Annotated in this window: 55 protein-coding genes, 1 tRNA gene and 1 other RNA gene (2 of these 57 cut by a window edge); 38 read left to right on the top strand and 19 right to left on the bottom strand. The window is 69.9% G+C overall.

The genetic code is table 11. The annotated features are described in order from the left end of the window. Positions 1-846, top strand: the 3' portion of a protein-coding gene (locus ASD30_RS23090; protein WP_056687702.1) for an AMP-binding protein. The gene continues 759 nt to the left of window position 1, outside the view; the window shows 846 of its 1605 coding nt (coding positions 760-1605); its start codon lies beyond the left edge, outside the window; its stop codon occupies positions 844-846. A gap of 15 nt (positions 847-861) precedes the next feature. On the opposite strand, the gene ASD30_RS23085 is transcribed toward ASD30_RS23090, so the two are convergent. Continuing rightward, the gene (locus ASD30_RS23085) at positions 862-1692 is read right to left on the bottom strand and encodes a septum formation family protein (protein WP_056687699.1); all 831 of its coding nucleotides are present in this window, start codon (positions 1690-1692) and stop codon (positions 862-864) included. A gap of 48 nt (positions 1693-1740) precedes the next feature. Here ASD30_RS23085 and ASD30_RS23080 point away from each other — a divergent pair, with 48 nt between their 5' ends. From ASD30_RS23080 to ASD30_RS23060, 5 genes are all read left to right on the top strand, one after another. Beyond that, the gene (locus ASD30_RS23080; RefSeq protein WP_056687696.1) at positions 1741-2205 is read left to right on the top strand and encodes a peroxiredoxin; all 465 of its coding nucleotides are present in this window, start codon (positions 1741-1743) and stop codon (positions 2203-2205) included. Between the two features lie 229 nt (positions 2206-2434). Further along, a tRNA-Val gene (locus tag ASD30_RS23075) sits at positions 2435-2509 on the top strand. A gap of 164 nt (positions 2510-2673) precedes the next feature. Next, the gene (locus tag ASD30_RS23070; RefSeq protein ID WP_056687692.1) at positions 2674-4206 is read left to right on the top strand and encodes an AMP-binding protein; all 1533 of its coding nucleotides are present in this window, start codon (positions 2674-2676) and stop codon (positions 4204-4206) included. 122 nt (positions 4207-4328) lie between these two features. Then, complete coding sequence (locus tag ASD30_RS23065) at positions 4329-4739, top strand: hypothetical protein (RefSeq protein WP_056687690.1); 411 nt, start codon at positions 4329-4331, stop codon at positions 4737-4739. 34 nt (positions 4740-4773) lie between these two features. Next, positions 4774-5658 carry a serine/threonine-protein kinase gene (locus tag ASD30_RS23060; protein ID WP_056687688.1) on the top strand — a complete coding sequence of 295 codons (885 nt, stop codon included), beginning with the start codon at positions 4774-4776 and terminating at the stop codon, positions 5656-5658. Between the two features lie 40 nt (positions 5659-5698). Here the strand turns inward: ASD30_RS23060 and ASD30_RS23055 are convergent, their stop codons facing one another. From ASD30_RS23055 to ASD30_RS23040, 4 genes are read right to left on the bottom strand one after another with little or no spacing between them, the layout of a single operon-like run. Continuing rightward, the gene (locus tag ASD30_RS23055) at positions 5699-6367 is read right to left on the bottom strand and encodes a response regulator transcription factor (protein ID WP_056687685.1); all 669 of its coding nucleotides are present in this window, start codon (positions 6365-6367) and stop codon (positions 5699-5701) included. Further along, the gene (locus ASD30_RS23050; protein ID WP_082564120.1) at positions 6352-7899 is read right to left on the bottom strand and encodes a sensor histidine kinase; all 1548 of its coding nucleotides are present in this window, start codon (positions 7897-7899) and stop codon (positions 6352-6354) included. The genes ASD30_RS23055 and ASD30_RS23050 overlap by 16 nt, the downstream gene beginning before the upstream one ends. A gap of 18 nt (positions 7900-7917) precedes the next feature. Beyond that, on the bottom strand, positions 7918-8241 hold the full coding sequence (locus ASD30_RS23045; protein ID WP_056687683.1) for a hypothetical protein: 324 nt from the start codon (positions 8239-8241) through the stop codon (positions 7918-7920). A 57-nt stretch (positions 8242-8298) separates the two neighbouring features. Next, entirely contained in the window at positions 8299-8781 is a 483-nt protein-coding gene (locus tag ASD30_RS23040) for a GbsR/MarR family transcriptional regulator (RefSeq protein ID WP_082564119.1), read from the bottom strand. A 73-nt stretch (positions 8782-8854) separates the two neighbouring features. Between ASD30_RS23040 and ASD30_RS23035 the strand changes: the two genes are divergently transcribed. The 5 genes from ASD30_RS23035 (at position 8855) to ASD30_RS23015 (ending at position 14114) form a co-directional block, all read left to right on the top strand. After that, complete coding sequence (locus ASD30_RS23035; protein ID WP_056687679.1) at positions 8855-9766, top strand: ABC transporter ATP-binding protein; 912 nt, start codon at positions 8855-8857, stop codon at positions 9764-9766. After that, positions 9763-11343: an ABC transporter permease gene (locus ASD30_RS23030; RefSeq protein WP_056687677.1), complete on the top strand. Its 1581-nt coding sequence runs from the start codon at positions 9763-9765 to the stop codon at positions 11341-11343. Before ASD30_RS23035 ends, ASD30_RS23030 begins: the two co-directional genes overlap by 4 nt. Positions 11344-11366: 23 nt before the next feature. After that, entirely contained in the window at positions 11367-12485 is a 1119-nt protein-coding gene (locus tag ASD30_RS23025) for a Nif3-like dinuclear metal center hexameric protein (protein WP_056687675.1), read from the top strand. 77 nt (positions 12486-12562) lie between these two features. Continuing rightward, positions 12563-13303 carry a zinc ribbon domain-containing protein gene (locus tag ASD30_RS23020; RefSeq protein WP_056687673.1) on the top strand — a complete coding sequence of 247 codons (741 nt, stop codon included), beginning with the start codon at positions 12563-12565 and terminating at the stop codon, positions 13301-13303. Between the two features lie 25 nt (positions 13304-13328). Then, positions 13329-14114: a histidine phosphatase family protein gene (locus ASD30_RS23015; protein WP_056687671.1), complete on the top strand. Its 786-nt coding sequence runs from the start codon at positions 13329-13331 to the stop codon at positions 14112-14114. 20 nt (positions 14115-14134) lie between these two features. Here ASD30_RS23015 and yaaA read toward each other — a convergent pair whose 3' ends face one another. Next, positions 14135-14950 carry a peroxide stress protein YaaA gene (gene yaaA / locus ASD30_RS23010; protein WP_056687766.1) on the bottom strand — a complete coding sequence of 272 codons (816 nt, stop codon included), beginning with the start codon at positions 14948-14950 and terminating at the stop codon, positions 14135-14137. Between the two features lie 109 nt (positions 14951-15059). Here yaaA and ASD30_RS23005 point away from each other — a divergent pair, with 109 nt between their 5' ends. After that, a complete protein-coding gene (locus ASD30_RS23005) occupies positions 15060-16508 on the top strand; it encodes an RNB domain-containing ribonuclease (protein WP_056687669.1) in 1449 nt (482 codons plus the stop codon). A gap of 26 nt (positions 16509-16534) precedes the next feature. Here ASD30_RS23005 and rnpB read toward each other — a convergent pair. Continuing rightward, positions 16535-16940, bottom strand: an RNA gene (rnpB, locus tag ASD30_RS23140) — RNase P RNA component class A. Between the two features lie 51 nt (positions 16941-16991). Here rnpB and ASD30_RS23000 point away from each other — a divergent pair. Then, positions 16992-17462, top strand: a complete 471-nt coding sequence (locus tag ASD30_RS23000; protein ID WP_235530103.1) for a tetratricopeptide repeat protein — start codon at positions 16992-16994, stop codon at positions 17460-17462. Positions 17463-17465: 3 nt separating this feature from the next. Here ASD30_RS23000 and map read toward each other — a convergent pair whose 3' ends face one another. Then, positions 17466-18314, bottom strand: coding sequence for a type I methionyl aminopeptidase (map, locus tag ASD30_RS22995; RefSeq protein ID WP_082564117.1), 849 nt, complete (start codon positions 18312-18314; stop codon positions 17466-17468). A gap of 24 nt (positions 18315-18338) precedes the next feature. On the opposite strand from map, the gene ASD30_RS22990 reads away from it, so the two are divergent. Beyond that, on the top strand, positions 18339-18527 hold the full coding sequence (locus ASD30_RS22990) for a hypothetical protein (protein ID WP_056687663.1): 189 nt from the start codon (positions 18339-18341) through the stop codon (positions 18525-18527). A gap of 105 nt (positions 18528-18632) precedes the next feature. Then, a complete protein-coding gene (locus ASD30_RS22985; RefSeq protein WP_156393764.1) occupies positions 18633-18896 on the top strand; it encodes a hypothetical protein in 264 nt (87 codons plus the stop codon). Positions 18897-18900: 4 nt separating this feature from the next. On the opposite strand, the gene ASD30_RS22980 is transcribed toward ASD30_RS22985, so the two are convergent. Together ASD30_RS22980 and panB are read right to left on the bottom strand one after the other, a co-directional pair. Next, positions 18901-19473, bottom strand: a complete 573-nt coding sequence (locus ASD30_RS22980) for an AMIN-like domain-containing (lipo)protein (protein ID WP_056687658.1) — start codon at positions 19471-19473, stop codon at positions 18901-18903. Between the two features lie 232 nt (positions 19474-19705). Next, positions 19706-20572 carry a 3-methyl-2-oxobutanoate hydroxymethyltransferase gene (gene panB, locus ASD30_RS22975; protein ID WP_056687656.1) on the bottom strand — a complete coding sequence of 289 codons (867 nt, stop codon included), beginning with the start codon at positions 20570-20572 and terminating at the stop codon, positions 19706-19708. A gap of 169 nt (positions 20573-20741) precedes the next feature. Here panB and ASD30_RS22970 point away from each other — a divergent pair, with 169 nt between their 5' ends. Then, the gene (locus ASD30_RS22970) at positions 20742-21092 is read left to right on the top strand and encodes a DUF4345 family protein (protein WP_200951227.1); all 351 of its coding nucleotides are present in this window, start codon (positions 20742-20744) and stop codon (positions 21090-21092) included. A 154-nt stretch (positions 21093-21246) separates the two neighbouring features. Here the strand turns inward: ASD30_RS22970 and ASD30_RS22965 are convergent, their stop codons facing one another. After that, a complete protein-coding gene (locus ASD30_RS22965) occupies positions 21247-25566 on the bottom strand; it encodes a S8 family serine peptidase (RefSeq protein ID WP_235532665.1) in 4320 nt (1439 codons plus the stop codon). Positions 25567-25959: 393 nt separating this feature from the next. Between ASD30_RS22965 and ASD30_RS22960 the strand changes: the two genes are divergently transcribed. Continuing rightward, complete coding sequence (locus ASD30_RS22960) at positions 25960-26598, top strand: helix-turn-helix domain-containing protein (protein WP_082564115.1); 639 nt, start codon at positions 25960-25962, stop codon at positions 26596-26598. An 11-nt stretch (positions 26599-26609) separates the two neighbouring features. Here the strand turns inward: ASD30_RS22960 and ASD30_RS22955 are convergent, their stop codons facing one another. Beyond that, the gene (locus ASD30_RS22955) at positions 26610-28052 is read right to left on the bottom strand and encodes an FAD-dependent oxidoreductase (RefSeq protein ID WP_056687650.1); all 1443 of its coding nucleotides are present in this window, start codon (positions 28050-28052) and stop codon (positions 26610-26612) included. 109 nt (positions 28053-28161) lie between these two features. On the opposite strand from ASD30_RS22955, the gene ASD30_RS22950 reads away from it, so the two are divergent. The 13 genes from ASD30_RS22950 to ASD30_RS22890 all read left to right on the top strand — a co-directional run bounded on the left by ASD30_RS22950 (position 28162) and on the right by ASD30_RS22890 (position 44285). Next, entirely contained in the window at positions 28162-30234 is a 2073-nt protein-coding gene (locus ASD30_RS22950) for an NAD(+) synthase (RefSeq protein WP_056687648.1), read from the top strand. Between the two features lie 36 nt (positions 30235-30270). After that, positions 30271-31053, top strand: a complete 783-nt coding sequence (locus ASD30_RS22945; protein WP_056687645.1) for a MerR family transcriptional regulator — start codon at positions 30271-30273, stop codon at positions 31051-31053. Positions 31054-31177: 124 nt separating this feature from the next. Next, a complete protein-coding gene (locus ASD30_RS22940) occupies positions 31178-32518 on the top strand; it encodes a glutamine synthetase family protein (protein ID WP_056687643.1) in 1341 nt (446 codons plus the stop codon). Between the two features lie 4 nt (positions 32519-32522). After that, positions 32523-33293: a type 1 glutamine amidotransferase gene (locus tag ASD30_RS22935; RefSeq protein WP_056687642.1), complete on the top strand. Its 771-nt coding sequence runs from the start codon at positions 32523-32525 to the stop codon at positions 33291-33293. Then, positions 33290-36280, top strand: a complete 2991-nt coding sequence (locus ASD30_RS22930) for a bifunctional [glutamine synthetase] adenylyltransferase/[glutamine synthetase]-adenylyl-L-tyrosine phosphorylase (RefSeq protein ID WP_056687640.1) — start codon at positions 33290-33292, stop codon at positions 36278-36280. The genes ASD30_RS22935 and ASD30_RS22930 overlap by 4 nt, the downstream gene beginning before the upstream one ends. Positions 36281-36325: 45 nt before the next feature. Further along, positions 36326-37816: a hypothetical protein gene (locus ASD30_RS22925; protein WP_156393763.1), complete on the top strand. Its 1491-nt coding sequence runs from the start codon at positions 36326-36328 to the stop codon at positions 37814-37816. A 48-nt stretch (positions 37817-37864) separates the two neighbouring features. Beyond that, positions 37865-38563 carry a hypothetical protein gene (locus tag ASD30_RS22920; RefSeq protein ID WP_056687636.1) on the top strand — a complete coding sequence of 233 codons (699 nt, stop codon included), beginning with the start codon at positions 37865-37867 and terminating at the stop codon, positions 38561-38563. 121 nt (positions 38564-38684) lie between these two features. Next, positions 38685-40124 (top strand): PepSY-associated TM helix domain-containing protein, encoded by a 1440-nt coding sequence (locus tag ASD30_RS22915; RefSeq protein WP_056687634.1) that lies wholly within the window; start codon positions 38685-38687, stop codon positions 40122-40124. A 7-nt stretch (positions 40125-40131) separates the two neighbouring features. Then, positions 40132-40809, top strand: coding sequence for a YcnI family copper-binding membrane protein (locus ASD30_RS22910; protein ID WP_056687632.1), 678 nt, complete (start codon positions 40132-40134; stop codon positions 40807-40809). Then, a complete protein-coding gene (locus ASD30_RS22905) occupies positions 40806-42008 on the top strand; it encodes a copper resistance CopC family protein (protein WP_056687630.1) in 1203 nt (400 codons plus the stop codon). The genes ASD30_RS22910 and ASD30_RS22905 overlap by 4 nt, the downstream gene beginning before the upstream one ends. 42 nt (positions 42009-42050) lie before the next feature. Then, a complete protein-coding gene (locus ASD30_RS22900) occupies positions 42051-42833 on the top strand; it encodes an isocitrate lyase/PEP mutase family protein (RefSeq protein ID WP_056687628.1) in 783 nt (260 codons plus the stop codon). A 70-nt stretch (positions 42834-42903) separates the two neighbouring features. Continuing rightward, positions 42904-43554: a SatD family protein gene (locus ASD30_RS22895; RefSeq protein ID WP_235532664.1), complete on the top strand. Its 651-nt coding sequence runs from the start codon at positions 42904-42906 to the stop codon at positions 43552-43554. Continuing rightward, positions 43551-44285 (top strand): hypothetical protein, encoded by a 735-nt coding sequence (locus tag ASD30_RS22890; RefSeq protein WP_056687624.1) that lies wholly within the window; start codon positions 43551-43553, stop codon positions 44283-44285. The genes ASD30_RS22895 and ASD30_RS22890 overlap by 4 nt, the downstream gene beginning before the upstream one ends. Before the next feature lie 26 nt (positions 44286-44311). On the opposite strand, the gene ASD30_RS22885 is transcribed toward ASD30_RS22890, so the two are convergent. The 3 genes from ASD30_RS22885 to ASD30_RS22875 all read right to left on the bottom strand — a co-directional run bounded on the left by ASD30_RS22885 (position 44312) and on the right by ASD30_RS22875 (position 46143). Beyond that, the gene (locus ASD30_RS22885) at positions 44312-44773 is read right to left on the bottom strand and encodes a DoxX family protein (RefSeq protein WP_056687622.1); all 462 of its coding nucleotides are present in this window, start codon (positions 44771-44773) and stop codon (positions 44312-44314) included. A 76-nt stretch (positions 44774-44849) separates the two neighbouring features. After that, positions 44850-45665, bottom strand: a complete 816-nt coding sequence (locus ASD30_RS22880) for a pentapeptide repeat-containing protein (protein WP_235532663.1) — start codon at positions 45663-45665, stop codon at positions 44850-44852. Between the two features lie 25 nt (positions 45666-45690). Continuing rightward, a complete protein-coding gene (locus tag ASD30_RS22875) occupies positions 45691-46143 on the bottom strand; it encodes a MarR family winged helix-turn-helix transcriptional regulator (RefSeq protein WP_056687618.1) in 453 nt (150 codons plus the stop codon). Between the two features lie 124 nt (positions 46144-46267). Between ASD30_RS22875 and ASD30_RS22870 the strand changes: the two genes are divergently transcribed. From ASD30_RS22870 to ASD30_RS26975, 8 genes are all read left to right on the top strand, one after another. Then, the gene (locus ASD30_RS22870) at positions 46268-47722 is read left to right on the top strand and encodes an MFS transporter (RefSeq protein ID WP_056687616.1); all 1455 of its coding nucleotides are present in this window, start codon (positions 46268-46270) and stop codon (positions 47720-47722) included. A 109-nt stretch (positions 47723-47831) separates the two neighbouring features. Further along, on the top strand, positions 47832-48740 hold the full coding sequence (locus tag ASD30_RS22865) for an ABC transporter ATP-binding protein (protein WP_082564114.1): 909 nt from the start codon (positions 47832-47834) through the stop codon (positions 48738-48740). Continuing rightward, positions 48733-49623, top strand: coding sequence for a hypothetical protein (locus ASD30_RS22860; RefSeq protein ID WP_056687612.1), 891 nt, complete (start codon positions 48733-48735; stop codon positions 49621-49623). The genes ASD30_RS22865 and ASD30_RS22860 overlap by 8 nt, the downstream gene beginning before the upstream one ends. Positions 49624-49636: 13 nt before the next feature. Continuing rightward, positions 49637-50563: an ABC transporter ATP-binding protein gene (locus ASD30_RS22855; RefSeq protein WP_056687609.1), complete on the top strand. Its 927-nt coding sequence runs from the start codon at positions 49637-49639 to the stop codon at positions 50561-50563. After that, entirely contained in the window at positions 50560-51327 is a 768-nt protein-coding gene (locus tag ASD30_RS22850; protein WP_056687607.1) for an ABC transporter permease subunit, read from the top strand. Before ASD30_RS22855 ends, ASD30_RS22850 begins: the two co-directional genes overlap by 4 nt. 119 nt (positions 51328-51446) lie before the next feature. Next, positions 51447-52679, top strand: coding sequence for a homogentisate 1,2-dioxygenase (locus ASD30_RS22845; protein WP_056687606.1), 1233 nt, complete (start codon positions 51447-51449; stop codon positions 52677-52679). Continuing rightward, a complete protein-coding gene (locus tag ASD30_RS22840) occupies positions 52679-53047 on the top strand; it encodes a YidH family protein (RefSeq protein WP_056687604.1) in 369 nt (122 codons plus the stop codon). Before ASD30_RS22845 ends, ASD30_RS22840 begins: the two co-directional genes overlap by 1 nt. Next, positions 53044-53364, top strand: a complete 321-nt coding sequence (locus tag ASD30_RS26975) for a DUF202 domain-containing protein (RefSeq protein ID WP_056687602.1) — start codon at positions 53044-53046, stop codon at positions 53362-53364. Before ASD30_RS22840 ends, ASD30_RS26975 begins: the two co-directional genes overlap by 4 nt. A 39-nt stretch (positions 53365-53403) precedes the next feature. On the opposite strand, the gene ASD30_RS22830 is transcribed toward ASD30_RS26975, so the two are convergent. From ASD30_RS22830 to ASD30_RS22815, 4 genes are all read right to left on the bottom strand, one after another. Continuing rightward, on the bottom strand, positions 53404-54057 hold the full coding sequence (locus tag ASD30_RS22830; RefSeq protein WP_056687600.1) for a hypothetical protein: 654 nt from the start codon (positions 54055-54057) through the stop codon (positions 53404-53406). A 220-nt stretch (positions 54058-54277) separates the two neighbouring features. Continuing rightward, complete coding sequence (locus ASD30_RS22825; protein WP_056687598.1) at positions 54278-54706, bottom strand: hypothetical protein; 429 nt, start codon at positions 54704-54706, stop codon at positions 54278-54280. Between the two features lie 407 nt (positions 54707-55113). Then, positions 55114-55734: a DUF6318 family protein gene (locus ASD30_RS22820; protein ID WP_056687596.1), complete on the bottom strand. Its 621-nt coding sequence runs from the start codon at positions 55732-55734 to the stop codon at positions 55114-55116. Positions 55735-55979: 245 nt separating this feature from the next. Continuing rightward, a protein-coding gene (locus tag ASD30_RS22815; RefSeq protein WP_082564113.1) for a 5'-3' exonuclease crosses the window boundary here: on the bottom strand, positions 55980-56255 show its end. Its footprint extends 747 nt past the window's final position; the window shows 276 of its 1023 coding nt (coding positions 748-1023); its start codon lies off the right edge, out of view — the gene reads right to left on this strand; the stop codon is at positions 55980-55982.

Raw genomic sequence — 56255 nt, 5'->3', positions numbered from 1 at the left:
CTCGGCATGCTGCTGGGCTCGACCGCCGTACTCACCCGGCGCTTCGACCCGGAGACCGCGCTCAAGGTGGTCTCCGAGAACAAGTGCGACTCGTTCGTGGTGATCCCGGTGATGCTGCAGCGCATCCTCCAGCTGCCCGAGGAGACCCGGTCGCGCTACGACTTCTCCACCGTCAAGGTGGTCGCCGCCTCCGGCTCCGCACTGCCGGGCGACCTGGCCCTCAACTGGATGGACACCTTCGGCGACACCCTCTACAACATCTACGGCTCGACCGAGATCGCCTATGCCTCGATCGCCACACCCGAAGACCTGCGCGCTGCTCCCGACAGTGCCGGCAAGCCGCCGCACGCGACCGTCGTACGCATCCTCGACCCGGAGGGCAAGGAGGTCCCGCAGGGGCAGTCCGGCCGCATCTTCGTCGGCAACGGGCTGCTCTTCGAGGGCTACACCGGCGGTGGCGGCAAGGAGGTCATCGACGGGCTGATGTCGAGCGGTGACGTCGGGCGGTACGACGCCAACGGCCGCCTGTACGTCGAGGGCCGCGACGACGAGATGATCGTGTCGGGAGGCGAGAACGTCTTCCCGAAGGAGGTCGAGGACTGCCTCTGTCGCCACGAGGCCGTCGTCGAGGCCGCCGCGATCGGCATCGACGACCCCGACTTCGGCAAGCGGCTGCGCGCCTTCGTCGTGATCACGGGTGACGTCGACGAGGACCAGCTCAAGGACTGGGTCAAGGCGAACCTCGCGCGCTTCAAGGTGCCCCGCGAGATCCACGTCCTCGACGAGCTGCCACGCAACGCCACCGGCAAGGTGCTCAAGCGCGAGCTGTTCGACTGGCAGCCATGAGCGCGGGCGCCCCCGTCAGGACGACGTGAACTTGTAGCAGGACAGCCGGCGCTCGCCGTCGCGCCACCAGGCCTCGAGGGGCCAGGTCACCCACCAGCTGTCGGTGCCCGCGATGCGGCCGCAGTTGGCGTTCGCGAACTTCTCGAACTGTGCGTCGGTGGGGTACTTCGCGCTCTTGCCGACCGGTGCCTCGAACCACCCGGCCCAGCGGTAGCCGTGCGGCTTGTCGCAGGTCACGTAGATCGCGTCGTCCTCCCCGTCGTCGTTGGTGTCGGAGCCGCGCCGGATGCAGCGGGCGTAGGGGTCCTCGAGCCCGTCGGCGAAGAGGTCGGTCGTCCTCGAGGTCTCCGGGAGCAGCTTGAGCTTGTCTCCCGACTCGGCGACCAGGTCGCAGCGGAACCAGCGGGCCCCGGCCGACCACTGGGCGGTGGTCGGCTCGAACCAGATCCAGTCCAGCACCGAGCCGAGCAGCCTGCCCTTGCTCAGACCGGTCGCCTCCGGGAGGTGCTTCTTGCACTGCTTGGTGACCACGGCGTAGTCCGAGCTCGTGGTGCCGGCCTTGAAGAGGCCGACGTGGTAGGTCAGCGTGTTGTGCTTCTCGTAGCAGTCGGAGACCGGCTTCTTGGTGTTGGTCGTCGACACGGACTGGGTGCGGCTCATGCTGTAGCAGGAGCCGACCACGGGGGCTCCGGCCATCGGGTCGAGCTCGGGTTCGGGGGACTCGGCGGGCTCTCCCATCGCCGCATTCAGCTCGGTCGTCCCCGTGTTGGTGCCGCATGCCTGGGCAAGCAGCAGCAGGCCGGCTGCCAGCGCCAGGGCGCTGGTGCGAAGATGACGGTCAGACATGAAACACCCCTTGGTCGCTAACACGATGAATCCTAGGACAGGCACTCGGTGACACCCCTCCAGCTCGGCGACACGGCACCTGACTTCACCCTTCGGGACCAGTTCGGTCAGGACGTGTCCCTCTCCGACTTCCGTGGCCGCAAGGCAGTTGCGCTCTTCTTCTACCCATTTGCGTTCTCGGGAATCTGCACCGGAGAACTGACCGGCATCCGGGACCGGCTCGACGAGTTCCTGACCTTCGACACCGAGGTGCTGGCGGTCTCGTGCGACCCGATCTACTCGATCCGGGCCTTCGCCGATCGCGACGGACTCAACTTCCCGCTGCTGGCGGACTTCTGGCCGCACGGCGAGGTGACGCGCCGGTACGACGTGTTCGACGACGTGAAGGGATGCCCCCGGCGGTCGTCGTACATCATCGACAAGGAGGGCCGCATCTCGTGGGCGGTGCACAACGCCATGCCCGAGGGCCGCGACCTCGACGAGCACCTGCGCGAGCTGCACGCACTGGTCTGAACGCACTGCCCGGACCTGTTCCGCAGGGGCTGGTCTGGACCGCCGTCTCCAATTTTGTGGATATTTCTCAAACCTCTGACGCACAGTCCGGAGACGCCGCAGAATTGTCCTTGTTGCGACCGCTGGTGACCCGAGACGCCGGCGGTCGCAGCTCATTTCGGGGAGTCCTCCTGGTGTCCGCGAGTTAGGGGCCGACTGCGCGATCGCGTAGTCTTTCCCGCGCCTCAATGCGTCGGTAGCTCAGCGGTAGAGCACTCGGTTTACACCCGAGCGGTCGGCGGTTCGAAACCGTCCCGACGCACCAGCCAGTCCTCCTGCTCCCCGGCGGCCGCTTTGGCCGCCCGTCGGCGTGCGATCGCCTTTCGTCGCAGCACCGCTGCCGTCCGTCTCAAGTCGAGGGTCGGGCACTCCCGCGGGCCAACCGTTGCTGGCTAGGGTGAGATCACCGTCACCAGTGAGGGAGCATTCATGCACGTCAATTTCCAGGTTGCAGACTTCATCGATCGTGCCGCTGTCGTGTACGGCGATCGGGTGGGGGTGGTCGATGAGCCTGATCAGCCGGCGCCGTCGCAGGGTTCGTTGACCTATGCGCAGATCGCGGCGAACGCGCGTCGTCAGGCGGCGAAGCTCGATGAGCTGGGTGTCGGGTTCGGTGACCGGGTGGCGGTGGTCTCGCACAACAGTGCGCGGTTGTTGACGTCGTTCTTCGGGGTGGCTGGGTTCGGGCGGGTGTTGGTGCCGGTGAACTTCCGGCTGCGCCCTGATGAGGTGTCCTACATCGTGGAGCATTCCGGGGCCCGGGTGTTGTTGGTCGACCCCGAGCTGGAGGAGTCCCTGGCCGGGGTGGAGGCGGAGTTCAAGTTCGTGATCGGCGACGATGACGAGATCTATGCAGCTGAGGGTGTGGAGCCGGTGGTGTGGGAGCCGGATGAGGCTGCCACGGCGTGCATCAACTACACCTCGGGTACGACGGCGCGTCCGAAGGGCGTGCAGATCACGCACCGCAACATCTGGGTGAATGCGGTGACGTTCGGGTTGCATGCCGGGGTCTCGGATCGGGACGTGTACTTGCACACGTTGCCGATGTTCCATGCGAACGGGTGGGGGATGCCGTTCGCGATGGCGGGGATGGGGGTGCCGCAGGTGGTGATCCGCAAGATCGATGGTGCGGAGATCCTGCGCCGTGTCGAGCAGCATGGGGTGACGGTGATGTGTGCGGCGCCGGCGGTGGTGGCCGCGGTGCTGGAGGCCGCGGCCGAGTGGGAGGGGGAGATCCCGGGTCGTGACCGGGTGCGGATCATCGTGGCTGGTGCGCCGCCGCCGACCAAGACGGTGGCGCGGGTGGAGGCCGAGCTGGGGTGGGAGTTCATCCAGATCTACGGGTTGACCGAGACGTCGCCGCTACTGACCATCAACCGGTCGCGTGCGGAGTGGGATGACCTGGACCCGTTGGAGCGGGCGTCGAACCTGGTGCGTGCGGGGGCGCCGGCGATCGGCGTACGCCTGTCCACTGATGCGGAGGGTGAGGTGATGGCGCGGTCGAACGTGGTGTTGGAGGGGTATTGGCAGAACCCGGAGGAGACGCAGCGGTGTCTGGCTGGTGGGTGGTTCCACACCGGTGATGGCGGCGTGATCGGTGAGGACGGGTATCTCACGATCAGTGACCGCAAGAAGGACGTCATCATCACCGGTGGTGAGAACGTCTCGAGCATCGAGGTGGAGGACGTGTTGTTCTCGCATCCGGCGGTGGCTGAGGTTGCGGTGATCGGTGTGCCGAGTGAGAAGTGGGGCGAGACGATCAAGGCGTTGGTCGTGCTGGCACCGGACGCCGAGGTCACCGAGGCGGAGCTGATCGCGTGGTGCAAGGACAAGGCGGCCGGTTACAAGGCGCCGACCTCGATCGAGTTCCGCGAGGAGCTGGCGCGTACGGCGACGGGCAAGCTGCAGAAGTTCAAGCTGCGTGAGCCCTACTGGGCAGACCAGGCCAAACAGGTCAACTGAGCCTCTGATTCGATCAGGTCTAAGAGCGGTCTCACGGGCGCCTCACGGCTGGCTCATCGGGCGTCGGCATCGTTCCACTCGTCAAGGAAACCGGGCATCAGCCCACGACGAGAGGAACAGCGATGAACGTCAAGAGGACCTTCACTGCAAGCGCGATGGGCCTGGCCGGCCTGGTGGTCGGTGGCCTGATGGTGATGCAGACGCCGACGATCGCCAGCAACGCGAGCGGCGACGACACCGCCGCCAAGCGCGACGACGACGTGCCGGACCTGGTGCTGGTCGCCGACGACGATGACGACGACACGCGTGACCGGGACACCAGGTCCCGGGCCTCGCGCAACACCGGGTTCAGCAAGTCCACCCGCGACCACACCCGCAGCAACCACACGTTGGTGAGTCGCGACCGGGACCTCAGCCGCAGCGACAAGACCCGCGACTGGACCCGTGACGGGGTCAAGTTGGGCAAGAAGGCCGAGCGGGACTGGTCGGCCAACCGCACCAACGACCGTTCGCGCAACGACACGCGTCGCTGAGCGCCGCAACCGGACGCGGACGGAGTCGACGACGATGGATGGACGACGCGACAGCTGGGACCTCGGTGAGGGTGACCCGATCACCGACGAGCTGACCGCGATGCGGCTGCTCGGCGGTGGCGAGGCCTACGAGGCCTACCTGGCCTTCGACGAGATCACCTACTCGCCGGTGGTGGTCAAGCTGCTGCGACCACGACAGGTGGACGACGCCTCCGCGCAGCGTGGGCTGCGTCGCGAGGTGGCCGCCCTGGCCGCGGTCAACCATCCCGTGGTGGTGCGGGGCCTGCGCCATGAGCTGGCCGGGCCCCGTCCGCACGTCGTGCTGGAGCACGTGGACGGGCCACGCCTGTCGAGCCTGCTGCGCCGCTACGGTCCGTTGCAGGAGGCGCAGTACCTCCCGCTCGCGATCGACGTGTCTGCCGCGCTGCACTACCTGGGCCACCTCGGGTACGTGCACCTCGACATCAAGCCGAGCAACATCATCATGGGAGCTCCCGCACGGCTGATCGACCTCTCGGTGGCCCGCACCGTGGACGACGCGGCGTCCCTGGGCCACCCGATCGGCACCGACGACTACATGGCGCCCGAGCAGTGCCGGCCCGGCGAGTCAGCATCGCCCGGACCGGCGAGTGACGTGTGGGGCCTGGGCACCACGCTCTTCGAGGCGGTCTCCGGGTCGAAGCCGTTCCTGCGCGGCGACATGGAGTCCCGGGCGCCGGCGGAGATCTGGCCGCAGCTGGTCACCGATCCCGGCGCGCTGCCCGAGCGGGTGCCGCCCGAGATGTCCAAGATCGTGTACGCCGCACTCGAGCGCGAACCGGCCGACCGGCCGCTGCCGCACGAGATCGCCGAGGCGCTGCAACCGGTGCTCGAGCGGCAGCCCCGTGGTCACCTCGCCGGCTTCAAGGTCCGCCGCTGACCCGTCGTGAGTTCGGAGCGACAGGTCGATGGTGGGACGATCAGGGGACGAGGCGGTAGCCCATACCGCGCACGGTGGCGATCCGGTCGGCGCCGAGCTTCCTGCGCAGGTAGCCGACGTAGACGTCCACCACGTTGGATCCCGGGTCGAAGTCGAAGCCCCACACGTGGTCGAGCAGCTGCTCCCGCGACAGCACCTGTCCGGGGTTGAGCAGGAAGATCTCGAGCAGGGTGAACTCGCGCGCGGAGAGGTCCACCTCGGTCCCGTCGACGGTGGCCCGCCGGGTGCGGACGTCGAGGCTGACCGCGCCGGCCCGGAGTACGTCGTCACGCGCCGCGCCCTGGTCGTCGTACTGCCGCAGGCGGAGCCGGACCCGGGCCAGCAGCTCGGCGAACCGGAACGGCTTGGGCATGTAGTCGTCGGCACCGCCCTCGAGGGCGTTGACCGTGTCGGTCACGGAGTCGCGCGCGGTCAGCACGATGACCGGGACACGGGAGCCCTGCGAGCGCAGCTGGTCGAGCACCTCGAAGCCGTCGATGCCGGGCAGGCCGATGTCGAGGACGACGAGGTCGAAGCCGTTGCCCAGCGCCAGGTCGAGGCCGGTCGGCCCGTCGTCGGCGATGGTGGTCTGGTGGCCCTCAGCGGTGAGTCCCTTGGCGACGAACGAGGCGATGCGGGCCTCGTCCTCGATGATCAGGATGCTGGCCATGGGCGCTCCTCGACGTCGGGTCGGACTGCTTCGAACCTGATCGTGTCGGCATGGCCGGTGTCGGGAGGCAGGTCCGTCGAGGAGCTGCTGCCGGACGCCGAGCCCGTCGTCGCCGCGGGCAGCGCGACGACGAACCGGGCGCCCGGCGGATCGGCGTCCTCGACGTGGACCGTGCCACCGTGCGCCTCGACCAACGCACGCACGATGGACAGTCCGAGGCCGAAGCCGTCGTCGCCCCGGAGCACGGTGCTGCGGGTGAACCGCTCGAAGATCCGCTCCCGGTCCTCGGGTCGTACGCCGTGCCCGGTGTCGCGCACCCACAGCAGCACCCGCTCGCCCTCGTCGGACGAGCCGATGGCGATCGTGTCGCCGGGCACGGTGTGCTTGACCGCGTTGTCGGCCAGCTGCAGCAGCACCTGCGTGATGCGTTGCTCGTCGAGGTGCACGGTGCGGGTCGCCGTACCGTCGTCGACCCACGCGCGATCGCCCAGTGCGCGGGCCTTGGTCAGCACCAGGTCGGTGAGCGCGCCGAGGTCGACCGGTCCTGTCGTGACGAAGTCGGGCCGGGCGCTCTTGGTGAGGAGGATCAGGTCGTTGACCAGTCGCGACATGCGGTCGATCTCGTCGAGCAGCAGCGCCCGGGTTTCGCCGACCTCCTCAGGATTGTGAGCGTCCAGCAGCTCGAGGTGTCCGCGCAGCACAGTCAGCGGAGTCCTGAGCTCGTGGCCGGCCGCGTCGAGGAACTCGCGTTGGTTCGTGAACGACGCCTCGAGCCGGGCCAGCATGTCGTTGACCGTGCGGGTCAGTGAGGTGATGTCGTCGTTGCCGGTCTCGGTGAGCCGCAACGAGAGGTCGGTCTCGCTGATCTCACGGGCGGTCTCGCTCATCTCACGCAGGGGAGAGAGGAGCCGCCCGGCCTGCCACGCGGCCAGTGCGGTGATCAGGCCGAGCGAGAGCAGGGAGACGATCGTGTAGGTCTCGATGAGCTCCTTGAGCTCGCCCCGGGAGTCGTCGAGGAAGGTGACCACCACCAGGGCGCCCCCGGTGCGGGTTCCCTGCACCGGCTGCACGGTCACCAGCACCTCACCGACCTCGGAATCGAAGAGCTCCTCCCCGCCCTTGCGCAGGTGCTGGCGGACGACCGACTCGAACTCGGGGGACCTGCTGAACCCGGAGTGCTCGGAGGTCGACTCGAACTTGGACTCGTCGTCGATCCACGCGGAGAACAGCTCGTTGTCGCTGGGCACGTTGCGCTGCAGGAACACGACCAGGAGGTCTTCGACGCTGGCGAAGGGCCTCGCGGTGTTGGGGTCCTTGCCCTTCTCCTGGAGCTGGCGGAACTCGGCGATCTCCTGGTCGGCCTGGGCCGACGCTGCGTTCTCGAGCCGGGCCGACTCCAGGGCGTAGATGATCGCACCGGCGCCGGCCAGGGCGAGGGCGACGAGTACGGCGACCGTGGCGGTGATCCGCACGCGCACGGAGATGCCCGGGCGTCGCCGGGCATCTCGGGTGGTGGGGTCGGCGGCAGTCATCGACGTCCGCCACGGGAGTCAGTCGTCATCGCCACCGTCGTCGTCATCCGGCCCGTCGTCGTCGCGACCGTCGTGCCGGTCGTCGTCACGACCGTCGTCGTCGGTGGCGTCGTCAAGGTCATCGGGCACGGCGGTCACGGTCCGCGGGCCGTCGGACTTCTTCGGCGGCTTCGGCGTGCGGCTGGGCAGGTCGGTCGGCGTACCGCTCGTTCCGGTCGGCTCGTCGATCCGGATCGGGCTGCGGTCGCCGGGCGCGTCACCGGCGGCAGCGAGAGAGCCGGCGACGTAGGCCAGCATCGGCAGCACCAGCGCTGCCGCGAGGATCAGTTTCCACTTGCCCATGACCTGGATGATCCTGCCTCATCGTGGGGTCCTCGTGAGACCCGGATGAGAAGACCCTCATCGAGACCTCTGCTCGTCCTGCCAGCGCGCGTAGAGACTCGGCAGCTCGTTGCCGATGAAGACGAAGAAGTCACGGGTGTCGGTGATGCGGGTCTCGGCGTCGGGGGAGAGGTCGCCCGAGGACAGGGCGGTGTCCATCAGCTTGACCAGGGCGTCGTACGCCTTGATCTCGAGCATCATGGCGTCGGCCCAGAGGTCCGCCTCGGTGGAGAACCGGTCGGCGCGCTCGCCGGGATCGCGGCGCCGGCGCACGAGATGGACGCGCAGCAGGTAGTTGACCGCGCCGCTGATCGCGGCGGGGCTGACCTGAAGGGACTCGGCGAGCTCACGCGAGGTCATGCCCGCGCCCGGCGCACCGAGGAGGGCAGCGAAGACGCGTGAAGGCATGCGGGGGAAGCCCATGCCGCTGAGCATGGAGGCGAGGTCCTCCACGAACTGTCGCGGATGCGTATCACTCGCGGGATCAGGGGCGTCGGCCATGGCCTCAGACTATCCGAAATTCAAGTAGTTCGGAAGTTTCACAAATTCGTGAATTAGGAGTAGCGTGACGGGCATGAGTGATGTCATCGAGATCTCGGGGCTGGTCAAGAAGTTCGGCGCCACCACGGCTCTCGACCACCTCGACCTGTCCGTCGCGACCGGCGAGGTCCACGGCTTCCTGGGTCCCAACGGCGCCGGCAAGTCCACGACCATCCGCGTGCTGCTCGGCCTGCTGCGGCCCGACGAGGGCACCACCCGGCTCCTGGGCGGCGACCCGTGGCGCGACGCGGCCCAGCTGCACCGCCGCCTGGCCTACGTGCCGGGCGACGTGAACCTGTGGCCGAACCTGTCCGGCGGTGAGGTCATCGACCTGCTCGGCCGGCTGCGCGGCGGCCTCGACGAGAAGCGTCGCGCCGACCTGCTCGACCGGTTCGAGCTCGACCCGACCAAGAAGGGCCGCACCTACTCCAAGGGCAACCGGCAGAAGGTGGCCCTGGTCGCCGCACTGTCCTCCGACGTGGAGCTGCTGGTGCTCGACGAGCCGACGTCGGGCCTAGACCCGATCATGGAGTCGGTCTTCCAGTCGTGCATCGACGAGTTCCGCACCGACGGGCGCAGCGTCCTGCTCTCCAGCCACATCCTGGCGGAGGTCGAGCGGCTGTGCGACCGGGTCAGCATCATCCGCTCCGGCCGCACCGTCGAGACTGGAACCCTCGCCGACCTTCGCCACCTCACGCGCACGGCGGTCTCCGCCCAGCTGGCCTCCGACCCGATCGGACTCGACCAGCTCACCGGCCTGCACGGCCTGGTCGTCGAGGGCAAGCGCGTGGAGTTCGAGATCGACACGGCGCAGCTCGGCGCCGCGGTGGCCAGGCTCGGAGACTTCGGGATCCTCACCCTGACCAGCCAGCCGCCCACCCTCGAAGAGCTGTTCCTGCGCCACTACGGCGACGAGGTCGAGCCCCAGCCGGAGGCCGAACGATGAGGGCCGTCACCGGAGCCGGCATCCTGTTCCGCACCTTCGTACGACGCGACCTGCTCGCGATCTTCTGGTGGACGATCGGCATCACGATCCTCTACTGGTCGCAGGCGGTCAGCGTCGACGGGCTCTACTCCACCCAGGCCGAGTTCGACAAGGCCGCGGCCAGCATGGAGAACAATGCCGCGTTCATCGCGATGGCCGGACCGGCGCGGGCCCTGAACACCGTCGGTGGCCAGGTCGCCTGGCAGGCCACCGCCTTCGGCGCGGTCATGGTCGGGCTGATGAGCATGTTCCTCGTCGGCCGGCACACCCGCGTCGAGGAGGAGACCGGGCGCGACGAGCTCGTCCGCTCGGGGGCGATCGGCCGACATGCTCCGATGACCGCTGCCCTCATGGTCACCGCCCTGGCCAACGCCGTGGTCGGCCTGGCGGTCTCGGCCAGCCTGCTGGCCTACGGACTGCCCGCGGCCGGGTCTTGGGCGCTCGGGATCGGGCTGATCCTCACCGGTCTCTGCTTCACCGGCATCTCCCTGGTCGCCGCGCAGCTGACCCAGGGCGCCCGCGCCATGTACGGCATCGTCGGAGCCGCGCTCGGTGCCGCCTACGGCCTGCGCGCGATCGGTGACGTCGGCGACAACGGACTGTCGTGGCTCTCGCCGATCGGGTGGTACCAGGGCCTGCGGGCGTACGCCGACGAACGCTGGTGGCCCCTCGTCCTCCTCCTCGGTGTCGCACTGGTGACCCTGGCCGCGGCCTACGCCGTCTTCGGTCGGCGTGACATCGGGTCCGGTGTCTGGGCAGCTCGGCCGGGTCCGGCGCGGGCCGGCGCCGGACTGCACAGTGACCTCGGCCTGGCCTGGCGGCTGCACCGCGGCAGCCTCATCGGCTGGACCCTCGGCCTGTTCGTGACCGGCCTGGCCTACGGCACCATGGGCAACGACATCGGTGACCTGATCGGCGACTCCGAGGCCACCCGTGAGGTGTTGGCGGCGGGCAGCGCCGACCTCGTCGACGGGTTCTACGGCGCCGCCGGGCTGATGCTGGCCCTGCTCGCCGGAGGGTACGCCGTCTCCGCCTCGCTTCGCGCCCGCGGCGAGGAGGACTCCGGCCGTGTCGAGCCGTTGCTCTCGACCGCCCTGCCCCGGGTGCGTTGGTTCCTGGGCCACACGCTGATCGCCGTGCTCGGCTCCGTCGCCGTGCTGCTCGCCTCCGCGGTCGGGCTCGGCACCGGCTACGCCATGACCACCGGGGAGTGGGACTCCTTCGGTCGGTTGATGATGGCTCCCGTCTCGGCCGGTGCCGGGGTGATGGTGCTGGTCGGACTCGCCGTGCTGCTCACCGGCTTCGTGCCGCGTCTCGCTTCCGCGGCCTGGCTCGGACTCGCGTTCTGCGTGGTCGTGATGATGTTCGGGCCACTGCTGAAGTTCCCCGACTGGCTGATCGACGTCTCACCGTTCAGCCATCTCGCCCTGGTGCCGGCCGAGTCCTTCGCCGCCGGCCCCTACCTCGTGGTGCTCGCGGTCAGTGTCGCGCTCGGGGCGGTCGGCGTACTCGGCCTGCGGCGGCGTGACATGCACTGAGACCTGCCCATTAACCTGTCGCCATGACGACCCTTGGTGACGTGGTTGAGCTCCTGCACGGTTGGTACCCACCCGGGACCGCCGAGGACTGGGACGCCGTCGGTCTCGTGTACGGCGATCCGGCGGCGACCGTCAAGAAGGTCATGTTCGCGGTCGACCCGACGCCCGAGGTCGCGAAGGAGGCCGTGGCGTGGGGCGCCGACCTGCTCGTCGTACACCACCCTCTGTTCCTCAAGCCGGTGCACGGCTTCGCGGCGACCACCGCGAAGGGCCGCACCCTGGCCACGCTGGCGGCCGGCGGCTGCGCGCTGCTGACCGCGCACACGAACGCAGACCAGGCCGACTCGGGAGTCTCGGAGGCGCTGGCCACCGCACTGGGCCTGAAGGAACTCGCCCCGATCCTCGGCGCCGAGGAGGAGTCGCTCGACAAGCTCGTGGTCTACGTGCCGCACGACGCCGCAGCACCGGTGCGGGCCGCGATCGCCGACGCCGGTGCCGGGTTCATCGGCAACTACGACCACTGCTCCTTCACCACCGAGGGCCAGGGCAGGTTCCGCCCGCTCGAGGGCTCCGACCCGACCATCGGCACCATCGGGGACATCGCGGTCGTCGACGAGCACCGCATCGAGGCAGTGCTGCCACGCCGCCGACGCGGTGAGGTCGTCAACGCGATGCTGGCCAACCACCCCTACGAGTCACCGGCGTACGACGTCACCGAGCTCGCCGACCCCGGCCTGGCCACGACCGGCACCGGGCGGGTCGGCGTCATCGAGGAGACCACGCTGCGCGACTTCGCCCAGGTGGTCGCCGAGGCCCTCCCCGAGACCGAGCAGGGCGTGCGCGTCGGGGGTGACCCCGACCGCGTCGTACGACGGGTGGCGGTGTGCGGCGGGGCCGGCGACTTCCTGCTCGATCAACTGGCCGGGAGCGACGTCGACGTCTACGTGACCAGCGACCTGAGGCACCACCCCGCCGCCGAGTTCCTCGAGAAGGACGGGCCGGCGCTGATCGACGTGGCGCACTGGGCCGCGGAGTCCACGTGGCTGCCGGTGGTGCGGGCGCGGCTGGCCGAGGAGCTGGGGGATACGGTGGACTCCCGGGTGAGCGAGGTCCGCACGGACCCCTGGACCTTCCGCATCTGAACCAACGCATCCGACCCGCACGCATTTCACACGCCAGGCGCCGACGACGTCGTACCGCCCGCACCTAGGAGCCTCCGCTGAAAGCCGATCCGTCCTCCCAACTGAAGCTGCTCGACGTAGCCGCACTCGATGCGCGGGTGGCCCAGCTGCGCCACCAGGTGTCTTCCATGCCGGAGATCAAGGAGATCGCGGCCATCGAGTCCACCCAGCGTGCGCTCAACAACCGGGTTCGCGACGCCCGCATCCTGGTCGACGACCTCACCCGTGAGCAGAAGAAGGCCGACCTCGACGTCGAGCAGGTCAAGACCCGGCGCGAGCGCGACCGCTCCCGTGTGGAGCAGGGGTTGATCACCAACCCCAAGGACCTGCAGCGGATGAACCACGAGCTCGAGTCCCTCGAACGCCGCATCTCCACCCTGGAGGACGAAGAGCTCGAGGTGATGGAAAAGCTCGAGGAGGCGCAGGCCGAGCTGGTCCGGGCCGAGCGCGAGGAGACCGACGTGGTGGCCAAGCTGGTCACCCTGTCCGAGGCTCGCGACACCAAGTCCACCGAGGTCAACGCATCGCTCGAGGTGCTCGTGGCCGACCGTGCCGCAGCCATCGACGGGCTCCCCGACGACCTGCTCGCCCTCTACGAGCGGATCCGCGAGAAGCAGGGCGTCGGTGCCGCTGAGCTCCGCGCCCGCCAGTGCGGCGGCTGCAACATGAAGCTCAATGCCGCGGACCTCGGCGTGATCGCCAAGGCCCCCGCCGACGAGGTCGTGCGCTGCGAGGAGTGCTCGCGGATCCTGGTGCGCACCGCCGAGTCCGGTCTGTGAGGCGCCGGTCCGTGAGGTCTGGCCGGTGAGTGACCAGCTTCCGGGGACCGGGCCTGCCGACTCCCTGATCGAGGAGATCGAGGACCCGGCCTCCGATGCGCCCGCCTCCGACGATGCCGGACACCGCGGCTGGTCACACCCGGGTGGCCCGCCGACGACGGTGATCCTGGTGCGCCACGGCGTCACCCCGCACACGGTCGACAAGCGCTTCTCCGGCGGCCTGGCCAGCTCCAACCCGGGCCTCAGCGACCTGGGCCGCGAGCAGGTCCGGGCGACGGCCGAGTGGCTGGCGCCGCTGGCCGGCGACGTCGCCGCCGTGGTCGCCTCGCCGGTACGACGCACCCGTGAGTCGGCGGAGATCGTCGCCGAGGTGCTGGGGCGTGACATCGAGGAGGAGCACGGTTTTGCCGAGATGGAGTTCGGCACCTGGGACGGCCTGACCTTCGCCGAGGTGGCCGAGAGGCACAAGGACGAGATGGACGCCTGGCTGGGTTCGCTCGACGTCGCCCCCGGTGGCGGGGAGTCGTTCCGCCAGGTGGAGGAGCGGGTGCTCGCCGCCCTCGACCGGCTGATCGCGAACCACGGAGGCAAGACCGTCGTCGTGGTCAGCCACGTGACGCCGATCAAGACCCTGGTCGCCCACGTGGTCGGCGCGCCTCTCGAGGCGGTCTACCGCATGGAGCTGACCCCGGCCTCGGTGACGGTGCTGTCGTTCTTCGACGGCGGCCCCGACGGCGCCGAGCGGATGGCATCCATGCGGCTCTACAACGCGCGTCCCGGCGCCGAGGTGCTCCCGCCCTCACGCCTCTGACCGGCGCTCGGACGAGCGCGTCAGATCTCGTCGACGACCACGTCGAGCTGCACACCCTTGGCGCCGGGTGCGGACTCCTCGACCTTCCAACCGAGGTCACGCAGCAGATCGGCGAAGGCCCCCGGAGTCCGCGGGTTGCCGCCGTCCTCCAGCACCGCGCGGACGATGCGGCCCTTGGTCGCCTTGTTGAAGTGGCTGACCACCTTGCGGGTGCCGTTGTGCTCGTGGAGCACGCGGACGGTCGCCACGCGCTTCGCGAGGTCGCGGGACGGCCTCCAGAACGCGGCGTACATGCCGGACCGCAGGTCGACCAGCAGGCCTGACCCGAGGGCGTCGAGCACCGTCGGCTCGAGGTTCTCGCGCCAGAACCCTGCCACAGAGCCAAGTTGGGGGAGTACGGCGTCGCCCGAGAGGCGGTACGCCGGGATCGCGTCGCCCGGCCGGACCAGTCCGAAGAGGGACGACATGATGCCCACCCGTGACGTTGCGCGACGCCTGGCCGCGGTCGAGAGGCTGGCGAAGTCGAGGGCGTCGTAGAGCACGCCGGTGTAGATGCGGTCGGCGCGGGCAGTGTGCGCCGTACGCAGGCCGGCGTTGAGCGCGACCAGGTCGAGCTGCGTGGCGCCGAGGCCGAGGGTGGCGGCGGCCCGCTCGACGAGCAGGCCGTTCTGCACCGGGGTGGCCGGATCCTGTCCGTCGGCACACAGGGAGACCAGGGCGTCGAGGACCTGCTCGCGTGCGGAGGTGAGCGACGGGGAGCCGAGGGAGGCGAGGTCAAGGGCCTTGCCGCGTCGCGGCGCGGTCTTGCCCTCACTGGGCGGAAGCAGGATCAGCACCCGCACAGCGTAGGGAATCACGCCCGATTGCGCCGTAACGCCGGTCACCGGGGCTCTCGCGACCGCGTCACGTCCCTTTCCAGACTCTTCGGATGGCTAGGGTGGCCACATGCCGAGCAGAGTTGTGAGAGTCCGGTCCACCCACGACGGCGTCGCCGCCCAGAGCCTCCGTGAGGGCATCGCGGCGATCCAGGCGGAGATGCATGTCTCTGCGGAGTTCCCGCCCGAGGTCGAGAAGGCGGCGGCCGAGGCCGCGGCCAACCCGCGCCTGCCCGAGCTGGACAAGACGGCGATCCCGTTCATCACCATCGACCCCGAGAGCGCGATGGACCTCGACCAGGCCCTCCACATCGAGCGTGACGGCGACGGCTACCGCGTGTTCTACGCGATCGCCGACCTGGCCGCGTTCATCACGCCCGGCGACCCGGTCGACGTCGAGGCCAACCGACGCGGCGAGACGTTGTACGGCGCGGACTCCAAGATCCCGTTGCACCCGAAGGTGATCTCCGAGGACGCCGGGTCCCTGCTGCCCGACCAGGTGCGGCCCGCCCTGCTCTGGACGATCGACGTCGACAAGACCGGCGAGGGCACCAAGGTCGAGGTGGTCCGGGCCACGGTGAAGTCGCGCGCGAAGCTCAACTACGCCGACGTCCAGAAGTCGATCGACGACGGGAGCGCCGACGAGGTCTTCGGCCTGCTCAAGGAGGTGGGCGAGCTCCGGCTCGAGCGTGAAGCCGCGCGTGGCGGCGTGTCCCTTCCCCTGCCTGAGCAGGAGATCGACATCGACGGCGACCAGTGGCGGCTCGAGTTCCGCGCCCAGCACCCGGTCGAGCAGTGGAACGCGCAGATCTCGCTGCTCACCGGCATGGCCGCCGCGTCGTTGATGGTCTACGCCCGGGTCGGCCTGCTGCGCACGCTGCCTCCCGCGGACCCGCGCGACGTCAAGCGGCTGCACCGCACCGCCAAGGCCCTCAAGATCGAGTGGCCCGCCGAGCTCGAGTACCCCGAGTTCATCCGCAGCCTCGACCCGACCAAGCCCAACCACGCGGCCATGGTGGTGGCCTGCACCTCCCTGCTGCGCGGCAGCGGGTACGTCGGCTTCAACGGCGAGCTGCCCGCCCAGCCGCGGCACTCGGCGATCGCGTCGGAGTACGCCCACGTCACCGCGCCGCTGCGCCGGCTCGTCGACCGGTACGCCGGCGAGATCTGTGTCGCGCTGTGCGCCGACGAGGAGGTGCCGGCCTGGGTGATCGAGAAGCTGACCGAGGTGCCCGAGACGATGCGTGACTCGGGCCGGATCGCCAACCAGTACGAGAATGCCGTGTTGAACCTCGTGGAGGCCGCCGTACTCCAGCCACGCGTGGGGGAGTCCTTCGACGCCGTAGTGGTCGAGATCGACGACAAGGACGACCACAAGGGCGACATCACCGTGCAGGATCCGGCGATCGAGGCGAGCGTCACCTCGTCGTCCGGCGCGCTGCCGCTCGGCGAGCAGGTGTCGGTCAAGCTCGAGTCCGTGGACCTGAAGTCCCGGTCGATCCGGTTCGTCACCGGCTGAGCCGCCACAGGGTGGTGCCTGGTGGGCGGACGGGCTGGCTCATAGGCCGGGTTCTGTTCGCCGGGGTTCCTTGCGTGGCCCCGGTTGGCGACCATCCATCTAGGGCTGCCGTTGCCGACAGCCTCGGGCGATCTACCCGCACACTCGGGCGAGCAGCCCTCGAACGTGTGCGCACCATTCCTCCGAAGGGGAGTGGCTTCTTGATCTTGCTCCAGGTGGGGTTTACCTAGCCGCACCGGTCACCCGGCACGCTGGTGGTCTCTTACACCACCGTTTCACCCTTACCCGCTCGTGAGAGCGGGCGGTCTGTTTTCTGTGGCACTTTCCCGCGGGTCACCCCGGGTGGGTGTTGCCCACCACCTTGCTCTGTGGAGCCCGGACCTTCCTCGGCCGCCTCCGTGAGGAGACGAACGCGGTCGCCCGGCCAGCCCATCCGCGCCTCAAGGGTAGAGGAATGCGGGCCGGATGGGCGATGTTGGGTGGGTGAGCCACAGCGACGACGAAGGAGCAGCAGTGGACGACCAGGAGATCCCCATCCCGCTGATCATGTTCCCGGGACAGGCCTCGCATCCCTCCGACGCCTACCACCGGGCCTGGGAGCTGCTCGAGCAGCGCGCTCCCCGCGAGGCCCTCGAGATCCTCGAGCCCGCCATCGAGGCCGAGCCGGAGGCCAACTCGCTGCTGACGCTGCGGGCCTGGGCCTACTACATGCGGGTCCAGCTGCAGAAGGCCGAGGCCGACCTGCGAGTCCTCGTCGAGCGAGACCCCTCCGACGTCTGGGCGCGGCACACGCTCGGGCGTGCGCTCGAGCGACAGTCACGACCTGCCGACGCGCTGCCACACCTGCGCCTCGCCGCCGCGATGAGCGCCGACCCCGAGCACGAGACCGCCGTACTCCGGGTGGAGCGGGAGCTCGCCGAGGCGGGCGTCATCTCGTACGACGACCTCACCTGAGGGTCAGGGGTTGGTCAGCACCTCGGCGCCGTCGGCGGTGACCAGCAGGGTGTGCTCGAACTGGGCGCTGCGACGCAGGTCCTTGGTGACGACCGTCCAGTCGTCCTCCCACATGTCCCACTCGTGGGTGCCGAGGTTGAGCATCGGCTCGATCGTGAAGGTCATGCCGACGCGGATCTCGTCGTCGTAGTTGGGGTCGTCGTAGTGCGGCACCACCAGCCCGCTGTGGAAGTGGGTGCCGATGCCGTGGCCGGTGAACTCGCGGACCACGCCGTACCCGAACCGGTTCGCGTAGGCCTCGATGACGCGACCGATGATGTTGATCCGCCGGCCGGGCTTCACCGCCTTGATGCCGCGGTCGAGGGCGGTCTTCGTGCGCTCGACCAGGAGCCGGGTCTCCTCGTCCGGCTCGCCGGCGAAGAAGGTGGCGTTGGTGTCGCCGTGCACGCCGTCGAGGAACGCGGTGATGTCGATGTTGACGATGTCGCCGTCCTGCACGACGGTGCTGTCGGGGATGCCGTGGCAGATGACCTCGTTGACGCTCGAGCAGAGTGACTTCGGGAAGCCGCGGTAGCCCAGGGTCGAGGGGTAGGCACCGTGGTCGCAGAGGAACTCGTGCCCGATGCGGTCGAGCTCGTCGGTGGTGACTCCTGGAGCCACCGCCGCGCCGACCAGCTCGCGGGCCTGCGCGGCCAGCTTTCCGGCGACGCGCATCTTCTCGATGGTCTCGGCGTCCTTCACCTCCTCGCCGGTGAACGGGGACGGCGAGGGGCGGTCGACGTACTCGGGCCGCGGGATCGAGGCAGGGACGGGACGACGGGGAGAAATCACTCCGGGGGTTACTGCGGCCATGGCGGCGAGTGTAGTTTCAGGGACATGAGCGACGAGTACTGGTTCTGCCTGAAGCACCACACCGTCGAGGGTGAGGACGGTTGCCGCAACGCCGACCGCCTCGGTCCCTATGCGACTTCGGCCGAGGCCTCGCGGGCCCTGGAGAAGGTCGAGGAGCGCAACGAGTCGTGGGACAACGACCCGAAGTGGAACGACGACGCCGTGGAGGACTGACCTCGTCACCACTGGTCGCGAGCTCGCCGGGCCGGGTGCTGATCGACCGACGGCAGGCCATGGTGGTCACGTCGACCGCCCGGGCAGCACGGTAGGTTCGGCGCCGTGAGTCGCAACGTTCCCGCATCGCCCTGGCCCTTCGTCGGCATGGGCGGACTCGCGTGCGCCCTGTTCCTGTACGGCGCCAGCGGGTTGGTCGCGCCGTGGTGGGCCGTGGTCGTGCTGCTCCTGGTCTGGGTCGGGTTCCTGGTCACCGCCTGCGTGTGGTGGACCCCGCACCCCAAGCGCCTGCCGGCACTGGCCGTGGTGGCGATCGCCTTCTGGTTCGTGGCCCTCCTCGGCGGCAGCATCCTCTTCGACTGGTCCTGACGCCTCAGTGGCGGAAGTCGATCACCAGTCGTTGAGGGCTGTGCAGGGCGAAGATGCGGTACGACGCCCGGTGCCGCAGGGCGAACCCGAAGTTGACGTAGCCCTCGAAGTCACCGGTGAGGGCGAGTGCCTTGAGGGTGACGAAGCCTGGTCGGGCGATCCGGGGACCGGTGTAGACGTTGCGGCCCGAGTAGGTGTGGCCGGCCGCCATCATGGTCAGGTTCAGGCCCGACGCGCCCCTGATCGGCACCAGTGCGCCACTGCCCTCGTAGCGGAAGATGCGCTGGTAGTTGGTGCTCCAGTCCGGGATGATGCCGCGGAGGTCGATCACGACACGGTCGAAGTGGGGATGTGTGGCGTAGCGCAGGCCGACGACCCTCGTCGTACCGTCCACCGGGTTGTTCCACGACGCGCCCGTGTCGCGCCAGGCCGGCAGTGCGGTGGCGGAGGGCGTGCTCACGGTGGTGAACACCAGGGCCAGCATCGAGGCGAGGACGGCGATCAGTCGGGCGCCGCGTCGGGTCGAGCGGCGGGCTGGGCGGCCCGAGGCGGGTCGGGTACGGCGGATGGCGTTCATGGTGGGCTCCCGTGGGTGAGGTGACACTCGTTGGACGCCCGAGTGCTGCGCCCGGTTGTCCGCTCACCCGTCAGGAGCACGCACCTGACCACCACGTACCTGTCGCGAACCGTGGATTCTTGCGCGCCGAACCGTGGATCCTTGTCGTGCTCGGATCAAGGATCCACGGTTCGCGCGTCAATCACGCGCGGTTCGCGCAGCAGGAACCCACGGTTCGCGCAGGAGGGGTGGGTCAGAAGGTGTGGTCGGGGCCGGGGAAGGTCGTGGCGCGGACGTCGGCGACGTACTCCTCGGCAGCCGAGAGCAGCACGCCGTGCAGGTCGGCGTACTGCTTGACGAACTTCGCCATGCGGCCGGTGCGCAGGCCGAACGCGTCCTGCCAGACCAGGACCTGGCCGTCGCACTGGTTGCCGGCGCCGATGCCGATCGTCGGGATCACCAGCTCCTTGCTGATCTGGCCGGCCACGTCACCAGGCACCATCTCCATGACGACGGCGAACGCGCCGGCCTCCTGCACGGCGTGCGCGTCGGCGATCACCCGGTCGGAGCTCTCGCCGCGGCCCTGCACGCGGTAGCCGCCCAGCGTGTGCTCACTCTGCGGGGTGAAGCCGATGTGCGCCATCACCGGGATGCCGCCATGGGTGAGCTTCTCGATGACCGGCGCCATCTCGGCACCGCCCTCGAGCTTCACGGCGTGCGCGCCGGCCTCCTTCATGAAACGTACGGCGGTCAGGTAACCCTGCTCGGGCGAGGCCTGGTAGGAGCCGAACGGCAGGTCGCCGACCACCAGTGCGCGCTTGACCGAGCGGCTGACCGCACGAGTCAGGGGGAGGAGCTCGTCGACCGTGATCGGCAGCGAGGTCTCGTTGCCGAGGACGTTGTTGGAGGCCGAGTCGCCGACCAGCAGCAGCTCGCAGCCGGCCTCGTCGAAGGTCTGCGCGGTGTACATGTCGTAGGCGGTGAGCATCGAGATCTTCTCGCCCCGTTCCTTCATCTCGCGCAGGTGATGGGTGCGGATCCGCTTGACCGGCGCGGCCGCCTTGGCGTCTGCTGCGCCTCCGCCGTACGGCGCGGCCACTTCTACGTTCTGCTCGCTCATGAGGTGAGACTCCTTGTGCTCTCGAGGCTCCCGATTGAGTCCCCGGACCACGACAAGGCTAGACCTCCGCGGGCACTTCGCACTGTGGCCGTGGTCACCCTCGGGCCCGCACTCGATGCGACGTACGCGGTGGTGGCGATCCGTGCCCGACCGCGCCAGACTGGGCGTCGTGAATCGACTCCTTGCCCTCGGCACTGCAAGCTACGCGGCGATCGGCGTCGTGGCGCTCGCCCGCCCGTCCATGGTTCCCGAGCTCTTCGGCGGTACGGCGCCCACGGCCGACTCCCGCAACGAGATCCGGGCGGTGTACGGCGGCCTCACGCTGGCCATCGCTGCGGTCGGGTTGAAGTCGCCGGCCGCGATCGGCGTACTCAGCGCCGGGATGGCCTCGGGCCGGGCGGTGTCGGCCGTGATCGAACCGGAGACCGGGCCGCTGACCAGGGTCTTCGTCGGGCTCGAGCTCGGCCTGGCCGCGGCCTACCTGCTGGCTGCCCGGCAACGCGGCCGCGCGACCAGCTGACCGGCGTGCGACCGGCGTACGACCGCAAGAACCCACGGTTCGAAGCGCAAGAACCCACGGTTCGCGCATCAACAATTGCAGGCTCGCGACAGGCCCGCCCACGCTGGCGCGTGCACGGGCCTGTCGAACTGTCCAACTGTCTACTGATGGATGACTAGCAGCCCGCCTTCTTCAGGGTGAAGTCGGCGGCGGTGGTCTGCCCGCCCCGGATCCTCACCTTGCGGACCTGCGGCTGGTAGCCGTCCTTGGCGGCGATCAGCTGCAGCGGGCTGTAGATCGAGTTGAACCAGTAGGCGTACGTGCCGTCGCTGGCGCTCTCGAACGTCCACGCGGACTCACCCGAGTTCACCTGCACGGTGGCTCCGGCCAGTGGTGCGCCTTCACCTGCACAGGAGCTGCCCGTCACGCGACCGGCCAGCTTGCCCCACGAGCGGGGCGGGCTGACGACCATGGTCACGTCGACCGGCTCCACCTTGAAGGGGGTGTCCTCCTTGATCGCCACACCCGCGGTGTACGTGCCCGGCTGGGCGACGTTCGGGTCCATGGTGACCTTCAGGTTGACCGACTGGCCGGGAGCCAGGATCGCGACGGCCGGGGAGACGGACAGCCACTCGACGTCCGCGGCACTGGCGCCACAGTCCTCCATGCCGGGCAGCATCTCGCTGTCCACCTCGGCGTTGAAGCTGCCCGAGGAGCCACCGATCTTGTAGACGCCGCACGACGCGCCACCGCGGTAGCGCGGGGTGTTGGAGTTCGGCAGGTCCACCCAGGCCTCGCCGGCGACGTCGTACGCGAACGTGCGGTTGCTGATCGCGCCCGCCTGCACTCCGCCGTTGACGACCAGCATCCCGTTCGCGACGGTGTACTGGCTGGCCCACGTGTCGACGGGGGCATCCGCGAGCTCGGTCCACGCGTCCGCGGCCGGGTCGTAGACGTAGCTGTCGGCCGTGCCGGCAGCCCCGCCGTTGCCACCGGTGCAGTAGACCTTGCCGTCCACACCACCGCAGGACGCGAACGCCACTGCCGAGGGGTAGTCGGCCAGGGTCTGCCACGTGTCACTGGCCAGGTCGTACGCCGCCACGTCGTTCGACATCGGCGTACAGCTGTCGGTGGTGCAGCCACCGACGACGTACAGCTTGCCGTCGACGACCGCCTGACCGGAGGCAGACAGCTCGACCGGGGCATCGGCCTTCGCGGTCCACGAGTCGGCACCCGGGTCGTAGGCCCACGTCGAGGCCGAAGGACCGCCGTCCGCCCACCCGCCGGTGACCACGATCTGGCCGTCGACCACGCCGGCGGACACCGCGTTGCGGGCCCCCGGGAGATCGGCCTTGGCCGTCCATGCCAGGGCAGCCGGGTCGTAGGCGTACGTCGACGAGGACGACGCAGACCCGTCGCCACCGGCGATCGAGTAGGCGATGCCGTCGACGTGGACCACCCGGTTGTCCATCACGTTGGACGGGTAGTCGGCGATGTCGGTCCACGGGTCGTCGTGCGGAGCAGCAGCCTGCGGGGCCACCGAGTGGGTCGACATCTTCTTCGACGCCGTCCTGCCGAAGGAGACCGGAGCCTTGATCCGCTGCAGCGGGGCGCCGTCCGCCTTCATCAGGTCGGCAGCCTTGGTGCGACTGCCGTCGGCGCCGAGCATCACGAAGCCGCCCTTGAGCTCGTTGAACTCCAGGTGCACCGGGATCGATCCGTCGTTGGTCACCTCGACCTGCTTGGTGACCGCCGGCTTGCCCAGCTGCTTCTCGATCTGGACCTTGCCCGGGGTGACGGTCAGGTGACCGGAGCCGAGCTCGAAGTCCTGGCGTACGGCGCCGTCCGCGGCCACGTCGACCGTCTTGGTGACGACCTCGTAGCCACTGGACGTGGCGTCGAACTTGTGGCTGCCGGTCTCGGGGGAGAACAACCAGTAGAAGCCGTCGGCGAGGCTCTCGTCGTCCGGCGTCGGCCTGGTGGTCGCCTTGACGTCGGCGTTGTCCTGGCTCGTGACCGATGCGCCGTTGATGGCCGCGCCGTCGTTGGAGTTGGAGACGTTGCCGACCACGAGCCCACCCTCGACCGGGTCACAGGTGCGGCTGCCGACGAACACGTCGTCAACCTGCCACCACCAGTCGTAGCTGCCCTCGTAGTAGTGGAACCGGACCTGGACCGCGGACTGTCCGGCGGCCGTCGGCAGCTGGATCACGTCCTCACGCGGTCCTCGGGCGGAGTCGGACTGGCTGAGCACGTTCGTCCAGCTCTCGCCACCGTCGATGCTGACGTCGACGTCGGCGGTGTCACCCAGGTTGTAGTAGTCCTGCTTGAAGCCGACCACCGGTGAGGTCACGTCGCTCATGTCGACGACCGGGCTGACCAGCGACGTGTCCTGCGTGCCGCCGCTGCCGTAGTTGTCGCTGTCGATGATCGCGAACGTGCCGTCACCACCGGTGAGGTTGCCGTGGCCGCCCGGGTCGTCGAACTCCCAGACCTGACCCGTGCCGGCGGCGTCCTCGACGGTCCAGCCGTCGGGGAGCTCTCCGGTGTTGAAGTCCTGGGTCACACCGTCGGTGTTGAACGCGTAGCCCTTGGCGGCACACGTGGAGGAGTCGACCTCGACCGCGATGTCGGCGGTGGTGTCATCGCCACCGACCTCGACGGTCTGCGTGGCCGCCACATAGCCCGGGTACTGCGCGGCGACCGACACGTCGTACGACGCGTTGCCGGGCACCTCGATCGAGTACTCGCCGGTCGCCGGGTCGGTGAAGACCGGGTCGGCCCCGGGAACGGTGACCTTGGCGTAGAGCGGCCAACCGTGGCCGCTGCCGTCGGTGACGGTTCCGCTCAGGGTCACTGCTGCCGCCGAGACCAGCGCGAAGTCCTGCGTGGTCGTGGTGTCTGGAGTGACGGTGAGGTCGGCGGTGGCCGTCTGGTAGCCGAACTTGGCGACCGTCGCGGTGTAGTCGCCCGCGGTGAGGCGGGCCGAGTAGGTGCCGTCGGCGCCGGTCGTGAGCGACCTGCTGGTCGCCCCCTCGAGCGTGACGTCGGCACCCTGGATCGGGTCGCCGGTGGCCTCGTCGGTCACGGTGCCGGTCGCCGTTCCGGTCTCGCCGACCGGAGCGCCCTGCACCAGGGCCAGGGCGTCGAGACGACCCTCGCCGTAGACGTTGTTGTCGTCGTCGGTGCCGCCGCACTGGGAGTCGGCCTTGTCGACGGCGGAACCGTCGAGCAGGGCGCGGGTGGCGTCGATGTCACCGACCAGTGAGGGAGCCGCCGACCACAACAGTGCGATGGAACCCGCGAGGTGCGGTGCCGCCATCGACGTACCGTTGAAGGCGCCGTAGTTGCCGCCCGGCAGGCTCGAGCGCACGTTCACGCCCGGGGCCGAGATGTTCGGCTTGATCTCGCCGTCCTGGCCGACGCCGCGGCTGGAGAAGCCCGCGATGGTGTTGTTCACGTCGTAGGCGCCGACGGAGTAGTTCAAGGTGCGACTTCCCGGCGAACCGCTGGTCTGGCACCCGTTCCCGTTGTTGCCGTTGGACCACGTCCCGAAGATGCCGGACGCCGCCCAGGCCTCGAGCACGTCCTCCATGAAGGGGTCGTTGCTCGGCACCTGCGTGCCCCACGAGTTGTTGACGATGTTGGGACGCTTGGTGACGTCGGCGTTCTCGCCCTCGAGGTTGGTCGGTGCGAGCATCCACTGGCCGGACTCGATGAGCGCCGCGTCGGACGGGCAGCAGCCGTTGGCCGCGATCCACTTCGCACCGGGTGCGACACCGATCTGGTTGTCGGCCCCGTCGCTGCCGATCATCGTGCCCATCGTGTGGGTGCCGTGCTGGTCGACGTCACAGGGTGCGCCGTCGCAGGTGCCCTGCGCGTCGAACCAGTTGTAGTTGTGGTCGAACGTGCCGTCGCCGTTGTTGCCGCGGTACTGGTTGACCAGCGCCGGGTGGTCGAACTGGACGCCGGTGTCGATGTTGGCGATGACCATCCCCTCGCCGTGCACGCCGTACTCGTTCCAGACGTCGTCGGCGTTGATGTTGGCCACGCCCCACTCGACCGCCTGGGCCGCGTGGATCCGCTCACCCTTCGTGGGCTTCTCGAGGCGGTAGTCGAAGGTCGGGTAGAGGCCGTCGACCTGCTTGATCGCGGCGAGCTCGGCGGCAAGGTCCTCGCTGCCGGCCTGCACGCGGATCGCGTTGGTGGCCCAGAAGGACTTGTAGTCGGCGCCGTCCTTGTCGAGGATCGCGCGGGCGTCCTTCTGGCTGGACTCGGCCGCGGCGGTCAGGGTGTCGTAGACCGCCTGCCCGCGCTTGTCCCAGCCCTTGATCTTCTGGGCAGCGCTGAGGTCGGGCATCTCGAAGCGCACCCAGAACGTGGCCTCGCCCTTCTCATCCAGCTGCTTGCTCAGCTTGGGCTTGATCTTGTCCGAGTCAGGAGCCGCCGGCGTGGCCGAGGCGGCCGTGCCGATCAGGCTCAGTGACGCGGCCACCACTGCGATGGTCGCCAGCCCTGTGGCCAGGGCACGTGCCGGTCCGCTCCGAATCCGGAGCAGGGACCGACGTCTTGTCGATGACATGGTGCGTCCCTCCGAGAAGTTGGCCGGGGGCGCGAGCACGTCCCCGGATGAGCTCGTGTGCACCGGCCGGACGGAACCCCGAAAAATGGGACCCGTGAGAAGTTGGCCGGTGCAATCAGACGCTAGGGACGCACCGGGACGGCCACAACGCGTGGATCCGGGCAGGTCAGGGTCGGATGTGGGCAGCACGTGGGCATTTCCGGAACAGCGCCCGTTTATCGGAAGAACCTCGTGCTTCCTTGACTTTCAGCGAGACGTTCGGTGAAGGTGAAGCAGCAGCGTCATGCAACTGACGAAAGGCTGGGGATGCCTCTCTCTCGGGGAGAAGGGCCGATCCGGGTGGTGGGTCAGGACGACCCGTCGCCAGTTGATGCTGCGCCCGTCGTGCTCGCGATCGCCGCATCCGCCCAGGACCGCCTCCGCATCGCCGAGGCGATCGGCACCAGCGCCGCCGTCGTCATGGTCGCCACCCGGGCCGAGGCCCTCGAGATCCTCGGTGGCCTCCCGGCGGTCGAGCCGGCCCTGCGGTCGGTGCCGCCGGTTCCTCCGCAGGCCCTGCCCATGCGCCCGGCGCGTCCGGCACCGGCCCTGTTCGGGCTCGAGGTCGACTCGGACTGGAGGGTCGCGTCCTGGCAGGACCGCGAGGTCGGTCTCTCACCCCTCGAGCACGACCTCCTGCTCTGCCTGCTCGAGGAGGTCGGGCACGTGCAGCCGTTCGCCGACCTGCAGCGACGGGTCTGGGGGAACGACCACCTGGGCGACCGGTCACACGTGCAGTCGGTGGTCAAGCGGTTGCGCCGCAAGCTGCACGAGCTCGACAGTCCGCTCCAGATCGACGCGGTGCGCGGCGTGGGGCTGCGGCTGATCGACGTACGCCAGCACCGGACGCCGGAGGCGGCCGTGGTGCCGGGCCCGCGGGCGCCCACCGGTACGTCGCTTTCCTGAGGGCGCGGTCGTCAGGCGTAGGGGGCGAGCACGGCCTCCAGCACTGACCGGTCGTGCAAGCCGTCCGTCGGCGGGGACGGCCTCCCGGGCGAGGGAGGGAGCGCGTCGAGGACCGCCCGGGTGCGGGCCGCCACCCTCTCCGAGGCGATGACGCGCTCGTCATCGAGCAACATGGTCGCCCGGAACGTGGCTCTCAGCAGGTCCGGATCGGCGTCCGCCGCGCGGTCAAGGTCCTCCGAGGTCACCGGATGTCCCTCGGGCAGCTCGATCCCCGGAGCGTTGCGGGGGATCGCCTGACCGGCCAGCCCGGCCCGCAGCTGACGGTCGAGGGTGACGTCACTCGCGGCGGTCTCCCGGTAGTAGATCGCCAGCACGCGCTGCTGCCACGCGTCGTACGCCAGGGCCAGGTCGTCGGGGTCGAGTGATTCGTCGCCGAGCAGGTCGCAGAGCGCACCGGCTGCCGCCAGCCCCATCGAGAGACCTCGGCCACGGGTGGGGTTGGTCATGCACAGCGCGTCGCCGACCTGGTGCAGCCCCCGGACCACGGGCCGACCGTCGCGGACCAGGAAGCGCATCCGGTTGTCGAGTGCGCCCAGGCAGAACACCGAGCCGATCGGGTCGAGGGCGACGGCCCACTCCTCGAAGCCGGGCATCGCCGCCATCACCGCGGAGAACGCGGCATCGTGGCGCAGCCGTTTGAGCAGTGGGTCCTTGCCGTGTGTCGACATCGCCAGCATGCCGGTGTCGTTGTCGCCCAGGAACAGCAGCGAGATGAAGCTGGGGAACTGGTGGATCTGGGCGAAGCCTGCGTTGAGCCTCGGTGCATCGCCGACGACGCGGTGGTGACGCGTGTAGTAGATGACCTCGCACGGGTCGACCCGCTGGGGCTGGACGATGCCGGCATCGGCCAGCCACCGGCTGATCGGCGAGCGGCGTCCGCCGGCGTCGATGACGAGGCCGGCGGTGACAGAGCTCCCGTCTTCCAGCCCGAGGCCGGTCGCGGTGGGCACCGGTCCGGACTCGTCGAGCAGAAGGCCGGTGGCCCGGCTGTCGACCCGCCTGATCCCGGACTGACCGGCCACGGCTTCACCGAGCACCCGGTCCAGCGTGAGTCGGCGTACCCGCAGGCAGTCCAGCTGCTCGTCACCCGGCCGCCCGCCGTCGACCCAGTGCGGCGGCACCATCGAGGCGAAGGTGATCAGCGGGGCGCCGGCATCCAGCAGGGCCTGTCGTACGTCGGGCAGCCGGGTGGTCAGCTCGTGGAGGGTGCGGGCCATGAACCCGTGTGCCTGCACGGTGTGAGGTGCTCCCGGACGTGCCCGAAGTTGCGGTGACGGCGTGGAGAACAGGTCGAACTCGTCGTCGACCAGGGTGACCTGCCAGCCGGTGCGCGCCAACAGCAGTGCCGTCACGGAGCCGACGGCGGACCCTCCGAGTACGGCGACCGTTCGCATGTCCCGACGCTAGGACCGCTGATGCTCGGTGGCGACACCGAAATGCGGGAACTTCGGGCCCGTCTGAGGTGTCGCCGGGAAGCGGCAGCCACCCCATAGACTCACGGACGTGGACTTCTACTCTGCCTATGCCCAGGGTTTCGCCCGCGTCGCCGCCTGCGCCGTGCCCGTCTCGATCGCGGACCCGGCGGCCAACGCGGCGACCGTCATCGCGCAGGCCACGGAGTGCCACGAGGAGGGTGTCGCGGTCGCGCTGTTCCCCGAGCTGTGCCTGACCGGCTACGCCATCGACGACCTGCTGCTGCAGGACACGTTGCTCGCCTCGACGCTGTCCGCGATCGACGACATCGTCGAGGCCTCGCAGGACCTGCTGCCGGTGATCGTGGTCGGCGCCCCGCTCGTGCAGGGCACGCGGGTGCTCAACTGTGCCGTGGTGATCCACCGTGGATCGGTGCTCGGGGTCAGCCCGAAGTCCTACCTGCCGACCTACCGGGAGTTCTACGAGCGCCGCCACTTCGCGCCGGGTGACGACCGCCGCGACGAGTGGATCACGCTCGGTGGCGACGAGGTGCCGTTCGGTCCCGACCTGATCTTCAGCGCTGCCGACCTGCCTGACCTCAAGCTGCACGTCGAGGTCTGTGAGGACATGTGGGTGCCGGTCCCGCCCAGTGCCGAGGCCGCGTTGGCCGGCGCGACGGTGCTGGCCAACCTGTCGGGTTCGCCGATCACCGTTGCCCGGGCCGAGGACCGCCGGCTGCTGGTGCGCTCGGCGAGCGCGCGCTGCCTGGCGGCGTACCTCTATGCGGCGGCGGGTGAGGGGGAGTCGACCACGGACCTCAGCTGGGACGGCCAGACGATGGTCTACGAGCTCGGCGAGCTGCTCGAGGAGACCGAGCGGTTCCCCGAGGGCGCGCGGCGCAGCGTCGCGGACGTCGACCTCGGCCGGATCCGCCAGGACCGGCTGCGGCAGGGCACGTTCGACGACAACCGGCGCACGCACGAGGACCGGCTCTCGTCGTTCCGCACCGTCGAGTTCACCCTCGAGCCGCCGACCGGTGACATCGGCCTGCGGCGCAAGGTCGACCGGTTCCCGTTCGTGCCCGACGACGCAGAACGGCTCGCCCAGGACTGCTACGAGGCCTACAACATCCAGGTCTCCGGCCTCGAGCAACGGTTGCGCGCGATCGGCGGCGACTCGTGGCAGCCGAAGGTCGTCATTGGCGTGTCTGGCGGGCTCGACTCCACGCACGCGCTGATCGTGGCGGCCAAGGCGATGGACCGGCTGGGCCGGCCGCGCACCGACATCCACGCGTTCACCATGCCGGGCTTCGCGACCGGCGACACCACGAAGTCCTACGCCACGCGGCTCTCCACCTCGCTCGGCGTCACCTTCGAGGTGCTCGACATCAAGCCCGCGGCCACGCAGATGCTCGACGACCTCGACCATCCGTACTCCGACGGCGAGTCGGTCTACGACGTCACGTTCGAGAACGTGCAGGCCGGCCTCCGCACCGACTACCTCTTCCGGCTGGCCAACCACCGTGGCGGCATCGTGCTCGGCACCGGCGACCTCTCCGAGCTCGCGCTGGGCTGGTGCACGTACGGCGTGGGCGACCAGATGTCCCACTACACGGTGAACTCCGGGGTCCCGAAGACCCTGATCCAGCACCTGATCCGCTGGGTGATCGACAGCGGCCAGTTCGCCGCCGACGACTCCAGCGGCGAGATCAACGACGTGCTCCGCGAGATCCTCGAGCAGGAGATCACTCCCGAGCTGATCCCGACCGAGGAGGGCGAGAAGCCCCAGGCCACCGAGGACTCCGTGGGCCCCTATGCGCTGCAGGACTTCTCGCTGTTCCACACGCTGCGCGGCGGCGCCCGACCGAGCAAGATCGCGTTCCTGGCCTGGCATGCCTGGCAGGACGCCGAGGTCGGCGAGTGGCCGCCGGGATTCCCGCCCGACCGTCGTGCGGCCTACGACCTGCCCGTCGTACGCAAGTGGCTCGAGGTGTTCATCACGCGGTTCTTCGCGTCGCAGTTCAAGCGGTCGGCGCTGCCCAACGGCCCGAAGGTCTCCGCGGGCGGCACGATGTCGCCGCGCGGTGACTGGCGGATGCCGTCGGACGCGTCGCCGACTGCCTGGTTGGCCGAGCTGGAGAACGTTCCGCGCGACGGCTCTTGACCCTGACACCGTGTCAGGCCGTGGAGTGATCCCGTCATGTTGAACATCGGAGACTTCGCCCGCTTCGCCGGGGTGTCAGTGCGGATGCTGCGTCACTACGACGCGGTCGGACTGCTCGCCCCGTCCGAGGTCGACCCCTTCTCGGGCTACCGGCGGTACGACGAGTCGCTGCTGCGGCGCGCGCACCAGCTGGTGGCCCTCAAGGAGCTGGGCTTCAGTCTCGAGGTGGTGGGAGAGATGCTCGACGGCCCGCCCGACCTGCTCCAGCAGCGACTGGAACAGCGCCGGACCGAGCTGGCCGACGAGATCACCGCCAACCGGACCCGCCTCGACGAGGTGGAGCGGCGTCTCCGACTGATGGAAGGACACATCATGGAGATGAACTACACGGAGAAGAACCTGCCCGAGCTGGAGGTCACCCAGCTGACCGCCTCGGTGGCGGAGCAGCCCCAGATCGGACCGGTCATCGGACCGCTCTTCGCGCGACTCGCGTCGGCGGCTGCAGGGCAGGGGACCGGCTTCGACCCGAGCGTCGCCTGGTACGACGTGGGCGACGAGGGCATCCGGTTCGCGGCCTGCGGCCCGGCGGGCCTCGACGTCGAGGGTGCCGAGCCGGCCACGCTGCCTGCGGTGCCGCGTGCCGTCGTGGCGACGTACACGGGGCCGATCGACCGCATCGCCGAAGGCTGGCAGGCCCTGGGCGCGCACCTGACCGAGCAGGGCCTGCACGCCTCCGGCACCTGCCGGGAGCTCTACCTCTCGTCGCCGGCCGATCCCTCCGCCGACTGGGTGATCGAGCTCCAGCAGCCCGTGCGCTGACGCTGACCCCCGCGCCCGACCTCTACGCGGAACATCCCAGTCATCAGGTGACGGGGATGTTCCGCGTGCACCAACTGGTGGCGTGTCACACGCGTGTAACAGGCGATGGTCCATAGTTGGGTCCATGGGTAAGCAGGAAGACTTCGTGCTGCGCGCACTCGAAGAACGCGACGTCCGGTTCGTCCGCCTCTGGTTCACCGACGTCCTCGGTTTCCTCAAGTCCGTGGCGGTGGCTCCGGCCGAGCTCGAGGGCGCCTTCAGCGAGGGCATCGGGTTCGACGGCTCGGCCATCGAGGGATTCGCCCGCGTCTACGAGGCAGACATGCTGCTGCTGCCCGACCCGTCGACGTTCCAGATCCTGCCGTGGCGTGGCGGCGAGGGGCCCGCGACGGCGCGCATGTTCTGCGACATCATGATGCCCGACGGCAGCCCGTCGTACGCCGACCCGCGCTACGTGCTCAAGCGCACCCTGAGCGCCGCGGCCGAGAAGGGGTTCACGTTCTACACCCACCCCGAGATCGAGTTCTACCTCTTCAAGGACACCCCCAACTCCGGTGACGACCCGATCCCGGTCGACCGCAGCGGGTTCTTCGACCACACCGCGCAGTCGCACGGCTCCGACTTCCGTCGCGAGGCGATCACGATGCTCGAGTCGATGGGCATCTCCGTCGAGTTCAGCCACCACGAGGGTGGGCCCGGCCAGCAGGAGATCGACCTGCGGTACGCCGACGCGCTGAGCACCGCCGACAACATCCTGACCTTCCGCACGGTGATCCGTGAGGTGGCACTGAGCCAGGGCATCTGGGCCAGCTTCATGCCGAAGCCGTTCACCACGCACCCGGGCTCGGGCATGCACACGCACGTGTCGCTGTTCGAGGGTGACCGCAACGCGTTCTTCGAGGCCGGCTCCGAATACCAGCTCAGCAAGACCGGCCGGCAGTTCATCGCCGGGATGCTCCGCCATGCCAGCGAGATCACCTGTGTCACCAACCAGTGGGTCAACAGCTACAAGCGGCTGATCGGCGGCGGCGAGGCGCCGTCGTACATCACCTGGGGACACAACAACCGTTCGGCGATGGTCCGGGTGCCGATGTACAAGCCCAACAAGGGCCAGTCCACCCGCATCGAGCTGCGCACCATCGACCCCGCCTGCAACCCCTACCTGGCGTTCGCGGTGATCCTGGCCGCCGGCATGAAGGGGATCGAGGAGGGCTACGAGCTGCCTCGCGAGACCGAGGACGACGTGTGGTCGCTCAACGAGCGCGAGCGCAACAGCCTCGGCATCGAGCCGCTGCCGAAGACGCTGGCCGAGGCGATCAAGGTCGCGGAGAACTCCGAGCTGCTGGCCGAGACGCTGGGCGAGCACGTCTACGACTACTTCCTGCGCAACAAGCGATCCGAGTGGGAGGCCTACCGCGGCCAGGTCTCGGCCTGGGAGCGGGACCAGATGCTGCCGGTGATCTGAGCCCGTGACGCAGCCGCTGGTCCTCGTCGTCGAGCACGAGGCGAAGTGCCCGCCTGGCCACCTCGGCGACTGGCTGGAGGAGGCCGGTGCCCGGGTCGAGGTGTGGCGGCCGTACGTCGGTGACGCACTGCCCGACCTCGCGGCGTACGACGCACTCGTGGTGCTCGGCGGCACGATGGGAGCCGACGACGATGCGGCGTACTGGTGGCTCCCGCCGCTCAAGCACCTGGTGCGCGACGCAGCCGACACGGGGGTGCCGACCCTCGGCATCTGCCTGGGCCATCAGCTGGTCGCGGTCGCCCTCGGCGGAGGCGTCGAGGTGAACCCGCGTGGACAGCAGGTCGGCGTGCTGCCGGTCGGATGGCTGCCTGCCGCGGCGCAGGACCGGGTCTTCGGCCGACCCCACGGGCTGCGCGGCATCCAGTGGAACAACGACATCGTCTCGGAGCTGCCCGACGGCGCCGTGCTGCTGGCGGCGACCCCGGACGACGAGGTGCAGGTCGTGCGGTTCGCCGACTCCGTCTGGGGCGTGCAACTGCACCCCGAGGCCGACGAGCAGATCGTGGCGGCCTGGGCGGACGGCGACCGTGAGGCGCATCTGGCGCGTGGCCTCGACCAGACGGCACTGATCGGCTCCATCGCCGATGCCCGGGCCGAGCTGGACGCGGCCTGGCGCCCGATGGCCGAGCACTTCACGCAGCTGGCGCGCGAGCGGATGGATCGACGCCAAACTGGCGACGGGTCGGCAAGAACTGGCGACGGGTCGGCGGGATGACGCCGCGGGCAGTCGGACGCGGCGAGCTGATCCGGCAGGGATTCAGCGACCCCGAGACCTCAGCGGCGCGACTGGCCGAGCTGGGGGAGCAGGGCCCGCCGCTGCTGGCGATCCTGAACCGCACCGCCGATCCCGACGCGGCACTCGACGCCCTGGTCGACCTGGCCGACGCCGTCGAGCGCGACGCGGGCGAGAGCCGCCAGGACTTCCTGGAGGAGCTGGTGGACGACGAGGGAACCGCGATGCGGTTGCTCAGCGTGCTCGGCGCGAGCAGCGCACTGGCCGACCACTTGGTGACCCATCCCCACCACTGGCGTGAGCTGACCGACCCGACCCTGGGCAACACCCGCCCGGCGGCGTACGCCGTGAGGGAGGCCCTGCTGCGCGCCGTGGGTGCCGACCCTGCCGACGCGGAACCGGTCTCGGCGATGGACGACACCGAGGCGGTCGACGCACTGCGGGTGGAGTACCGCCGGGTGCTGTTGCGAATGGCCGCCCGCGACCTCGCCCACGGCGTCGGCGTCGACGACATCGCCGCCGAGCTGTCCGACCTGGCCGCCGGCACCCTCGACGCCGGACTGTCCATCGCCCGCGCCCGGGTCGGCGAGACCGCGGCCACCGCCCGGCTCTCGGTCATCGCCATGGGCAAGTGCGGGGGCCACGAGCTCAACTACGTCTCCGACGTCGACGTGATCTTCGTCTTCGAGCCGGCCGAGGGAGCCGACGAGGGCGTGGCCAACCGGGCGGCCACCCAGCTCGCCGCCCAGCTGATCCAGGTCTGCTCCGACCACACCGCCGAGGGCACCATCTGGCCGGTGGACGCGAACCTCCGCCCCGAGGGCAAGTCGGGTCCGCTCGTGCGCACCCTGGCCAGCCACCGCGGCTATTACGAGCGCTGGGCCAAGACGTGGGAGTTCCAGGCCCTGCTCAAGGCGCGACCGGTCGCCGGTGACCTCGCGCTGGGTCGCGAGTACATGCAGATGATCGCCCCGATGGTGTGGTCCGCTGCCAGCCGAGACGGCTTCGTCACGGACGTCCAGTCGATGCGTCGCCGGGTGCTCGACCACATTCCGAGCCACGAGGCCGAACGCCAGCTCAAGCTCGGCTCCGGGGGTCTGCGCGACGTCGAGTTCGCCGTCCAGCTGCTGCAGATGGTGCACGGCCGCACCAACGAGGGTGTCCGCGCGCCGACCACGCTGAGCGCGCTGGCGCAGCTGACCCGCGGCGGGTACGTGGGGCGCGAGGACGGCCAGTCGATGCACGAGGCCTATGCGTTCCTGCGCAAGCTCGAGCACCGCATCCAGCTGCACCAGCTGCGGCGTACCCACGTGCTGCCCGACGACGAACCCTCGCTGCGACGGCTGGGACGTTCGATCGGCTACCTGCGGGACCCGGTCGTGGAGCTCGACAAGGAGTGGCGCCACCACCGCCGAGAGGTGCGGCGCCTGCACGAGAAGCTCTTCTACCGGCCGTTGCTCAGCGCGGTGGCCCGGATCCCCGGCGAGGAGATCCGGCTCTCTGCCGACGCGGCCGAGCAACGCCTGTCTGCACTGGGATATCTCGACCCGAAGGCTGCGCTGCGGCACCTGGAGTACCTCACCAACGGTGTCTCCCGGACGGCCGCGATCCAGCGCACCCTGCTGCCGGCGATGCTCGAGTGGTTCGCCGACGCCCCCGACCCGGACGCCGGGCTGTTCGGCTTCCGGCGGATCAGCGAGACCCTGGGCGCGACGCACTGGTTCCTCGCCACGCTGCGCGACGAGGGTGAGGTCGCCCAGCGGCTGGCGCAGCTGCTGGCCACCTCGCGCTTCGCCACCGACCTGCTCGAACGCGAGCCCACCGGCGTCAAGCTGCTGGGCACGGACCTCACCCCGCTCAGCGCCGAGGCGCTGACCACCGAGATGCTGGCCTCGGCCGGACGCAAGGACAGCCCCGACCAGGCCGCGTTGGCGATCCGGGCGATCCGGCGCCGTGAGCTGCTGCGCATCGCCGCCGGTGAGCTCGTCGGCAACCTCGACGTGGTCGCGGTCGGCGCGGGCCTCTCCAACCTCACCGACGCCACCCTCGAGGCGACCCTCTCCGCAGCACATCGCGCGGTCGTGGCGCAGCGTGGCCTCGACGCGCCGGCCAGCGCCATCGCGGTCATCGGCATGGGGCGGTACGGCGGCTTCGAGCTGTCCTACGGCAGCGACGCCGACGTCATGTTCGTGCACGAGGCGGCGCCGGGCGTCGAGCCCCAGGTCGCGGCGTCGTACGCCCAGGCGGTGGTCATCGAGCTGACCCGCATGCTCGCCGTCCCGGCCTCCGACCCGCCGCTCGAGGTCGACGCCGGCCTGCGACCCGAGGGCAAGCAGGGGCCGCTGGTGCGCACCCTGGAGTCCTACCGGGGCTACTACGCCAAGTGGTCGCGGGTGTGGGAGTTCCAGGCCCTGCTGCGTGCGGACGCGGTCGTCGGCGACGAGGACCTGCGCCGGCGCTTCACCGAGCTGATCAACCCGCTGCGCTTCCCGGTCGACGGGATCACCGAGGACGACGTCATCGAGGTGCGCCGCATCAAGGCCCGCGTCGACGACGAACGCCTGCCCCGCGGGGCCGACCCGAACACGCACCTCAAGCTGGGCCGCGGGGGACTGGCCGACATCGAGTGGACCGTCCAGCTGCTGCAGATGCTGCATGCCGGACGGCACGAGGGCCTGCAGACCCCGCGCACCCTGGACGCGTTGCGGGCCGCCACCGAGGCCGAGCTCCTCGACGCCGACGACTCCGAGGCGCTCAACGCGGCCTGGCGCCTGGTCAGCTCGATGCGCAACGCGGTCACCCTGGTGCGGGGCAAGGCCTCCGACCAGATCCCGCGCGACCCGCGGGAGCGTGCGGCGGTGGCTTCGGTCCTCGGCTACTCTGCGGGTGAATCCGACGCCATGGTGAACGACTACCTGCGCACCACACGCCGTGCACGGAGTGTGGTCGAGCGGATCTTCTGGGGCTGACCTCACCGCTGACGAGGCCTGCACCGGGACCAAGACGGGGGACACGTGTTGACATCGAGTGTGGGTGCGCTGCGCTGCCACTGGCCGCTGTGGCTTGCCCTGCTGGTGGTCGTCGCGGGCCGCATCGTGTTGTGGGACTGGCCGATCACCCCCGACGAGTCCGGCTTCTACCTCGTCGCCGACGACCTGCTGCACCGCGGCGGTGACGGCCTCTACGGCCACTACTGGGTCGACCGGCCACCGATGCTGATCTGGCTGTTCATGGTGGCGGCCGCGATCGGGACGGTGGAGGCGATCCGCTGGATGGTGGCCGCGTTCTTCATGGCTTTCGTGGTGCTCACCTATTGCGCCGTACGCCGACTCGGCGGTGCCGCAGGCTGGGCCGCCCTGGTCGCCGCGGCGTTCTCGATCACGCCCGCCGTCGGGGCCCCGGTCGCCAACGGCGAGGCGTTCGCGATCCCGTTCGTGATGGGCTGCGTGCTCTGCGCGGCGATCGCCGCACGCCACGAGGGCGGTCGGGCGCTGGCCTGGTCGGCCGCCGCCGGGCTGGTCGGCCTGCTCGCGATGGCGGTCAAGCAGAACTTCGCCGAGGGCCTCGTCTTCGCGTTCGTGGTGCTGGTCGTCGCCGGTCTCCGCAAGGAACGCACCTGGCCCGACGTCGCACGCCGACTGCTGGCCGGCCTGGCCGGGATCGCGGGCGGCGTGGGGATGATGGTCGGCTGGGCGTTCAGCGCCCCCACGGGCGTGAACGGGCTGTGGGTGGCCGCGATCAGCTTCCGCGGTGACGCGTCGTCGCTGATCCGCGCGGGCCACCGCACCGGCATCGAGAACCGCACCGCGGCGATCGTGGAGGACGCCTGGCTCTCCGGCATCATCCCGATGCTGATCGTGCTCGTCGTCGTGGCGCTGGTCGGTCGGTTCCGGGGCAGTGCGCTCGGGTGGGCGGTCGCCGCGATGATCGCGGTGGAGGCTGTCGGGATCCTGGTCGGCGGCAACTTCTGGACGCACTACCTGCTCGGCCTCGCGCCCGGTCTCGCGCTGGCGGTCGGGTTGACGATGCCGCTCGCGCGCAGGCGCTGGCTGGTGCTCCCGGTGGTCGTCTACGTGATCGGCTCGGCGCTCTGGGTGACGCCGACCGAGGCCAGGGAGATGGCCGACTACGGCACGCCGCGGCTGACCGTGCTCGGCGAGTTCGTGGCGGCTTCGGCCGAGCCCGGTGACACCGCGACGACGCTCTACGGTCGCGCCGATGCCCAACGTGCCAGCGGGCTGCGCTCGCCGTACGAACACCTGTGGAGCCTGCCGATCCGGGTGCTCGACCCCGACCTCGACGAGCTGATCGGGGTGCTGCAGGGCGACCACCCGCCGACCTGGCTGATGCAGGTCTTCCCGTTGCACGCCTGGGGCCTGGACCCCGCCGAACGCATCGGGGGTGTGATCCTCGACCGCTACGACCTGGTCTACGACGACTGCCACGTGCGGGTCTTCCTGCTCAAGTCGGTCGACCGTGACCTCGCCTCGCCGCCCACCTGCTGACACCCGCGGACACGTCAGGGACTTTCGGGCTGTGGGAGGATACGCGACGTGAACGGGACCGCGGGGCCGCTGCTGCGGCGGGTGCGTGGCGCCGTGCTGGCCTTCGTCGCCCTCAGCACCGGCGTCGTGGCGCACGTGGCTGCGAACGGCCTGCTGCCCTCGGTGCCGACCCTGGTCGCGTTCTATCTCTTGGCAGCCGTGGGGCTCGGTTGGTTCCTGCGTCGACCCGCCACCACGCTGCGCATCGTCGCGCTGACCGTCGGCGGCCAGACCGTCGTGCACGCGATGCTGACGATGACCTCCGGTCACGCCGGCGACGCTGCGCACACCGTCGGCACGGCCCCGGTCGCGCCGGCCCGGCCCGAGTCGCTGGTCGGCTCCGGGTCGCCGATGGAGCAGTACGCCGCCGCTCGCCCGCAGGTGCAGTCCGACTTCGCCCTGCCCCACGCCATGCACCACCTGATCGCCGACATGACCGGCGCGCACGCCCCGATGATGGTGCTCCACCTGTGCGCCGCGGCCCTCGTCGGCCTGTGGCTGGCCGTCGGTGAACGTGCGATCTGGACCCTTCTCGCACTTGCCGCGGCGGTCGTCGTACCGTCCCTGCGCCAGCTGCTGGCCGGGCTGGCCCTGCCGGCACCGCTCGCTGCCGCTCCGGCCGCGTTCGAGCGGTCGGCTCCTCCTCACCTGACGACGCTGGCGCGCAGCGTCGTACGCCGCGGTCCGCCGGCTCTCCTCCCGGCCTGACCCGACCCTGCGCATCCAACGGATGCGCCTTTCCTGCGCACCCGCGCGCCCGCGCACCGCCATGTCGTCGTACGACGACCCGGTGCCGCCGCGGCGTACGCACGTGTCCCTGAGGAGAGACATGACCCTGCAGATCGATCCACCTGCAGCGCGCCCCGACGGCGACCCCCCACGGGGGCGACCCGCGCGCGCTGCCTCGCCCGGATGGTTCCGGGCGTTCTGGAGGTGGCACCTCTACGCCAGCCTCCTGGTCGCGCCGATCCTGCTGGTGCTGGCCAGCACCGGACTGATCTACCTGTTCCGCTTCCAGCTCGAACCGTTGTTGCACGCCGATGTGATGACGGTCGAGCAGCCGGCCGACATGGACTTCACCCAGCCGTACTCCGCGCAGGAGGCGGCCGTCGAACGCGCCTACCCGGACGCCACGATCATCTCGATGACCGAGCCCGACGACGAGGGCAGCAGCACGCGGTTCTCCATCGTCACCGGCTCCGGCGAGGCGCGCGACCTCTACGTGAACCCATGGGGTGCGGAGGTGCTCGGCGCGATCAACCCCGACACCACGCTGAGCGGCTACGCCGTCCGCATCCACCGTGACCTGATGGTCGGCAAGTGGGGCGACCACCTGATCGAGCTCGCCGCGAGCTGGGCGTTCGTGATGGCCCTGACCGGCTACTACCTCTACTCGAAGGGCCGGGCCGCGCGGCGCCGACGACCCCGCTCGTTGCGCTCCCGGCACGGCCGGATCGGCCTGGTCGCCGGGGTGGGACTGCTGCTCCTGCTGGCCTCCGGGCTGCCCTGGACCGGCATCTTCGGCGCCAAGGTGCAGGAGCTGGCCACCGACCGGGGCACCTCCATGTGGAGCACCGACCCCGGCGCGGTCTCGGACCCCACCTCGACGCTCGACGAGTCGCTGCCGCACTCGCACGCACAGGAGGTGCCGTGGGGCAGCGGCAAGACCGAGGTCCCGAGGTCGAGTGGCCACGAGGGCTCGAGCCGGGCCAACCTCGACACCGCCGTCGAGATCGCCTCGGAGCAGGGTCTGCGGCACCCCATGACCGTGGCGCTCCCTGCCTCCGAGGACGGTGTCTACTCGGTGATCGGCTACGCCTTCGACGCCCCGTCGGACGAGAGGACCGTGCACGTCGGGCGCTTCGGGGGAGAGGTCGAGTCGACCTACGGCTACGACGACTACCCGGCGCTGGCCAAGGTCGTCGCCCAGGGCATCGGCCTGCACGAGGGCCGCAGCCTTGGCCTCTGGTCGTTCTGGGGCTCGGCCCTGATGTGCCTGGCGATCATCGCGTCCTGCATCACCGGACCCCTGATGTGGTGGCGACGTCGTCCGGGCGGATCGGTCGGAGCCCCGCGCGGCCGGATGCCACTACGGGCCTCGCCGTTCCTGCTGGTCGCGGTCGTCGTACTCGGCCTGTTGCTGCCGCTGTTCGGCCTGTCCCTGCTGGTGGTGCTCGCCTTCGACCACCTGCTCGTACGCCGGGTGCCCGCGCTGTCCCGCTTCTTCGACACGGCGCCCACCCCCACCCCCTCTTCAACTCCCCGATAGGAAGCACATGAACCTCTCACGCACGATTGCCCGACTCGCCCTGCTGCCCGCCGTGGGGGCGACCCTCCTGCTCGGGGCCGGCGCGGCCTCGGCGCACGTCAGCGTCACCGCCTCGGAGACTGCCGCCGGCGCCTACACGGTGCTCACCTTCAGCGTTCCGCACGGCTGCGACGGATCACCGACGAAGAAGGTCGCGATCCAGCTGCCCGAGGAGATCGTGGCCGCCACCCCGACCCGCCAACCGTTCTACGACGTGGAGAAGGTGATGGAGAACCTGGACGCCCCGATCAAGGACGCGCACGGCAACGAGATCACCGAGCGGGTCGGCCAGATCGTCTACACCGCCAAGACGCCACTGCCCGACGGCCAGCGCGACACCTTCGAGGTCTCGGTGCAGCTGCCCGACGCCGCAGGCGCGACCCTGGACTTCCCGACCATCCAGACCTGCGTGAAGGGCGAGACCGCCTGGACCGAGGTCCCCGCGGACGGCCAGGACGCCGAGGAGCTCGAGGCGCCGGCACCCAACGTCGTGATCACCGACGCGGAGTCGCACGCCGACTCCGGCAACGCGTCGGACCGGGAATCCGACGACGGGGTCAGCCGACTGGCCATCGCCGGACTGGTGGTCGGGCTGCTCGGCCTGCTCGCCGGTGGCACCGCCCTGTCCCGCAGCCGCAAGGCGTGAACACACGACTCGACCGGTCCACGCCCGCCGGCCGCGGTGGGCGTGGCCGGGTGGTCCGGCTACTGCTGACCGCAGCGTTCGCGCTGGCCACCGTGGCGCTCGGGGCCGGGCCGGCCTCGGCCCATGCCCAGCTGGTCGCCAGCACGCCCGGGTCCGGCGCGGTCGTGGCGCAGGCCCCCGCGAGGATCACCCTCGAGTTCAACGAGCGCGTGGTGGCGCGTGCCGCCGAGACGCACGTCTTCACCGGCACCGGCGAGGAGGTCGCGGTCGACGTGGACACGGTCGACCGCGACGTCGAGATCACTCCCACCGGTCAGCTTCCCGAAGGCACGGTGGTGGTGGCCTGGGCGGTCACCTCGGCCGACGGCCACGAGGTCAACGGCTCGCTCACCTTCGCGGTGGGCGCGCCGACCCCGGGGAGCACGGCGAACGACGCGTTCGCCGCACCGGTGACGACCGGGCTGTCGTTCGCCCACGGCCTGACCCTCGCAGCCGGTGCGCTCGCGGTGCTCGGGTTGGTCGCGCTCCTCCTGCTGGGTCGCGCCGGCCGGTGGCTCGAGGCCTGCTGGCTGGTCGCACTGGCCGCCGCGGTGCTCGTCGTACCCCTCGCTGCCGTGCGTGAGGGTGCCGGTTGGGTCGGCCTGCGTGACTGGACGCACTGGGTCGACGGCTGGCTCACCTGGCGCGGACTGCTGGTGGCCCTGGCGGTGGTGGCGGCCGCCGGTGCGGTCTCGGCGGTACGCCGCCCGAACCGGTGGCCCGCACTCGTCGCCGCACTGGTGCTGGCCCTGGCGACGCCGGCCGCGTTCGCCGTGCCGGGCCCGGCGGCGTCCGAGGCGACCGGTCAACCGGGCGGCAGTCCGGTGGCCGAGGCGTCGGCGTCGGAGCACACGCTGCGGATGACGCTGGACAGCGTGGTCACCGGCACGACCGGATTCCGGCTGGAGGTCCTCGACGAGGCCGGCACGCCGGTCACGCCGTACGCCGACCCGCGGGTGCGCGCCACGACGGACGGGCTGGACCTGGTCCTCGACCTGACACCGGACGGCCCCGGCCGGTGGAGAGGCACCGTCACCCTGCCGAAGCCGGGGGAGTGGAAGGTCGAGGTGAGCGTGCGGTTGTCGGAGTTCGAGAACCCGGTGCTGGTGTTGCCGTTCCGGATCGGCACGCCCGCGACAGGAGGTGGTGGAACCCACTGAGCCGCGAGCCAAGCTTGGGTGCGTCGGAGTAGCGTCGGCGCCATGGCTGACCAAACCACAATTGACCGGGGCGCCGAGCTGCTGCGCCTCCACCAGGACACCAAGCTGCTCACCGTCGTGAACGTCTGGGACGTGATCAGTGCGAAGGCCGTCGCCGGCGTGGAGGGCACCACCGCGCTCGCCACCGCGAGCCACTCGATCGCGGCCTCCCGCGGCTACGAGGACGGCGAGAACATTCCCGTCGACGAGATGGTCGAGGAGTGCCGCCGCATCGTCGCGGCGACGTCCTTGCCGGTCTCGGCCGACCTCGAGGGTGGGTACGGCGACCCGGCGGAGACGGTCCGCAAGGCGATCGGTGTCGGTGTCGTGGGCGCCAACATCGAGGACCAGATGCGACCGCTCGCGGAGGCCGTGGCCAACGTCGAGGCGATCATGAAGGTGGCCTCCGACGAGGGTGTCGACTTCGTGCTCAATGCCCGCACCGACGCGTTCGTCAAGGCCGGTGACCGCGACAAGGGTGAGGTGCTGGCCGACGCGATCGAACGGGGCCGCGCCTACCTCGACGCCGGTGCGCCGGTGGTGTTCGTGCCCGGCAAGCTCGACGAGGAGCAGGTCTCGGCACTGGTCGACGCGTTCGGCCCGCAGCGCCTCACCCTGATCGGCATCCCGGGCGGTCCGGCGCTGGCGCGACTCGAGCAGCTGGGCGTGGCCCGGGTGTCCTACGGCCCGATGTCGCAGCGGGTGGCGTTGACGGCTCTCCAGGAGCTGGTCGAGGCGGTCCACGCCGGAGGCGGCGTACCGCCGACGATGCGCACCCTCAACTGAGTCCCGGGCGCCCCACCTCGACAGTGAAGCAATATGCTGCATTCCATGAAAAAGAAGGTATCTTCTTCATATGGCCGGAATGAAGCAGGACGCCACCGTCACGCTGATCGGGGACGTGGTCGGTTCGCGGGTCCCCGACGACCGGGCGGTCGTGCACGCCCGGCTCGAGGAGGCCCTGGCCGACGTCAACACGGAACTGTCGCCCGCCGTGCCGCTGTGGATCACGGCCGGCGACGAGTACCAGGCGACCTTCGCCCGCCTGGGTGACGCGCTCGCCGCCACGCTGCGGCTGCGCCTGGCCCTGCTGCCCGACCTCGACGTGCGCCACGGACTCGGCTGGGGTGCGGTCACGGTGCTCGGCACGTCCCCGCGGATCGAGGACGGCCCGGGCTGGTGGGCGGCACGCAAGGCGATCGTGCGGGTGTCGACCGACGCGGGCCGGGCCTCGCTGGGTCGCGTGCGTACGGCGTTCGAGGTGGCCGACGACGCCGCCCGTCCTGACGCGGCGGCGATCAACGCAGCCCTGCTGGGGCGCGACGGCCTGGTCGGTGCGATGTCGGCCAGGTCGTTGTCGGTGCTGCGTGGTCTGCTGTCCGGACAGACCCAACGAGAGGTCGCCGAGACGGAGGGCGTCTCCGCCTCGGCAGTCTCCCAGCGGGTGCGCCACGACGGCATCGCACTGGTGGTGGCCATCGACGAACAGTTGAGAGGAATCGAGTGAGCTGGTTGGGACTGCTGCTCATCGGAGTGGCGCTCACGGACCTGTCCTTCTCGATCCGCCCGCGGGCCTGGCTGCCCGAAGGCCTCGGCGCCCTCGCGGTGGTCGTCCTCGGACTCGTCGCCGGGCTCACCTCAGCACTCGACCTGGTCGCGCTGGTGGTCATCGCGGGAGTCGTGCTGGCCTGGGGCCGCACGGTCACCCTCGGCTTCGGTCGCGGCCGACCAGCGGTGCCGCTGCTCGTGCTCGGTGGTGCGCTGGCCGCCGCGATCCTCTTCTCCGGCCTGGCCGGTGAGGCCGGCGGGCTGCTGCAGCGCTGGCTGGACGACGTACGCCTGCCGTTGCTGGCCGGCATGGACGCCGACCGGGCGCTGCTGCTGCTCGGCGCCCTGGGCGTGCAGCTGAGCACCGGCAACGTGCTGGTCCGCCTCGTCCTCGCGGTGACCGGCACCCTGAACCCGGCCAAGCACGGCACCGCGTCCGACCCGGAGGTGCAGCTCAAGGGTGGCCGCCTGCTCGGCCCGATGGAGAGGGTGTTCATCCTCTCCCTCGGTCTGGCCGGGCAGGTCACCGCGGCCAGCATCGTGGTGGCCGCGAAGGGGCTGCTGCGCTTCCCCGAGCTCTCCTCCCGCAAGGACCAGGTGCGCATCCACCAGCTCACCGAGTACTTCCTGGTCGGCAGCTTCGCGAGCTGGCTGGTGGCGCTGGCCGCTCTGGTGCTGCTGGCCCGGTGACCCGCCGACGGTGCACCGGTGACGGCTCAGCTCGCGCGCAGCTCCGGCTGGCGGTCGACCGGCCGTCGACGCGTGAGCAGGCCGTCGACCGACAGGCGTCCGGCTCCCATTCCGGCCAGCAGGAGCCCCAGCACGCCGAGCACCAGCACCAGCTCGTAGCCGCCCTCGGCCGCGAAGAAGGCGTCCCGGTGCACGAACCACCAGGCGCCGGCCATGTGAAGCGCCCACAGCGCGCCGATCACCGGGGTGAGTGCCCCCAGGGCAATCAGGACACCGCCGCCGATCTCGAGGGCGATGGCGAAGGCTGCCGCCGCACTCGCGAAGGGAATCCCCATCGCCGCGAAGCCGTCGGCCGTGCCGGCGAGCCCTTGCTGGTCGAGCTTCTGCCAGCCGTGCGCGACCATCACCGTCCCCAGGACGAATCTCACGAGCAGCAGGACGGCGTCCTGGCCGGGAGTGGTGGAACGGGTCCCGAGTGGGAACTTCATGCGGTCTACCTCCGAGGTGATTGACAATTGAACGATCACCGTACGGAGCCGAATTGAGAGGTTCCTGAGAGCCCGGTCAGGACCAGTGCGACGGTCGGGTGAGCGCTTCGCTGAATCGCGTGGCGGCGTCGCCGCGTGCGGCGTTGACCTGCATCTGCGTGAGGAACAGGGCGTCTCTCAGGTCGGCACCGGCCACGTCGGTGCCACGCAGGTCGGCGCCGAGCAGGTCGGCTCCACGTAGGTCGGACCCGCGCAGGTCGGCTCCGATCATCAGCTTGCCGCGCAGGTCTGTGGCCCGGAGGTCGAGGCCGGCCAGGTCCTGACCGGCCAGGTCGTCCCGACGCACCCGGGCGTGGTCGGCACCCCGGGCATGCTGCCCGCGGGCCGAGTCGCTGGCCTCCCGGAGCAGGGGAGCGACCTCGAGCCGGTGCGCGTCGACGTCCACCCCGAGGACGTCGTACGGCGTGCCGTGGGTGAGCGCCTCGGTGGTCGCCACCATCGCGGTCAGTCGTGCGCGCAGGTCGGTGGTGGCGGTGTCGTCGGACAGTGCGCCGAGCGCATCGCCCAGGTAGAACAACATCTCGTGCAGCCGGCGCATGCTGCCGAACACCTCGAACATGTCGCGGGACTGCTCGGGGTGGGACCGCCAGGTCTGCCCGTCGTACAGGCGCTGGGTGACGGCCTGGCCCGCGCCGAAGCAGTCGTACGTCGTGCAGCCGACCATGCCCAGCGGCCGCAACCGGTCATGGACCGAGCAGCCGAAGCCGGAGTCGAGGTTACGGCAGGGCTCGCCGCCCTCCTTGCTGAAAGCGAAGTCCGCCGAGCGGGTGAATGGCAGGGCCACGCAGCACAGCCCCGCGCAGCTGCCGCAGTCCGCGACGAGTTCGACCATGCGGACCATTCAACAGGGGGAGTGATCAGCGGCGCGGCCAGGGCCGACCGTCGCGCGCCTCGATCTCCCCGTTGAAGCGGCGCAGCAGGTCGGCCAACGTGGCGACGTCCTCCTCCGGCCAGTCCTCGAGCACCCGGCGCAGGCCGCGGATGTTGGCGCGCCGGTCGGCGAGGAGCTGGTCGCGCCCCGCCTTGGTGACCAGGAACTTGCGGGCCAGGCCGCCGTCGGGGTCGGGGATCCGCTCGACGAGGCCGTTGCGCATCATCGCGGCGGTCTGCCGGTTCAGGGTGGAGGCGTCGAGGCTGAACGCCTCGGTGAGCTGGCCGATCGACATCGGTCCCTGGGCGTGCAGCCGGGTCAGCAACGTGTAGGCGCTGCGGTCGAGCCGCTTGCGGCCGGTCTCGTCGTGACGCACGGGGGAGAGGTACCTGCCGAGCAGCAGTGCCTCGCGCTCGATGTCCTTGAGCCGATCGCCCACGTGTCCTCCTTGGCGGAACTGATCCTCCGAGACGTCCGGTCCACCCAAGGGGCAGTGGAGCCTCCGTCGAAAGTGTAACGCACACAACATGTGCATCATGCACATCGTGTGTAGGATACAAGTCATGTCCACGACCCTTGCTGCCGACGAGCAGACCTCCACACCACCGGTCCACTCCGGCGCCATCGTCTTCGTGCTGTCGGTGGCTGGCATCACCGCCGCCCTCATGCAGACCCTCGTCGTGCCACTGATCGGTGACCTGCCCAGGTTGCTGGACACGTCGGCTTCCAACGCGTCCTGGGTGATCACCGCGACGCTGCTGACCGCGTCCGTGCTGACGCCGGTCAGCGGCCGACTGGGCGACCTCTTCGGCAAGCGGCGGATGATGCTGCTCTGCTCCTTCGCCCTGATCGTCGGTTCGGTCGTGTGTGCGCTCGCCTCCTCGGTGGCGCCGATGATCATCGGCCGCTGCCTGCAAGGGGCCGGCATGGGACTGATCCCGCTCGGCATCAGCGCGATGCGCGACGTCCTGCCGCCCGAGCGCCTCGGCACCGCGATCGCCCTGATGAGCGCCTCCCTCGGTGTCGGCGGCGCCCTCGGCCTGCCGATCGCCGCCGGCGTCGCGGAGCACACCAGCTGGCGGGTCCTCTTCTGGGGTTCGGCCGCCCTCGCCGCGCTGATCTCGGTGCTGATCGTCACGCTCGTGCCGCACACCCCGATCACCGCGATCGGTGCCCGCTTCGACTACGTCGGCGCCGTCGGGCTCGGCATCGGCCTGGTCTGCCTGCTGCTCGGCGTCTCCAAGGGCGCCGACTGGGGCTGGGGCAGCGGCCTCACCGTCGGCCTGCTCGTGGTCTCGGTGGTGGCCTTCCTGGCCTGGGGCTGGTTCGAGCTGCGCACCACCGACCCGCTGGTCGACCTCCGGGTCACCGCGCGCCCGGTCGTGCTGCTCACCAACGCGGCGTCGCTGGTCATCGGCTTCGCGATGTACTCGCAGATGCTGATCCTGCCGCAGCTGCTGCAGATTCCGACCGAGACCGGCTACGGCCTCGGCCAGTCGATGTTCGAGATGGGCCTCTGGATGATGCCCGGCGGACTGGTGATGATGCTGGTCTCGCCGATGGGCGCCAAGCTCTCCCATCTGCGCGGTCCGAAGGTGACTCTCGCGCTGGGTGCGTTCATCGTCTCGGTCGGCTACTTCTCCGCCGTACTCCTGATGGGGTCGACGTGGGGCGTGATGGTCGCGGTCTGCATCTGCAGCACCGGCGTCGGCCTGGCGTACGGCGCGATGCCCGCCCTGATCATGGGCTCGGTCCCGTTGTCGGAGACGGGCTCGGCGAACAGCTTCAACACGCTGATGCGCTCGGTCGGTACGTCGGTGAGCGCGGCCGTCGTCGGCGTCGTGCTCGCCCAGATGAGCACGGACTTCGGACCCGTGTCGCTGCCCACCGAGAACGGCCTCCGGGTTGGGTTGCTGATGGGTGCCGGTGTGGCGCTCGTGGCCGCGCTGATCGCCCTGTCCATCCCCACTGGCGCCAGCCGCCGGGCTGAGGAGAGCATCGAGCACGCCGCGGCCTGACCGAGCTGGTGTCGAACGGCGAGAGTTCCCCAGAACTGGCGAGGCCTGATTTCCTCCGGCCCCTAAGGTGTAAGGGGCGGCGCGAGCCGGGACCGGAGGGGGCATCGTGATGCTGATCCAGACCCACGACCTGACCATGCAGTTCGGACAGGTCACGGCGGTCAGCGCCCTGAGCATCGACGTGTCGACCGGCGTGACCGGGCTGGTCGGGGCCAACGGTGCCGGAAAGTCCACGCTGCTCAAGATCCTGCTCGGACTGCTGCCAGCGACCAAGGGTTCGGCGCACGTGCTCGGTCTCGACGTGACGACGGACGGGCCCGCGATCCGCGAGCTGGTCGGCTACATGCCCGAGCACGACTGCCTGCCACCCGACGTGTCGGCCACGGAGTTCGTCGTGCACATGGGCCGCATGTCGGGCCTGCCCACCACGGCAGCGCGTGAGAGGGCTGCCGACATCCTGCGCCACGTCGGGCTCTACGAGGAGCGCTACCGGCCGATGGGCGGCTACTCCACCGGCATGCGGCAGCGGGTCAAGCTCGCACAGGCACTGGTGCACGACCCGAGTCTGGTGTTGCTCGACGAACCGACCAACGGCCTCGACCCGGCCGGACGCGACGACATGCTCGCGCTGATCCAGCGCATCGGCACCGAGTTCGGCATCTCCGTGATCGTCACCTCCCACCTGCTCGGTGAGCTCGAACGGGTCTGTGACGGGCTGGTCGTGATCGACGGCGGCCGCCTGCTGCGGCACTCGACCACCGCGTCGGTCACCGCCCAGACACCGATGGTGACCGTCGAGGTCGACGGCGAGCCGACCGCCCTGCAGGCCCGGCTGGCCGACGCGGGAGTGGCCGCCCGGGTCGACGGGAAGCTGCTCACCGTGGACGTCGGCGACGACACCGCCTACGACCTGGTGCGCGACGTCGTGGCCGAGCTCGACCTGGGCCTGGTCCGGCTCGAGCGCCAGCGCCATCACATGACCGAGATCTTTTCGAGCCCCGGCCCGCGCGATGACTGACCAGCAGAGGGGCCCGGCCGGCGCGATCCACGACATCGGCTACCGGCACTACGACGGCCCGCGGCTCGGCCCGGCGTACATCCGTCGCGCGCTCTTCCTCGAGACCCTGCGCGGCGCCTTCGGCCTGGGCCGGTCCGCGCGCTCGAAGGTGATGCCGCTGCTGCTGCTTGCCGTGATGGTGCTGCCGGCGCTGGTGGTCACGGTGGTGACCAGCTACATCGGCTTCGACACCCTGCCGCTCGGCTACACCGAGTACGTCGTCACGCTGCAGGTCGTCGTCACGGTGTTCCTCGGCGCCCAGTCGCCGGTGGTGATGTCGCGCGACCTGCGGTTCCGGGTGGCGCCGCTCTACTTCTCGCGCCCGCTGAGCCGCAGCCAGTACGTCCAGGCGAAGTACGCCGGCATGGTCGCCGCGCTGGTCGTGCTGATGGGCCTGCCCCTCACGTTGCTGCTGGCCGGTGCGTTGCTCTCCAAGCTGCCCCTCGACGAGCAGCTGCCCGACTACCTGCGGGCGATGGCCGGCGTGCTGGTCTTCGCGTTCGTGCTGGCCGGCATCGGCCTCGTGATCGCCGCGCTGACGCCACGACGCGGGGTCGGGGTCGCCGCGGTGGTCGGCGTACTCCTGGTCCTGTCCGGCATCCAGGCCACCGTCCGTGCCCTGGCGGGCGAGCTGGGCAACGACACGTTCACCGGGTACGCCGGGCTGCTGTCGCCGTACCCGCTGGTCGACGGCGTGACCGCGGGCGTCTTCGGTGCGGACTCGTCGTTCGGGGAGGGCCCGCCCGGCGCTCTCGGTGCGCTGGTCTTCACCGCGGTCGCCGTGCTCTTGGTCGTGGTCTGCTACGTCGTGCTGCTGGCCCGCTACCGGAAGGCCCTGTCATGAGAGGGGTTGGGTCGTGAGTGTCGTCGAGCTCGACAAGGTCTCCCGCTGGTTCGGCAACGTGGTCGCGGTCAACGACGTCACGATGCGGCTCGACACCGGCGTGACCGGACTGCTGGGCCCCAACGGGGCAGGCAAGTCGACGCTGATCAACATGATGGCCGGCTTCCTGGCGCCCTCGGCCGGCACGGTCACCCTCGACGGGCGCCCGCTCTACCGTGACCCGGAGATCTACCGCGAGGTCGGCCTCGTGCCCGAGCGCGAGGAGATGTACGACGCGGTGAGCGGCTGGAACTTCGTGCTGGCCAACGCCAAGCTGCACCAGCTGCCCGACCCCGAGTCCGCCGCGCGGCAGGCGATCGCGACCGTGGAGATGGCCGACGCACAGGACCGTGACATCCGCACCTACTCCAAGGGCATGAAGCAGCGGATCAAGATGGCGACCGCGATCGTGCACGAGCCCACGGTGCTGCTGCTCGACGAGCCGTTCAACGGCATGGACCCGCGCCAGCGCATGCACCTGATGGAGCTGCTGCACGAGCTGGGCGACCAGGGCCGCACCATCCTCTTCAGCTCGCACATCCTCGAGGAGGTCGAGCAGATCGCGGCCCGGATCGAGGTGATGGTGTCGGGGAGGCATGCCGCGTCGGGTGACTTCCGTGAGATCAGGCGGCTGATGACCCAGCGGCCGCATCAATACACGATCCGCTCCAGCGACGACCGCGCCCTGGCGTCGGCGATGATCGCCGAACCGTGCACGTCGGGGGTCGAGCTGTCCGTCGACCCGCACGGCGTCAGCGCCGTACAGGTGCAGGCCACCGACTACTCGGCCTTCGTGCACGCGCTGCCGCGGCTCGCCTCTCGCCACGGCATCCGGCTGCTCGAGGTGCACCCGGCCGACGAGTCCCTGGAGAGCGTCTTCTCCTACCTGGTGTCGCGATGAGCGGGCTCGCGTTCAACGGCACCGTCGCCTCCCTGACCCGGCGAAGCCTGCTCGGCCGCAAGCGGACCCTCGTGCTCGCCCTGCTGCCGCTGGCGCTCCTGGCGCTGTGCATCTTCGCGCGTGTGCTGGGCGGGATCGACTCCGGCATCGAGCGTGAGCTCTCCGGACGCCTGGCGCCGGACCTGCTGGCCGCGTTCGGGATCGCCATCCTGATGCCGCTGCTCGGCCTGATCGCCGGCACCGGCGCGATCGGTCCCGAGATCGACGAGGGCTCGATCGTCTACCTCCTGGCCAAGCCGCTGAACCGCTACTCGATCATCGTGACCAAGCTGGTCGTGGCCGTCGGGGTGGTGGTCGGCTTCGGCGTGCTGCCGGTGGCGGTGGCCGGGGTCGTCCTGACCGGTGAGGTCGGCGCGGTCACAGTGGCCTTCACCGTGGGCGCGCTCGCCGCGGGTGTGGCCTATGCGGCGGTGTTCCTGCTGCTCGCGGTGGCCAGCCGGAACGCGGTCGTGCTCGGCCTCATCTACGCCTTGATCTGGGAGTCACTGGTCGGTGGGTTGGTGCCCGGCGCGCAGGCGCTGAGCATCCAGCAGTGGTCCCTCGCGGTGGTGGAGCGCCTTCTCGGCGACGACGCGTCCCGGCTGGGCGTCGACGCTGCCGTCGGCCTCGGCACCGGCCTGACCCTGCTCGTGGTCGTCACCGTCGCCGCGACGGTGTACGCCGGGCGTCGGCTGCAGACCCTGCGGCTCAACGACGAGACCTGAGGGTCTGCGACGACGTTTTCCCGACAGCGCCGTGCGCCAGCGTTGACAGGTCGCAGCGTGCCGGAGGAAGATTCATATTCGGACGCAAACGTCCGAATATCGACCATTCGGAGTTCAGCATGGCCTACTACCGGAGCCTCGGCGAGATCCCCTCGAAGCGGCACACCCAGCATCGTGACGCTGCCGGGAACCTCTTCTACGAGGAGCTGATGGGGGAGGAAGGCTTCAGCTCCGACTCGTCGTTGCTCTACCACCGCGGTGTGCCGTCGGCGCTCGTCGACTCCCAGATCTGGGAGCTGCCCGACCTCTCCACCACTCCGAACCACCCGCTCAAGGCGCGGCACCTGCGCCTGCACACGCTGTTCGTGGCCGGTGAGAACGGCGACGCGGTGACCGGGCGACGCCTGGTGCTGGGCAACAGTGACGTCCGCATCTCCTACGTGGTCACCGGGGAGGATGCGTCGCCGTACTACCGCAACGCGATCGGCGACGAATGCGTCTACGTCGAGTCGGGCGGGGGCGTCGTCGAGACCGTCTTCGGGAGCCTGCGCTACCGATCGGGTGACTACGTCGTCATCCCGCGGGCGACCACGCACCGGTGGGTGCCCAACCAGAGCAGCCGGCTCTACGCGATCGAGGCGAACAGCCACATCCACCCGCCCAAGCGCTACCTGTCCCGGTTCGGCCAGCTGCTCGAGCACGCGCCGTACTGCGAGCGCGACCTGCACGGCCCGACCTCCCTCACCGAGCTCGTGGGGGCACATCGCGACGAGGTGGAGGTCGACGTGCTCGTGAAACATCGCGTCAGTGGACGGGTCGTCGGTACCCGCATGCGCTACGCGACGCACCCGTTCGACGTGGTCGGCTGGGATGGCTGCCTCTATCCCTACACGTTCAACATCGACGACTTCATGCCGATCACCGGCAAGATCCACCAGCCGCCGCCGGTGCACCAGGTCTTCGAGGGGCACAACTTCGTGATCTGCAACTTCCTGCCGCGCAAGGTCGACTACCACGAGCTGTCCGTGCCGGTGCCGTACTACCATTCCAACGTGGATTCCGACGAGGTCATGTTCTACGTCGGCGGTGACTACGAGGCCCGCAAGGGCTCCGGCATCAACCTGGGCTCGATCTCGCTGCACCCGGGCGGCTACGCCCACGGTCCGCAGCCCTCGGCGATCGAGGCCTCCCTCGGTGCGGAGTTCTTCGACGAGTCCGCGGTCATGGTCGACACCTTCGCCCCGCTCGAGCTCGGTGAGGGTGGGGTCGCCGTCGAGGACGACGCCTACGCCTGGACCTGGGCACAGCGCGGGCCCGATGCCGACGGCTCGGCGATCTTCAGCAACTCCTGATGGCCCGCTTCCCCTCCCGCGTCTTCGGTGTCGGCGACGAGCCGGACCCGCGGTTCACCCTGGCCAACGAACGCACGTTCCTCGCATGGATCCGGACGGCGCTCGCGCTGCTGGCCGGCGCTGGTGCGATCAACGCGATCGACCTCGACTGGCCGCAGTGGCTCTCCGGAATGGCCGCGGCGATCCTCGCTCTCACCGGGCTGGCCTGCGTGCTCTTCGCCTGGCTGGGCTGGGCCAACGTCGAACGCGCCCTGCGGCTGCGCGCCCCGTTGCCGGGCGGTCGGGCCCACCTCGTGCTGATGCTCGGGGTCGGCATCGTCGCCGTGCTGGTCGGGGTGGGCTCGGTGTTCGCGGAGCTCACCCGGTGAGTCGCGACTCCGGCCTCCAGCAGGAGCGCACCCAGCTCGCCTGGTCACGCACCGGCCTCAGCGTCGCCGTGGCTGGCATCTTCGTCACCGTCCATGCGTCGTACGACGGCCTGTGGTCGGGCGCAACGGTGGCGTTGGCCGGTGGGCTGGTCGTCGGCTTCGCTGTCGTGCGCGAATGGCGGCACACCTCGGCCGTGGCGCATGCGGACGAGCCGGCGTACGACCGGATGATCGCGCACGGCGGGCTCCTCGCCGTGCTGGCCGCGGTCACGGCCGCGCTGCTGGTCGTCGAGCTGCTGATCGCGCTGCCGGGCTGACGGGTCGTGCGGGTCGCACCCGGGCCTGGTCGTCTCGAATCAGGACTCGCTGACCTGGCGGGCCAGGTTCCTTGTCGTCGTACGGCGCTCGCCGTCGGACAGTCCGGACACAGCCTTGCCCGCGACCATCAGCGCGGCGTCGCCGGTGCCGGTGACATCCATGCGGAGCACCGTGACGTCCTCGCCCGCCAGCTCGACCTCGCCGACGGACGGGCCCGACTCGGCGTAGTCCATGAGGGCTTCCTCGTCCAGCTCGGCGGCCCGGCCGAGACCTGGGAGCATCACGTTGAACGCTGCCTGTTCGCCGGCCTTCGTGGCGATCAGCGTCACCACGAGGTCCTCGTCGCCCACGGTGAACGCGCACTCGATGAAGACTCCGGCCGCGGCGTCGAGCGGGCTCAGCCCGTCCTCGAGCTGCGCCGCCATCGGGTCCTCAGCGGGCTCCTCGGTGCTCGAGTGGTTGACGTCGACCCTCGTCGTGGTGATCTCGCCCTCGGCGCCCGCACCGTCGAGCGCCTCGGACAGGTTGAGGTCGAGAGGACAGGTCTTCGCACTGTCGCCCGCTGTCTCGGCGATCCGGCGGATGTCAGCGACCGCGATGCTCGGCTGGTCTCCGGCGGCCTCGGAGTCGCAGGCGACCAGGCCGGCGAGTGCGATCGGTAGCAGCGCGATCAGCGTTGCGGGGCGTCTCATGTGCCCAAGCATGGCCTGTGGGGTCTGGTTCAAACAGTCGGCTCGTCCGGGCGCCGCCGCGATGCTCATTTGAACAGGCAGTTCGTCGTACGCCGGCTCTCCTTGAGCGTGGCGTGCCCCTTCCGCCCGCGAACTGCATGTCCAAGTGAACAGGTCGTCCGGTCGAGCCACGATGCCGCGCACGGTCAGCGGTCCGGTGCGACGTGCTCCGCGGGTGCAGTCAGTTGTCGACGAGGGTGGGGCGGCCTTCGACGATGCGCAGGTCGACGCCGTTGCCGGGCATGGTCACGGTGCCGGTGACGGTCAGCCAGGGCCCGCGGTCGACGCGGTAGCGGGCCGAGTAGTCGACGTCCACGCTGGGCTGCACGGTGACGTGGGCGTCGACGTACTGGTGGGAGATGTAGGAATCCATCGGGATGCTGGGTTGGTACTTCAGGCCGGGGGAAGTGCTGGTCTGGGTGGTGCCGTCGCCGTGGTGCCAGGTGAAGGAGGACGGCGTGATCACGAGCTCGACGCGGCGGCCGAGGAGTCCGATGGTGCGGTGGATCGGCTCGGCCTCGGTGCGGAACAGGGTGTCGAAGTTGACCAGCGTCCTGCCGCCCGGCGGCTGCACGATCATCCTGGGCTTGGGCAGCTGGATCCGCTTCATCGCCCGCAGGATGAGTGTCTGGGTGATCGGCTCTGTGACCGTCCCATCGCCAAGGCACTTCAACCCGATCTCTTGTTCAGTTCCGCCCGATGGCGTGTAGAACTCCCGCACGACGGTTCCGTCTTCGCCACATTGTGAGGCCGTCTCGCAAACACCGCCAGTCTGAGCCGGCCCGCACAGCGGCTCATATCGGTACGTGCCAGTTGGGCAGTTGGAGGAAACCGGTGCGAGAGTTTCGGCTTTGGTGCCCAACGCGGTGAACCCGGAGCCGGAGGCCTTCGCATCAGTGTGCTGAGACACCGATCGTGTCCCCGCATTGGTGCAGTCCTGAGCGAAACCGATGCCATCGGTCTGGAGAACGACGGCGACGGAGAGCATTCCGAGAAGCATGAGACCGATCATGAATTTCATGATTCGGCCTCGACTTCCCACAAGTCGATCTTGAAACTCCCGTCACTTCCGCCGCTCACGATGAACGCGATTTGTTCGGTTCGGCTCGGGACCTTGTCCAGCTTGGCGCCTGAGGCTTGTCGACTGCGCTGGCGGGAACTGTGCAGCCCGATCTCAACGCGATAGGCGGCAGGTTCGCTAGTTCCGATCCGGGCAACGTGCAGGCTGCGCAGTGTGTGCTGCCCCCCGCGGATGAAGCCACCGTTCTCGTGGATGGTCCTCAGCGCTGTTACGCCGTCGTTGCACGGCCCGCAGTTGGGTCGAGCGAGTGTCTCGAGCTTCTTGACGTCACCGGTGAGCTGGGCGTAGTCGACGAGCTGCCAGTAGTAGCGGACCAGCAACTCGGCGCCGCGCTTGCTGTCCTCGCCCATTCCGTCTGGCTCGGGAGGCTCGGTGGGCTCGGCATCGGCCGTCGTACTCGTGGTGGGGGAAGGCGTCGTCGTGTCGCTCGGCGTCGACGTGGGGTCCGCGTTGGAGTCGGGGTCGTCGTCCGAGCAACTTGCGGCGAACAGGACCAGCGCAAGCGCCAGGACCAGCGCGAGCACCCGCCGAGCAGAAGAAGCGAGCGAAACGGTCATGTGGCGTCCTTCCCGAGAGAACCACCGGCAGCCTATGCACTGCTGTCGCTCTCCGGAAGCCCATGGCCGCGGCCTGTGGAGAACCCGCCGAGGCGAGCGTGCCCCGTCCCGCAGAGCCGCGGCGTCCCGTCCGACAGGTAAGTGGACGCGGACGATGCGGTGACGAGCGTGACCGGTGGGCGTGGAGCTGCTGGTTGCCTGTCGCACGGGACGCCGGCCCCGGGAACCGCAGGTGAAACGGCCGGTCAGGTCCAGTGCGCGGCGGACGATGCAGGCGCGCCGGTCAGCACGCGCATCGCCATCGTCGTGGTCGCCGGAACGTTCAGGTGCCCCAGCACCCGCGCCACCCGTTCGACGTCGAGGGGCAGCAACCCCGGAGTGCCGGGTACTTCGGGAGTGAGCCCGAGGTCGAGGTCGTCCTGGCCGCCCATGATCTTCACGTTGAAGTCGTAGCGCTCCCGGGCACCGGGCGCGGTCAGCCGCTTGAGCAACGTGGCGCCGAGACGCCGTACGCCGTGCTC

The sequence above is a fragment of the Nocardioides sp. Root140 genome (assembly GCF_001426745.1).
In the GTDB taxonomy this organism is placed as follows: domain Bacteria; phylum Actinomycetota; class Actinomycetes; order Propionibacteriales; family Nocardioidaceae; genus Nocardioides.
This window is presented reverse-complemented; position numbering and strand designations above follow the sequence as displayed.

Bases quoted from the DNA above. Each gene is read 5' to 3' on its own strand.
- ASD30_RS23055 (WP_056687685.1), bottom strand. From the start codon at position 6,367: ATGGCCAGCATCCTGATCATCGAGGACGAGGCCCGCATCGCCTCGTTC.
- ASD30_RS22960 (WP_082564115.1), top strand. From the start codon at position 25,960: ATGCCTCTCTCTCGGGGAGAAGGGCCGATCCGGGTGGTGGGTCAGGAC.
- ASD30_RS22940 (WP_056687643.1), top strand. From the start codon at position 31,178: ATGGGTAAGCAGGAAGACTTCGTGCTGCGCGCACTCGAAGAACGCGAC.
- ASD30_RS23065 (WP_056687690.1), top strand. From the start codon at position 4,329: ATGAACGTCAAGAGGACCTTCACTGCAAGCGCGATGGGCCTGGCCGGC.
- ASD30_RS23035 (WP_056687679.1), top strand. From the start codon at position 8,855: ATGAGTGATGTCATCGAGATCTCGGGGCTGGTCAAGAAGTTCGGCGCC.
- ASD30_RS22820 (WP_056687596.1), bottom strand. From the start codon at position 55,734: ATGACCGTTTCGCTCGCTTCTTCTGCTCGGCGGGTGCTCGCGCTGGTC.
- ASD30_RS22930 (WP_056687640.1), top strand. From the start codon at position 33,290: ATGACGCCGCGGGCAGTCGGACGCGGCGAGCTGATCCGGCAGGGATTC.
- ASD30_RS22850 (WP_056687607.1), top strand. From the start codon at position 50,560: ATGAGCGGGCTCGCGTTCAACGGCACCGTCGCCTCCCTGACCCGGCGA.
- ASD30_RS23050 (WP_082564120.1), bottom strand. From the start codon at position 7,899: ATGACTGCCGCCGACCCCACCACCCGAGATGCCCGGCGACGCCCGGGC.
- ASD30_RS22945 (WP_056687645.1), top strand. From the start codon at position 30,271: ATGTTGAACATCGGAGACTTCGCCCGCTTCGCCGGGGTGTCAGTGCGG.
- panB (WP_056687656.1), bottom strand. From the start codon at position 20,572: ATGAGCGAGCAGAACGTAGAAGTGGCCGCGCCGTACGGCGGAGGCGCA.
- ASD30_RS22825 (WP_056687598.1), bottom strand. From the start codon at position 54,706: ATGAAGCGGATCCAGCTGCCCAAGCCCAGGATGATCGTGCAGCCGCCG.
- ASD30_RS22980 (WP_056687658.1), bottom strand. From the start codon at position 19,473: ATGAACGCCATCCGCCGTACCCGACCCGCCTCGGGCCGCCCAGCCCGC.
- ASD30_RS22870 (WP_056687616.1), top strand. From the start codon at position 46,268: ATGTCCACGACCCTTGCTGCCGACGAGCAGACCTCCACACCACCGGTC.
- map (WP_082564117.1), bottom strand. From the start codon at position 18,314: ATGGCCGCAGTAACCCCCGGAGTGATTTCTCCCCGTCGTCCCGTCCCT.
- ASD30_RS23045 (WP_056687683.1), bottom strand. From the start codon at position 8,241: ATGGGCAAGTGGAAACTGATCCTCGCGGCAGCGCTGGTGCTGCCGATG.
- ASD30_RS22990 (WP_056687663.1), top strand. From the start codon at position 18,339: ATGAGCGACGAGTACTGGTTCTGCCTGAAGCACCACACCGTCGAGGGT.
- ASD30_RS23005 (WP_056687669.1), top strand. From the start codon at position 15,060: ATGCCGAGCAGAGTTGTGAGAGTCCGGTCCACCCACGACGGCGTCGCC.
- ASD30_RS22830 (WP_056687600.1), bottom strand. From the start codon at position 54,057: ATGAGACGCCCCGCAACGCTGATCGCGCTGCTACCGATCGCACTCGCC.
- ASD30_RS23085 (WP_056687699.1), bottom strand. From the start codon at position 1,692: ATGTCTGACCGTCATCTTCGCACCAGCGCCCTGGCGCTGGCAGCCGGC.
- ASD30_RS23040 (WP_082564119.1), bottom strand. From the start codon at position 8,781: ATGGCCGACGCCCCTGATCCCGCGAGTGATACGCATCCGCGACAGTTC.
- ASD30_RS22900 (WP_056687628.1), top strand. From the start codon at position 42,051: ATGGCTGACCAAACCACAATTGACCGGGGCGCCGAGCTGCTGCGCCTC.
- ASD30_RS22885 (WP_056687622.1), bottom strand. From the start codon at position 44,773: ATGAAGTTCCCACTCGGGACCCGTTCCACCACTCCCGGCCAGGACGCC.
- ASD30_RS22845 (WP_056687606.1), top strand. From the start codon at position 51,447: ATGGCCTACTACCGGAGCCTCGGCGAGATCCCCTCGAAGCGGCACACC.
- ASD30_RS23025 (WP_056687675.1), top strand. From the start codon at position 11,367: ATGACGACCCTTGGTGACGTGGTTGAGCTCCTGCACGGTTGGTACCCA.
- ASD30_RS23070 (WP_056687692.1), top strand. From the start codon at position 2,674: ATGCACGTCAATTTCCAGGTTGCAGACTTCATCGATCGTGCCGCTGTC.
- ASD30_RS22865 (WP_082564114.1), top strand. From the start codon at position 47,832: ATGCTGATCCAGACCCACGACCTGACCATGCAGTTCGGACAGGTCACG.
- ASD30_RS22860 (WP_056687612.1), top strand. From the start codon at position 48,733: ATGACTGACCAGCAGAGGGGCCCGGCCGGCGCGATCCACGACATCGGC.
- ASD30_RS22895 (WP_235532664.1), top strand. From the start codon at position 42,904: ATGGCCGGAATGAAGCAGGACGCCACCGTCACGCTGATCGGGGACGTG.
- ASD30_RS23060 (WP_056687688.1), top strand. From the start codon at position 4,774: ATGGATGGACGACGCGACAGCTGGGACCTCGGTGAGGGTGACCCGATC.
- ASD30_RS22915 (WP_056687634.1), top strand. From the start codon at position 38,685: ATGACCCTGCAGATCGATCCACCTGCAGCGCGCCCCGACGGCGACCCC.
- ASD30_RS22955 (WP_056687650.1), bottom strand. From the start codon at position 28,052: ATGCGAACGGTCGCCGTACTCGGAGGGTCCGCCGTCGGCTCCGTGACG.
- ASD30_RS22880 (WP_235532663.1), bottom strand. From the start codon at position 45,665: ATGGTCGAACTCGTCGCGGACTGCGGCAGCTGCGCGGGGCTGTGCTGC.
- ASD30_RS22840 (WP_056687604.1), top strand. From the start codon at position 52,679: ATGGCCCGCTTCCCCTCCCGCGTCTTCGGTGTCGGCGACGAGCCGGAC.
- ASD30_RS22910 (WP_056687632.1), top strand. From the start codon at position 40,132: ATGAACCTCTCACGCACGATTGCCCGACTCGCCCTGCTGCCCGCCGTG.
- ASD30_RS23030 (WP_056687677.1), top strand. From the start codon at position 9,763: ATGAGGGCCGTCACCGGAGCCGGCATCCTGTTCCGCACCTTCGTACGA.